Origin of the sequence: Streptomyces sp. NPDC048392, assembly GCF_043200575.1 — a bacterium.
Classification (GTDB): domain Bacteria; phylum Actinomycetota; class Actinomycetes; order Streptomycetales; family Streptomycetaceae; genus Streptomyces.
This window is the reverse complement of sequence record NZ_JBICYB010000013.1, coordinates 34,931-90,406: the sequence shown is the minus strand read 5'-3', so window position 1 is coordinate 90,406 and position 55,476 is coordinate 34,931. Positions and strand designations below refer to the sequence as shown.

Below are 55,476 nucleotides of genomic sequence, written 5' to 3'. Positions count from 1 at the left end.
GGAGACCATCGCGCCGCCGATGCGCGGATAGTGGACCCGGGCCACCCGCGGGTCGGCGGCGAGGCGGTCGGCGAGCTCCGCGGCGTTCGCCGAGGCGGCCCGCACCCGCACGGGGAGGGTGGACAGCCCCCGCAGCAGGAGGTATCCGGCCAGCGGGTGCAGCACTCCGCCGGTGGCGAAGCGGACCTGCCGGAGCCGTCCCGCGAACTCCTCGTCGCAGGCCACCACGCCGGCCAGCACGTCTCCGTGCCCGCCGAGGTACTTGGTGGCGCTGTGCAGCACCAGCCGGGCACCGTGTTCGGCGGGGCGCTGGAGCACGGGTGTGGCGAAGGTGTTGTCCACGAGCAGCGGCACCGTCCCGCAGGCGTGGGACACGGCCCGCAGGTCGACCTCGGCCAGCGTCGGGTTGGCCGGGGACTCCACGAGCACCAGGCCGGTGTCCGGGCGCAGCGCGTCCGCGACGCCCGCCGGGTCGGTCCAGGTGACCTCGGACCCCAGCAGCCCGGCGGTCAGCAGGTGGTCGCTGCAGCCGTACAGGGGCCGTACGGCGACGACGTGCCGCAGCCCCGTCGAGCCGCGGACCAGCAGGACCGCGCTCAGCGCCGCCATGCCGCTGGCGAAGGCGACGGCGGCCTCGGTGCCCTCCAGCCGGGCCAGTGCCGTCTCGAAGCGGGCGACGGTCGGGTTGCCGAGGCGGCCGTAGACCGGCGGGCCCTCCGGCTCGGCGCCGGTGGCGGCGAACGCGTCGATGCGGGCGGCCTCGTCGCGGCTGTCGTACGACGGGTAGGTCGTGGACAGATCGATGGGCGGGGCGTGCAGCCCCTGGCCGGCGAGATCGTCGCGGCCGGCGTGCACGGCTTCGGTGGCCAGTGCCCTGCCCGTGGGTGCGGTGGTGCGTACGTCATCGGGTGGCGACGTGTGCGTGCGCGCTGAGTCCATGGCCGAAGAGTGAACAATGGCCGGGGCTAGTGGGTCACAGGCCGTGCTACGTTCGGGCAATGGCCGATTCTGTCGTACTGGATCCGGTGGACCTCCATCTGCTGCGGCTGCTGCAGAACGACGCCCGAACCACCTACCGCGATCTCGCCGCCCAGGTCGGCGTCGCCCCGTCGACCTGCCTGGACCGGGTGACCCGGCTGCGGCGGGCCGGGGTGATCCTCGGCCATCGGCTGGAGCTGGACCCGGCGAAGCTGGGGCGTGGTCTGCAGGCGCTGCTGTCGGTGCAGGTGCGTCCGCACCGCCGGGAGCTGGTCGGACCGTTCGTGGAGCGGATCCGGGCGCTGCCGGAGTCGCGCACCGTCTTCCACCTGACCGGCCCGGACGACTACCTCGTGCATGTCGCGGTCGCGGACATGTCGGATCTGCAGCGGCTGGTCCTGGACGGGTTCACGTCCCGGCGGGAAGTGGCCCGCGTCGAGACACGGCTGATCTTCCAGCAGTGGGAGTGCGGTCCTCTGCTGCCACCGGCCACGCCGACGGACACGTCCGCATCCACGCCGACGACGTCGCCCGCGACCACGCCCTGAGCGAAATCCGGCCGCCCAAGCGACCGGGCCCGGTCGACCGGGCTGACGCGGCACCGGTATCCGTATGAGGATGTCCGCATGTCAGAGACCAAGAGCCCGCTGCCCCGCGAGGTCGCCGACGCCTACGTCGACGAGCTCATCGCCCTCGACCCGGTCACCGGCACCTATCTCGGTGTCGCGGAGTGTTCCAGCCGCCTGCCCGACTTCTCGCCCGCCGGACAGGAGGCCCTCGCGGAGCTGGCCCGCACCACCCTCGCCCGGCTGGACGAGGCGGAGCGCCGGCCCGGCGGGGACAGCGGCGTGGAGCGGCGCTGCGCGCGGCTGCTGCGCGAGCGCCTCACGGCCGAACTCGCGGTGCACGAGGCCGACGAGGGCCTGCGCTCGGTGGGCAACATGGGCACCGCCGCCCACTCGGTGCGCGAGGTCTTCACCCTGACCCCGACACAGACCGAAGAGGACTGGGCGCGGATCGCCGAGCGGCTGCGCGCGGTACCGGGGGCGCTCGCGGGCTACCGCGCGTCCCTGTCGCTCGGCCTGGAACGCGAGCTGTACGCGGCGCCGCGTCCGACCGCGGCCTTCGTCGAGCAGCTCGGCGAGTGGGCGGACACGGGCGAGGGACGCGGCTGGTTCGAGGACTTCGCCGCCGACGGCCCCGAGGCGCTGCGCGCGGAGCTGGACGAGGCCGCGCGCGGCGCGACCGCCGCCGTGGTGGAGCTGCGGGACTGGATGCGCGACGTGTACGCGCCCGCGATCGAGGGCGCCCCGGACACGGTGGGCCGGGAGCGCTACGCCCGCTGGTCGCGCTACTACAACGGCACGGATCTGGACCTGGACGAGGCGTACGCGTACGGCTGGGCCGAGTACCACCGCCTGCTGGCCGAGATGAAGGCGGAGGCCGAGAAGATCCTGCCGGGCGCCGAGACGCCCTGGGTCGCGCTTGCGCACCTGGACGAGCACGGCAGGCACATCGAGGGCGTCGACGAGGTCCGCGACTGGCTGCAGGGTCTGATGGACCAGGCGATCGAGCAGTTGGACGGCACGCACTTCGAACTCGCCGAGCGGGTACGGAGGGTGGAGTCGCGCATCGCCCCGCCCGGGAGCGCGGCGGCGCCCTACTACACCTCGCCGTCGGAGGACTTCTCGCGTCCCGGCCGCACCTGGCTGCCGACGATGGGCCAGACCCGGTTCCCGGTGTACGACCTGGTGTCGACCTGGTACCACGAGGGCGTCCCGGGCCACCACCTCCAGCTCGCCCAGTGGACGCACGTCGCGCAGGACCTCTCCCGCTACCAGGCGTCCGTGGGCATGGTCAGCGCCAACGCCGAGGGCTGGGCGTTGTACGCGGAACGGCTGATGGACGAGCTGGGTTATCTCACGGACGCCGAGCAGCGCCTCGGCTACCTGGACGCGCAGATGATGCGGGCCGCCCGGGTCATCGTGGACATCGGCATGCACCTGGGGCTGGAGATCCCGGCGGACTCGCCGTTCCACCCGGGTGAACGCTGGACGCCGAAGCTGGCGCAGGAGTTCTTCGGCGCGCACAGCAGCCGGCCGGCGGACTTCGTGGAGAGCGAGCTGACCCGGTACCTGACGATCCCGGGTCAGGCGATCGGCTACAAGCTGGGGGAGCGGGCGTGGCTGCTGGGTCGGGAGAAGGCCCGCGAGCGGCACGGCGACGCCTTCGACCCGAAGGCCTGGCACATGGCGGCCCTCTCCCAGGGTTCGCTGGGCCTGGACGACCTGGTGGACGAGTTGTCACGGCTCTAACGCCCTCACCGCGCCGCTCGCCTCACCGCCTGAAGCCCGCTCCGCGTCGATCACCTTGCCGGTGCCCCAGCTCCAGCTCACGACGCGTTCGAGCCGGGGAGCCCCTGTCGCCTCGTCCGTGGCGGGCCACGCGATGGGGCGGGCCGGGTCGTCGCGTGCCCCACCGCCCGGCGGGAAACACGCGGTGACGGCCGCGTGGTCGTCGCCGGTCGGGTAACCGGTGTCCACGGTCCCGGGGGTTGACCGCGTTCACGGTGACGGCGTGTTCGGGGCGGGTCGTCGACAGGGAGCGCGTGACGGAGGCGAGCGCGCCCTTGTGCCGCGCGCAGGCGATCTCGCCGGGCATGCCGCCGGCGATGTCCTGGCCGGAAGTCCTGAGCACGGCGCGTCCGCCGGGCGAGCGGGGCGGGCATGCGGCGCGCTGCCGGGCGTAGGCCCGGTCAGCGGCGGGACCGGGCGGTTGCCGACCCTCACGGGCACCCATGGTGGATGCCCTGCCGCGGCCCCGCGTCGCGACAGCGCGTCGGCTACCCGGCGAGCCGCCGCAGGTGTACGAGGTTCAGCCAGGTCTCTGGCCCGGGGCGCACCTCCGCCGCCCGCACCGCGTACCGGCCGGGGGCCAGCGCGACCCGCACCCGGTCGGCACGGTCCGAGGCGGTGCCGGGCCAGGCGGCGTCGAAGAGGACCACGGGTCCTGGTACGTGCCAGGACACCTCGGACTCCCACTCGGCCGCGTCGAGGGCGGCGGGGACACCTGCCAGCACCTCGTCCTCGGAGTCCGCGGCACACCAGCGGACGAAGGTGCCGTGGTCGGGGAGGTAGGCGGTGGAGGCGGGCTCGTCGCCGAGCACCAGGGCGACGGAGTCGCCGACCGGGAGAAGTCCGACGTAGCCGTCGACCTCGCAGGCCCGGTCGTAGTCGGAGTCCGTCTCCTCGCCGTCGGCACCGGTCCAGAACGGCAGAACCGTCTCCGGGACCGCGATGAGCGGACCGCCGCCCGACTCCACCCACTCCACCGCGCCCGGCTCCGCGTATCGCACCATGCGGCAGAACCTACACGTCGCTCAGCAGCCGCAGTCGGCCGCGTCCACCGGGACGGTCAGGGGGTCGGCGGCGCGGCGCCCGGTGCCCTGCCGGGTCCCGAAGTCGAAGCCCTCGCGCACCCAGTACTCGAAGCCGCCGAGCATCTCCTTGACCCGGTACCCGAGTTCGGCCAGGGCGAGGGCGGCGCGCGTGGCACCGTTGCAGGCGGGGCCCCAGCAGTACGTCACGACCGGCACGGCGGGGTCGAGGAGCTGCCCGGCCCTCTCGGGGACGAGCGCGGTGGGCAGGTGGACGGCGCCGGGGACGCGTCCCTGGTCCCAGGACTCGGTGGAGCGGCAGTCCACGAGTACGAACCCCGGGTCGTCGTCGGCCGCGAGCGCGGCGGCGACATCGGAGACGTCGGTGTGGAAGGCGAGGCTCGCCCGGAAGTACGCGGCGGCCTCGGCGGGCGGTGCGGGGGCGACCCGCAGGACGGGGTTGCCGCCCGCGGCGGGGCTGGCGTGCGGGACGGCGTGGGTGGTGGCGCTCATGGTCCGGCCTCTCCTCGGTGGACTTCCGAGCAGTGAATCTACGGCTGCCCCGTCCCGGCTTGAAGGCCGATTCCCCGGTCCGCCCCTTGTCCCGCCGGGGAATCACTGCTATCCATCCTGGATGACCGAGCATTCCCCCGACGCCACCGACTGGCTCATCCTGGACGCCCTCCAGCGGGACGGGCGGGCCAGTTTCGCCGAGCTGGCCCGTACGGTCTCGATGTCCGCGAGCGCGGTGACGGAACGTGTGCGGCGGCTGGAGGAGACCGGTGTCATCCGGGGCTACGCGGCGGTCGTCGATCCCGAGCGGCTGGGGCTGCCGGTCCTGGCCTTCGTGCGGCTGCGCTACCCGGTCGCCGACTACAAGCCGTTCCACGACCTGGTCGCGGTCACGCCGGAGATCCTGGAGGCGCACCACGTGACGGGCGACGACTGCTTCGTCATCAAGGTCGCGGCCCGTTCGATGCGGCACCTGGAGGAGGTGTCCGGCCGGATCAGCGCCCTGGGGCCGGTCACCACGAGCGTCGTCTACTCCTCACCGCTCCCCCGCCGCCCCCTGGGCCGCTGAAGTCCGCGCGGCGGGACGAGGCAGCCGCTCAGCCGACACCCCGCTGACGCAGTACCGACCCCGACCGCCCCTTCACGACCTCGAGTTGGGCGTGAATCCGCCGCCGCAGGTCGGCGACGTGGCTGACGATGCCGACGCTGCGGTCCCGCTCGCGCAGGGCGTCGAGGACGTCGAGGACCTCGTCGAGGGTCTGGTCGTCGAGGCTGCCGAACCCCTCGTCGATGAAGAGGGTGTCCAGGCGGACGCCGCCGGCCTCGTCGGTGACGACGTCGGCGAGGCCGAGCGCGAGGGCGAGCGAGGCGAAGAACGTCTCGCCGCCGGACAGGGTGGCCGTGTCGCGCTCGCGGCCGGTCCAGGCGTCGACGACGTGCAGGCCGAGGCCGCTGCGGCCGCGTCCGGTGCGGTCGTCGGAGTGGACGAGGGTGTAGCGGCCGGAGGACATGCGCAGCAGGCGGGCGGTGGCCGCGGCGGCGACCTGCTCCAGGCGGGCGGCCAGCACGTACGACTCCAGGCGCATCCGGCGTTCGTTGTCCGCCGAGGTGCCCGCGGCGAGGGAGGCCAGGCGGGCGACCCTGGTGTGCTCCTCGCGCAGCGGGGCCAGCCGGCGCACGGAGGCGGTGGCGTGCGCGGACAGCCGGTCCAGCTCGGCGCAGCACCGGGCGGCGGCGTCACGGGCCGAGGACGCCTCGCGCAGGCGCCGGCCCGCTTCGGCGGCCGTCCGTTGGGCCGCCGGGACGTCGGCGGGCGGTCGCCGGGACGCGGCGGCGGTGTCGGCCTCGGCGAGGATCGCGCGGACGGCGGCGTCCTCGAAGTGCCAGGCGTCGAGCCGTCGTTGCAGCTCGCGGTGGGCGGCGTCGTCGAGCAGTGCGGCGGCCGCGTCCCCCGGGGTGTCGAAACCGGCCCGGAAGGCGGCGTCGGCCAGCCGGGCGTCGGCGTCCTTGAGCCGCTGGGCGGTGTTCTCGGCGGCGCGGGCGGTGTCGGCGGCCTCCGTGAGCCGTGCGGTCCGGCGCTCCAGCTGCGCCGCCCGCGCCGACACGCTCTCGGCGGAGCCACGAGCCCGCGTCAACTCCTCTTCCAGCGCCGCCTGTTCGCTCTCCAGCCGCTCCCGGCCCGCGACCCTGGAGGCGGACCGGACCGCGGCCTGCTGCTGGGCGGCGACGCGCTGCTCGCGCTCGTGTTCCGCCCGCCGCAGCTCCTCCTGCGCGGCGTGCAGTCCGGAGGCGGCCGTCCGCGCCCGCGCGTACTCCCGCTCGAGTTCCCCGGCCGCTTCGGCCAGTCGGGCGGTGGGGGCGTCGCCGGCCTCCGCCGTGGCGGCGGCGAGTGCCTCCCGTACGACGCCCAGGTGCCGCTCGGCGTCCGCGCGCCGCGCGTCGGCGGCCTGGTGGGCGGCGAGGGCGCGCTCCTCCGCCTCGCGGTCGACGTGCCCGGCACTCCTGCGCGCGGGGGCGGGGTGTTCGGTGGCGCCGCACACCGCGCACGGTGTGCCGTCGGTGAGGTTCGCGGCGAGTTCGGCGGCGATGCCGTTCAGCCGCTGTTCCTTGAGGTCGAGCCAGTGGGCGCGGGTCTCGACGGCGTGTTCCGCCGAGGCGAGCGAGCGCTGCCCGGCCTCTTCGGTGTCGTCGGTGAGCCGGTCCCGTCGCAGGGCGGCGTCGAGCCGCCGCCGAGCCGGTTCGCGCTGTACGGCGAGCTGTTCGGCGCGGGTGGTGGCCTCCTGGGCGGAGTCGACGCGGCTCTGGAGTCCGTTGCGGGTGGTCTCCCAGTCGGCGAGCCAGGTCTCCGCCTCGTGCCGGACGTCCTCGTCGGCGCGTTCCTGGCGGTCGAGGCGGGCCCGCTCCTCGACCAGTTCGGTGAGGCGGTGTTCGGCCCGCCGGGCCGAGCCGAGACCGCCCAGTTCCTCGGCGGCCCGGCGGGCGGCGGCGGCGAGCCCGGTGGCGCCCGCGTCGGCGAGCGCCCGTGGCAGCGGGGCACGCGCGTGTGCCTCCGCGTCGGCCGCCCCCCGGTGTTCGGCGTCGGCGGCTTCCCGCAGCTCTAGCGCGGGTGCCACCGCCTCGGCCTTGCGGGCACGTTCCATGCGCTCCTGCGCGGCACGGTGGGTGTCGGCCCGCTCCGCCAGCCGCGCGGCCCGCTCCCGTGCCTCGGCGAACCGGCGCTGCAGCCGGTCGAGTTCCCGGGCGTCGGCGAGATCGCGTTCGGCGGCGGCCTGGGCGGACTCGGCGGCCGTGAGCCGGCAGTCGGCGACCGTCAGCAGCTCCCGGGCGGTGCTGCGGGCGACGGCGGCGGCGCCGAGGACCGCGCCGGCCAGGCCCGGCTCGCCCGGCGCCAGCTCCGGCAGTTCCATGGCCGGGCCGGCCGCCTGCTGCATCCGGTGCGCGTCGGCCAGCAGCGTGGCGTCCCCTTCGCGGACCCGGGCCTCGGTCGTGCGGCGCCGTTCGGCCAGGCGCTTCTCGGCCTCGGCGAACCTCCGGGTGTCGAAGAGGCGGCCGAGGAGCTTGCCGCGCGCCTCCGCGTCGGCGCGCAGGAAACGGGCGAAGTCGCCCTGCGGCAGCAGCACGACCTGGCAGAACTGTTCGCGGCTCATACCGAGGAGCTGCGTGATCTCCTCGCCGATCTCCTGGTGGGAGCGGCTGAGGTCCTTCCAGGCGCCGGCCTTCGCGTCGTACTCGCGCAGCCAGGTCTGGGCCTTGTCTACGGTCGTGCCCTTGCCGCGGAGCTTCGGCCGTTCCCGGGGCGGCTGCCGGGTGATCTCCAGTCGGCGCTCCGCCACGGTGAGTTCGAGGCGCACCTCGGTGCGGGTGCCGACGGCCGCGTGGTCGCTGCGCAGCGTCATGCCCTGGCCGCTGTGCCGGGCTCCCGGCACCGAGCCGTACAGCGCGTAGCAGACGGCGTCGAGGACGGAGGTCTTGCCGGCGCCGGTGGGACCGTGCAGCAGGAAGAGTCCCGCGGCCGAGAGGTCGTCGAAGTCGACGCTCTGCTCGGCACCGAAGGGCCCGAAGGCGGTGATGTCCAGCCGGTGCAGCCTCACCGGGCCACCTCCCGCAGGTTCTCGTCCGCGCGCACCGCGTCGAACGCGTCCCGCAGGACGGTCTGTTCGTGGTCGTCGGGCGCCGCGCCGCGCACGTGGGTCACGAAGTCCTCCGCGATCTGCTGGTCGCTGCGGTCGGCGAGGCGCCGGGCATAGGACACGCCCCGTTCGCCCGGGGCGCGCTGGGGGTCGAAGACGAGGCTGAGGGTGTGCGGGAAGCGCTCCGTGAGCCGGGCCATGGGGTCGTCCGGGCGGACCGGGTCGGTGAGGGTCGCCTCGACCCACGCGTCCTGGTGCGGGGTCAGCGCGGGGTCGGCGAGCAGTTCCTCCAGCGTGCCGCGCAGGCGAGCCAGCGCCCTGGGCACCGGGCAGTCGACGCGCTCGGCGGTGACCGATCCCGCCGCGTCCAGATCGACGAGCCACATGCTCTTGCGGTGCCGGTGCTCGGAGAAGGAGTACGGCAGCGGGGAGCCGGAGTAGCGGACGCGCCCGGTGAGGGTCTGGCAGCCGTGCAGGTGCCCGAGCGCGACGTAGTCGACGCCGTCGAAGACACCCAGGGGGACGGCGGCGGCCCCGCCGACGGTGATGTCCCGCTCGCTGTCGCTCTGCTCGCCGCCGGTGACGAAGGCGTGCGCGAGGACGACGGAACGGGTGCCTCCCGCGCGCGTGGCGAGGTCGGCGCGCACCCGGTCCATGGCGGCGGCGAGCACGGTCTCGTGCCCCGCCTTCTCCACACCGAACTCGGTCTTCACCAGGGCCGGTTCCAGATACGGCAGCCCGTACAGGGCCACGTCCCCGTGGGCGTCCGCCAGCACGACCGGGGTCGCGCAGCCCGCCGGGTCGGTGCGCAGATGGATGCCGGCGCGGTCGATGAGCCCGGCACCGACCCCGAGACGCCGGGCCGAGTCGTGGTTGCCGGAGATCATGACCGTGGGCACGCCGAGGCCGGCGAGGCGGTGCAGGGCGTCGTCGAACAGCTCGACGGCGGCGAGCGGCGGCACCGCCCGGTCGTACACGTCTCCCGACACGAGCACGGCGTCGACGGCGTGCTCGCGCACGGTCTCGACTAGGTGATCGACGAACCGGGCCTGGGCGCCGAGCATGGCCACCCGGTGGAACGCCCGGCCGAGGTGCCAGTCGGAAGTGTGCAGCAATCTCATTGAATCGCCCTGACCTGCATGTTTCTCTCGATAACAACCCAAAACCAGCACAAGCCGGCACGGGAGACCCGGGCCGGCACCCACCACGCTAACGCCTGCCGGTACCCGGATCACCACTGACCTCGCGCCGCGATCCCACATCAACCGGCACACCAGTGGAAAGGTCCGACTCCGCACCAGAGGTCGGCTCTGTCACCGGGTGGCCGTGCCGGAGGTGATTTGGGCCGAGTACAGGCGGGCGTACGCCCCGTCCAGAGCCATCAGGGTCTTGTGGCTGCCGTGCTCGACGATGCGTCCTGCGTCCATTACGAGGATCTCGTCGGCGTCGCGGATCGTGGACAGGCGGTGGGCGATGACGAAGCTGGTGCGTCCCTCGCGGAGGGCGGCGGTGGCCTGCTGGACGAGGAGTTCCGTGCGGGTGTCCACCGCGCTCGTCGCCTCGTCGAGGATGAGGATGGACGGCTCGGTCAGGAACGCGCGGGCGATGGTGAGCAGTTGCCGCTCTCCGGCGCTGAGTCCGCCGCCTTCCTCGTCGAGCCGCATGTCGTAGCCCTCGGGCAGGGTGCGGACGAACCCGTCGGCGCGGGCGGCCCGGGCGGCTGCCACCACCTGCTCACGGGAGGCGTCGGGTCTTCCGTAGGCGATGTTGTCGGCGATGGTGCCGCCGAAGAGCCAGGTGTCCTGCAGCACCATGCCCATGCTGCCGCGGAGTTCGCCGCGAGGGAGACGGGTGATGTCGGTGCCGTCGACGACGATGCGGCCGCTCGCGGGTTCGTAGAAGCGCATCAGCAGGTTGACGAGGGTGGTCTTCCCGGAACCGGTGGGGCCGACGATCGCCACCGTCCGGCCCGGTTCGACGGTCAACGACAGGTCCTCGATCAGCGGTTCGTCCTCGCGGTAGCGGAACGACACCCCCTGGAAGACGACGCGTCCCTTGATGGGCCCGGTCTGCGGGGCGTCCGCCGTGTCGGGTTCTTCCTCCTCGGCGTCGAGGAGCTCGAAGACACGCTCGGCGGAGGCTGCCGCGGACTGCACCTGCCCGGTGAGTGAGGCGATGGTGCCCGTGGTCTGGCCGAACTGCAGGACGTACTGGAAGAACGCCTGGATGTCCCCGACGGACAGCGCGCCGGAGGCCACGCGCAGTCCGCCGAGGACTGCCACGAACACGTAGGTGATGTTGGACAGGAGGGTCAGGGTGGGCGCGACGAGGCCCGAGATCAGTTGCGCTTTGATGCCGGCGGCGCGCAGGGCGGCGTTGTGCGCGGTGAAGGTGCGCAATGCCTCGGCGCGGTGGTCGAAGGCGGTCACGAGTTCGTGGCCGGTGTACATCTCCTCGACGTGGCCGCTGAGTTCGCCGGTGGCCGCCCACTGCCGGGCGTACTGCGGCCGGGCGTGCCGGGCGACGGCCTTTGCGGCCCAGAGGGTCGTCGGCGCCGTCACCAGGAGGATGGCGGTCAGCGGGAGCGAGATGCGCAGCATCATCGTCACCGTGCCGACGAGGAGCAGCAGCGAGCCGAGGGCCCGGGCGAACACCTGCTGCATGGTCTGGGTGAGGTTGTCGATGTCGTTGGTGGCTCTGGAGAGCACTTCACCGCGCGGGCGGGTGTCGAAGTAGCGCAGCGGCAGCCGGGAGAGCTTGGTGTCGGCCCGTTCCCGCAGGCGGAACGCCATCCGCTGTACCGCGGCGGCGATCAGACGGCCCTGGGTGACCTGGCATCCCCAGGCCGCCGCGGCGAGCGCCCCGGCGATCACCAGGACGTCGCGCAGCGCGCCGGCGTCGACGCCGCCCTCGCCGACGCCGTCCACGATCAGGTCGGTGGCCCGGCCGAGCAGGGCCGGGACGGTGACCGTCATGGCGGTGGTGAGGGCGGCGAGTGCGAGTACGGCGTACATGCGGGTCCGGTCCGCGCGCAGCCCGCCGAGGACTCGGCGCGCAGTGGCGCGCGGACGGACGGGACGGTGTGGCGGGGTTGTCACGTCGCCTCCTGGAGGGTGCGCTGCGATTCGGCGATCTCGGCGTAGACGGGGCTGTGGGTCAGTAGTTCCTCGTGGGTGCCGAAGGCTTCGACACGACCGTCGTCGAGTACCGCGATGCGGTCGGCGGAGCGGATGGTGGAGACCCGTTGGGACACGATGACCTGGGTGGCGTCGCCGATCTCGTCGGCCAGGGCGGCGCGCAGGGCGGCGTCTGTCGCGTTGTCCAGTGCGGAGAAGGCGTCGTCGAAGAGATAGACGCGTGGCCTGGCGACCAGCGTCCGGGCGATGGCCAGACGCTGACGCTGGCCGCCGGAGAAGGTGCCTCCGCCCTGGCCGACGGCCGTGTGCAACCCGTCCGGCAGGGCCGCGACGAAGTCTCCTGCCTGAGCGACCCGCAGTGCGTGCCAGAGCTCGTCCTCGTCCGCCTCGGGATCGCCGTAGCGGAGGTTGGAGGCGATCGTGCCGGAGAACAGGTAGGCACGCTGAGGGACGAGCCCCACCGTGGCGGCCAGGGTGCGCCGGTCCATGCTCCGTACGTCGACGCCGTCGACGGACACCGACCCGCTGTCGGCGTCCAGCAGCCGGGCCGCGAGGTTGATGAGCGTCGACTTGCCGCCACCGGTGGAGCCGGTGACCGCCGTCGTCCGGCCGGGCAGGGCGACCAGGTCGAGGCCGCGCAGGACGGGCCGCTCGGCACCAGGGTGCCGGAAGGTGACGTGGTCCAGTTCCAGGCGGCCCCGCGCGGGCGCGGGCCGGGACGGCACGGGGGGTTCGGTGAGGCCGGGCTCGGTGGCGAGCACCTCGCCGATGCGGCCGGCGCAGACCTTCGCGCGCGGAGCGCTCATGAACACCCCCATGGCCATCATCACGGCCGTGAGGATCAGCGCCAGGTAGTTCAGGAACGCCACCAGCGAGCCCAGTTGAAGGCTGCCGTCGCCCACCCGCCAGGCGCCCACGGCGACCACCGCGATGGAGGCGAGCTGCGAGATCAGCCCGGTCGAGGCGCCGAAGAACGCCTGCAGCCGCCCCACCCGCACGGCGACCGCCGCCAGCTCGGCGTTGGCCGCTTCGAACCGACGCTGTTCATGCGCGTCCCGGACGAAGGCTCGGATGACGCGCATGCCGATGATCTGCTCGCGCATGACCCGGTTCACGGCGTCGATGCGCCGCTGCATCGCCCGCGAGGGCGGAACCAACCGGGTGATGAGGAACCCGATCACCGTCACCATGACGGGGACGGCCACCAGGAGCACCGCGGACAGGGGCACATCCTGCCGCATGGCGAGGGCGATGCCGCCCACGCCCATGAAGGGGGCGGTCACCAGAAGTGTCAGCGCCATGAAGACCAGGGTCTGGACCTGCTGCACGTCGTTGGTGGTCCGGGTGAGCAGAGACGGCGCACCGAAGCGACCGACCTCCCGGGTGGTGAAGCGCTGTACGTGAGTGAACACCGCGCTTCGCAGGTCGGCGCCCAAGTTCATCGCGACCCGGGCACCGAGGTACACGGCGCACGCGGAGCACGCCGCCTGGACCGCGGCGATGGCGAGCATGATCCCGCCGCGCCCGACGATGAAGCCGGTGTCCTGAGCGACGATGCCGCGATCGACGATGTCGGCCGTCAGCGTCGGTAACAGAAGCAGTGCCAGGGACTGGAGGAGTTGGAGCAGGCAGGCGGCTGCGATGAGCCCGCCGTAGGGGCGCAGGCGGCCGCGCAGAAGCGGGAGCAGCGCGGATGGGGTCGCCTCGGCGGCTGGGGGTGAGCCGGGACGGTGTGGTGTCGGCATGCCTCGACCGTACAAGAAAGTACACTCGGTGAATATATACACCCGGTTTCTAATTTCCCCCGGTACAGTGGCGGCATGGACCAGCCCGTGAGCCTGCGTGAACGCAAGAAGGACCAAACGCGGCGGCTGCTGATGAGGACAGCTCTCGAGCTCTTCGAGCGGCGGGGGTTCGACCGGGTCTCGGTCGCCGAGGTCGCCGCGGCCTCCTCGGTTTCCAAGAAGACGGTGTTCAACTACTTCGCCTGCAAGGAGGACCTCGTCCTGGGGGCGGGCAAGCACCACATCGACGAGCCGGCGCGCGCGGTCCGCGAACGGCGGGCGGGGCAGACCCCGCACGATGCGGTGCGGGAGTACCTGCTGACCGCCCTTGCCGAACGCCAGCCCATGACCGGCCTGAGCGCGTCCCCGTACGTCCGACGCCTGCAGAGACTCATCGCCGACACGCCGGCACTCACCGCGCGCAACCTGCACTACCAGCAGGAGAGCCGCGGCCTGCTGGCCGAAGCGCTGGCCGAGGAGGGCGCCTCCGAGGTGTCCGCGGCACTGATCGCGGCGCAGATACTGGCGGTCCAGGAGGTTCTGGCCGCTCAGAACGCTCGCCGTGTCCTCGCCGGAGAGTCCCCCGACTCGGTGTACGCCGACGCGGTGACGGCCACGGAGCATGCCTTCCACCTGCTGGAGCGGGGCCTCGGCGACCTGCTGCGCCGCTCCGCCGCGACCACCACGTACGCCGATAGCGACTGACGGCGGGCGTTCGCAACCGCCGGGGCGCCCTATGCGCGCGCGGCACGCCGTCCCGGTCTCGACGGCCTCCGGCCAGGCGGACGCCACGCCGCTTCGGCGTACCCCAGTGGGTGACGAGGCGGCGCGAGTGCCCTCTGCCGTGCGCCTTGCCGAGGAGGTGCCGACGTCCCGAGGCCAAGGGGCACGGGCGGGTGTCCGGCCTCGGGACGTGCGGCCGCGGCGCCGGGTCGCACGGGGATACGGGTCCCGGTCCGCGAGGCAGCGCGTCACCGGTCTCTTTCGCGGCGCTGCCCGTCTCAGCATACCCTCACGCGACGTCAAGGATGGACGATATGGCGATGAACGCGACCCGGGCTGTCGCACTGGTGGCGTGCGAGACCTTACCCCGCCTGGAGAACTCGACCTTTACGTAAGGGTGTTGATTCACTGGTCAACCTCCCCGACCCGGTGAGCGGCGCCGCACCGCGATGCCGCTCGGGCCGACTGGCGTGTCGGTGCCGTCCACCCGGCATCCGCCGGCCGACTGTCACGGCCGAGTCGTTCGCCGGCGCGGATGGAGCGGCCACGGTCGTGCCTGCATGGAGGGAGGGGGACCCGGAGTGCCGCGCCGAGGGCTCCTGTGCGGTGGCCTGGGGCACACCGCAAACCCTGCCTGCGCGGCAGGGCTGGAATCCGATGCTCTCGCGCTGACGCCGCCTATGCGCCTCTTGACTCCTGCGTTAGGTTAGGGATGACGGCCAGGAGTTGTTCGTCGGTCCCGCCTCGGGCCACAGAGGCGGGGCGGCGGGCTCGCACCAGGAGGCCGCCACCGGCCGCGGCCCGCGAGACCGCTGCGCTTTCCTGTCATGCAGGTTTCGCGGCCCGGCATGACTGGGCCTTACGCGCCGCCCGCCTGCTCCGTCCGAGTGCGTGAGGGGCCGCGTTCAGTCTTCGCCCGCCCCCAGCCGCACGACCAGGACGGTCACCGCGCGAGGCCGGGCGCGAGCGACGCCGACGGGCCGCCCGCCGTGCGACCGGCTCGCCCAGCCATCACCTCCGGCGGCGCGGTTCTCACCGAGGCCGGCGGGTGCGATGGTGACCACAACCGGCGCCTGCGAATCGATCCGCCGGTCCCGTCGGCGGTCCCGCCGCGCCGGCCCGTGCGCGCCCCTCCTGCGGCGCGGCCGATGATTGCCCGAACCCACCGCAGGACATGCCGACTGCCCGGCGAGCCCCAACGCTCCCGACAAGACCCGGCTCAACCTCGACAAGCCCCCGACCCGTGCCCGTATCCTTCCCTGACGTGAAGGTTCCCGTGCAGGAGCCGACCCGCCCTTGCAGGTACACCCCTCTCATGGGTGCGATGTGCGCGTACGACTTGCCTTTCAACTCTTACCTTCCGTTAGAGTAGTGCCGCTTGCCGACGCTGTCGGCCTGCTTTCGAATGCCGTTCCCGGGCCGTGGCGGAAGTTGCGCCGGCCGCTGCTCGGGGACGGCGCCGGAGTCGCTCCGCGCGGGTGCGGCGGCCGATCTTCACGCCGTAGCCGGTCAGGAGTGTGAGTTCGGAACCGCAGCCCGCCGGCCCGGGTGCGCGTGCGCCACCGGCCCCCGCGGACGGCGAGCCCGTCCGCCACGAAACTCCGCGCGGCCATCACGGGTGCCCCTTCCTCCTCGCCCGTATGGACGGCGGTGGACTGCTGCGCGACGGGCGTGACCGTGGCGCACCGAGGGCCGCGTGTACGCGCAGGGGTGCTCGACCGCGAGGCGGAGCTCGTTCTGGTGATGTCCCCCACTGCCTGCTTTGCCTCGGCCGTATACCCTACTCTAACGTGAAAGTAGATCCGACACGGACACATGTGAACCGGAGACGACCTTGACGGACCTGCAGACGCGAGACGAAGAGAAAGAGCGGCGGTACCTGGCCGAGACGGTGCGTCTGCTGGAGCGGGAGCTGGAGCGGCTCGGTGCCTCCATCGAGCGGACCGCCAAGGAGATCCGGGAGCACAAGGAGTTCATGTGGGAGAACTGGCGCGACATGGACTTCGCCGAGAAGGCAGCCATGCGCACCGAGGTCAACACCTCGGTGGGTGTGGGGGACGGTGTCGTGACGGTGCGCCGGCATGTGGAGCGGCTGCTGGAATCGCCCTACTTCGGGCGCGTCGACTTCCGCAGAACTGATGACAAGGAGGCGAGGAGTCACTACATCGGCGTCCACGACTTCTCGGACCCTGAGACCCAGGAGATCGTGATCCACGACTGGCGGGCGCCCGTCTCCAGTCTCTACTACGACTTCGAGTCGGGTGCCGCGTACTTCGAAGCCCCCACCGGCACCGTCCACGGGACGATCACGGGCAAGCGCCAGTACAAGGTCGTGGGCGACCACCTTGAGTACATGTTCGACAGCACCTTGACCATCGGCGACGAGGTGCTGCAGCGAGAGCTGAGCCAGTCCGCCGACGACCGGATGAAGAACATCGTCGCGACGATCCAGCGCGAGCAGAACGAGGTGATCCGCAACGAGACGGCGAAGGTGCTGATCCTCCAGGGCGTCGCGGGCTCCGGGAAGACGTCCATCGCCCTGCACCGGGTGGCGTTCCTGCTCTACCGCTTCAAGGACTCCCTGTCGTCCGACAACGTCATGATCCTTTCCCCCAACAAGGTCTTCGGCGACTACATCGCAGGCGTCCTTCCCGAACTGGGAGAGGAACAGATCGCGGAGATCGACTTCGAGCGGATCGCCGACCGGTTCCTCGCCAGGGTCACGGAGTTCGAGACCTTCAGCGAACAGGTGGTCAAGCTGCTCGACCGGCCGGACGACGCGGCGGCCGAGCGGATGCGTTTCAAGGCGACACCCGAGTTCGTCACGTTGCTGGACGAGTGGCTCGCCGTGCGCGGGGACGAGGACTTCACCCCGCGGCAGATCGAGCAGAGGAACAAACGACTGCCGGAGGACTGGGTCGCGGACGCCTTCGCGGCCTCGCGGGGCCTGCCCGTCTTCACCCGCCTTGACCTGCTCGCCGAGAGCGCCGCGAGCCGGCTGCGGCAGGACGTGCTGGACAAGGGCGGCAAGTGGTCGGCGGCGGACAGCAACGGCATCCGCAGGCAGGTGCGCGCCATGTTCCCCTATAAGGACGCGTTCGCCCTGTACAAGGCCTTTTACCAGGAGCCGGAGCGCAAGGGTCTCTACAAGCCGCTGGGCCGCAAGAAGATCGAGTACGCGGACGTCTTCCCGCTGGTCTACACCATGATCAAGACATCCCGGCAGGAGGGGTACGGCCGCATCCGGCACCTCCTGGTGGACGAGATGCAGGACTACGCGCCCGTGCAGTACGCGGTGCTGCGCGCGCTGTTCTCCTGCAAGATGACGATCCTCGGCGACGCCAACCAGTCCGTGAACCCGCTCAGTTCCTCGTCCCTGCCGGTGATCCGCGACATCTTCCCCGAGGCGGACTGCCTGGAGCTGTGCAAGAGCTACCGGTCCACGTACGAGATCACGGACTTCGCACAGCGCGTCTCACACAACGACAAGCTCGTCCCGGTCGAGCGGCACGGGCTGCCGCCGCGGATCGTCACCGCCGTGGACCGCGAGACGCAGGAGACGGACATCCTGGCGCTGGTGGAGCGGCACCGCAAGAGCGAGTACCGCTCCCTCGGCATCGTGTGCAAGACCGTCGCACAGGCCCAGGAGCTGTACCGGGTCCTGTCGGCGGCGGGCGTCGAGTTGACCTTCCTCGACTACGAGAGCACGGAGTTCAGCGCCGGCACGGTCATCACCTCGGCGCACATCGCGAAGGGACTGGAGTTCGACACCGTGATCGTCCCGGACGTGGACGGCACGAACTACGCCAACGCCATGGACAAGGGCATGCTCTACATCGCCTGCACGAGGGCCATGCACGAACTCCACCTGACCCACGTCGGACGCCTCTCGCCCTTCCTGGAGTTCGCCACGGAAATCGAAAGCCCCTTCGGCGGCGGCGCCAACGGGGATGAGGTTCCGGATCAGGCGGCTCCCGTTGCGCGAGTGAGCTGACCCGGCATCCGGCAATCCGCCCCGGCGGTGACCAGCACTCCTCTTTCGAGGAGTCGCCGTCCAGCGCTGCGGGACCGGAGACGGACCGCCGGTCCGGCGTGGGCGCGCTCGGGGTGCGGGACGGTATCGGTGCCGCTGGGGCGACAGGCGCGGTAGCGTGTGGGAAGCGTCGCGTGCCGGTGGCAGACCGTGTCAGGCATGGAGGCGCCGGATCGAAGGAGACCGACGATGTACGCGTCGCACCCTCCGCTCTCGCGTGACTGAGCGCGAGACGACCAGGCTCGTCGCCTGGAGCCAGGAACTCAGCCGGGTGCACCACCGACTACGGCAAGCGCTGACCGTGACCCGCGACTCCTTCGCGGACGGCACCCCCGGTGAGGCAGCCACCCGTGAACTGCTGCTGTACTGCTACGGCTTCTGTACCGCTCTCGGCAGTGGCCAGGCGACGGACGTCGGGGCAGGCGAGACGCCCCAGGATCACCGAGCTGGGCCGGACGGTGACCCCTGCCTTGCAGCTGGAGGACCGGCCGGGGCCACCGCGGTCGGCCGGAGGTGTCCCATGCCGCGACCGACCCTCGCGACCCTACCCGAACGTGAGGATGTGCGGCACCACTCCCAGGTGAAGCGACGCTTCACAGCAATACGACTCTCGCGTTAGGTTAGAGTCGCACGCACGGTCCCGGATGCCTTCCGCGCCCCGCTGCGAAGTGCGGCCGCGACAACGCCGCCCTCCGGGGCGGCCCTGCGCCGCCGTCCGCGCGGACGCGCTCCGTTCGCCGGGCGGGCTTTGGATCCCGGACGGGTGGGCTCCTGGCGACGCTGTCGACGTGTCGAACCGGTGTGCCCCGAGCGAGCAAGGAGTCCGCATGCTGCCCCGCCAGTCCTCTTCCGGCACGGAGACCAGGACCGACCCCGAGGAGGAACGCTTTGTGACGGCTGCCGCCCGGGTCGCCAGGACCCTGCCCGCCGAGCGGCCCGTGCTCGGCGTCCTGCGCGGCTTCAGCCGCGTCGACCGCGACCGCGCCCGCACGCTGCGCGGCAGGCTCGCCGAACGGGGGGTACTCACCGCCGACCTGAGCCTGGTGCCCGACGCGGGCGACCGCGACCCCGGGCGCGCCGCGGCCCCGCACCCCCGCGTGGACGTCCTGCTGTACGCCGGCGGGCCCCAGCCCGAGCACGCCATGAAGGCAGCGGCCCTCTGGCGCCTGCCGCTGCTCATCGAGCAGCAGGCCGAAGGGCGGGACGAGGCAACGAACAGCTCCGGCGAACACCGCCGGGCAGTGCTGGGCATCGATCTGCCCGGCGGCGCCTTCGACATCGCGGCGCGCGAAGCGGTGCTCGTTTCGCTGCAGCCACAGCCCGGCAGGGTGCGCCTCATCCTGGACAACGAGAAGATCAACGCACCAGGGGATCAGCCCTTCCGCGTCGCCCTGACGGGCGGGGGCCTGCTCGAGGCCAGCGGTGACGCTTTCGGGTCCAGGCGAGTGCGGCGCGTGCGCTTCGAGCGGGCCTGGGGCGCCTACCGGCTGGACATCGACGGCACTCCCGCCCACGACGTCCACGCCCCACTGCGCATGCAGACGCTGCCGGGCCGCCTGCACCTGCTGCACCCGTGAGGGAGCACCCCCGGTGGACGGTCGGGTGGACACCCCGCTTCCGGGGCAGCATTGGCTTCGAACCTCCGTACCGCGGGGGCTCCGGACCCGCGAGTCCGCGCTTCACCACCCCTCAAAGGCGCCGCCTGTCCGTCAGCACACCCTCACCTGGCGTCAACGATGGGAGCGCCTGCCATCACGTACACCCTTGGCCTTGACCGATCACTCCTGGGCTCTTGCCAACCAACTCTTCCCTTGCGTTAGAGTAGTGTTGCCGGCCGACGCAGTTCGGTCTGCTTCCAAGCCGTCCCCAGGCGGTGTCCGCTCCGTTGTCTCGGTCGCCGCCTGGGGACGGAGCCGGAGCCGCCCGTCCGGGCTGCCCCGACCGGTGCAGTCCTGCCGCAGGGCACAGCCGCGCTGACGTATCCCACACCTTGGGGAGAGCCATGACCGCAGAGGTCACCCGTATCGAGATCGCCGACCAACTGGAGGGACTGTTCGCGAACGGCGCCGTGAGCAAGCACGACATGCTCATCGCCGCCGCCGGCGCCCGTCCGGAGGTCCTCGAAGTCCTGTCGGTGTTGCCGGACCGCCGCTACACCGAACTCCGCCAGGTCTGGGAGGACCTGCCGCGCGTTCCTGTCGGCTCCTGAAAGGCAAGGAGGGAACAACCATGGCCCTGTTCATGCTCCAGCTCGCCAGCGGCGAGGACGCGGTCATCGAGGCGGACGCCGCAGGACGTACGGCTGCGGGAGAGATCGTGCTCGAATGCACCGAACAGTTCGGGCCCGCGGTCCGGCTGAAGACGTACCCGGTCGAGGCGGTGGCCGCAGTTTTCCGGCAGGCTCCCCTCGACGGCGGCGGCTACGGGTGGCTTCCCCAGCCGACGACCGGCACCTGGTGGTGCTACTGACACCCCGCACGTCGATGGGAGGACCTGATGGGCATTTTCCTGCTCGAAATGACTGACGGCAGCGAGCTGATCCTCACTGCCTCACGGGCCAGCCGCACGGAGGCCGGCGACGTGGCTTTCGAGGACGTCGACGCCTGCGGAAACTGGTCGCAGTGCCGCGCTGTCCGCGGTACTCACGTCAAGACGGCCTACGCGCGGCGTATCGGTGAGGACGGCGTGGCACGCTGGGTGCCCCAGCTGTCCGCGGGCCGCTGGTGGGCGTACTGAACAGTCTCCGCGGTCCGTCCCTCCCCGACTTCCTTCCCAGAGCCGCGTCACTGCCCTCGTGCCCCCACACACGAGCAGCCCGCAGGGGCGGCCGCCCCGGCCTCGCCCGCCGCTGCCGGCGCCCACGGCCGGACCACACGTCCCGGGGTTCCTTTTGGCTCCCCCTACCCCTAAGCGGAACAGGCCCTGTGAACGAGCGACGACGAAGCAGCCTGGACGGCAAGCCCGACAGGCAGCTCCCGCCACCAGTGCGGGCCCTGCCCGAAGGAAGGCTTCTGCAGTACTGGAAAGAACGCGAACGCCAGCACCTGCGCGACGTCTATGCCGGACTGCGCATCAAGAAGTTCCCCGAGGACCTGCGCGTGCTCGAACATCTTCTGTGGAGCTCCCGCAGTCAGGTGGTCATCGAGCTGGGGACGCATCTGGGCGGTTCCGCGCTGTGGTTCCGCGACCGCCTACGCACTCTCGCCGCGTACGGCCGCGTGCCCGAGGCCATCCGGGTCGTCACCGTCGACATCACCCAGGACCGGGCCCGGTCTCTCCTACAGGACGCAGACCCCCATTTCGACAAGGACATCACCCTCGTCGAGGGAGACATCACCGACCCCGGCATCACCGAAGCCGTCACCCGGCACATTCCTGCCGATGCCCGGTGTCTGGTCGTCGAGGACACCGCCCATACGTACACCACCACCTATGCAGCCCTGCGGCACTTCTCCTCACTCGTCGCCACCAACGGCTACTTCCTCGTCGAGGACGGAATCGTCGACATCGCGCAGCTCTCTCCTCCCGGCATGCCCGGAGGTGTGGTACCGGCCGTCCGCGACTGGCTCGCCACGGAGCAGGGGCGCCGTTTCCACGTACGCCGCGACCTCGAGCTGTACGGCATCACCTGCCACCCAAGCGGCTGGCTCCAGCGCGTCCACCCCTGACCCACGCCGCCGCAACAGGGGCCGGACCCGTGACACAGCCCGAGTACGGGGCGACTCCGAGTACGGGGCCGCCGTCTCACGCTTCGACGTGGCGGGAGCCTGCCGAGGTGGCTCACCGACCGACCGGCTGCCCGCCCGCCGGACGAGAGCCGCCCCGACCTGGCGGGCACGCCGGTCACGATGAGGGCAGGGACAGCGAGCGGCTCAGGCGGTAGCGCCCGCCGCCGATGAACCGTACGCCGGGTGTGCCGGACGTGATCGCGTGGGTGTCGTCGTGGTCCCCGGCCCCGCCGGCCCTCTGGTGCGCCTCGGCGCTGGTCCACACGGTGCGGAGGAGCACCCGCGTGCCCGTCGGCGCTCAGCAGGAAGTGCGCCGAGACCACTCCGGGCGGTCCGCCGTTCCGGGCCGAGCTGATCACGGCGGTGCCGGCGCGTGCGACGTCGGGGAAGGGGGCTGGTCAACACGGTCTCCCCGAAGGGCGGACGGACGGGTGCCGACGATGACGAGGCGACAGGGGCGGGAGCGGACAACTGCCGCACCGAGCCCCAGGGCAGGTGCCGGGCACGTGGCCGGAGGCTTATGTCACACCACGCATCCGGTTTCGGTGTACCGCTCCGGCGGCACGGTTTTCAGCGTCTCCACTGCCTCCGCAAGCGGAACCATCACCATGCCGGTGCCGTGCAGCGCGGTCATCATCCCGAACTCGCCCCGGTGCACGGCCTCCACGGCGTGCCATCCGAACCGGGTGGCCAGCACCCGGTCGTACGCGGTCGGCGTGCCGCCGCGCTGGACGTGACCGAGGATGACGGGGCGTGCTTCCTTGCCGAGCCGCTCCTCCAGCTCGATCGAGAGCTGGCGCGCGATCCCGGCGAAGCGCTCGTGGCCGTAGACGTCCTTGCCGCCCTCGTCGAAGTCCATGGTGCCGGACTTCGGCTTGGCACCCTCCGCGGCCACCACGATCGCGAACCGCTTGCCCGCCGAGAAACGCGCGCCGACCTTGGCGGCCAACTCGCCGATGTCAAAGGGCCTTTCGGGTACGACGATGGCGTGGGCACCGGCGGCCATGCCCGAGTGCAGGGCGATCCAGCCCGTGTGCCGGCCCATGACCTCGACGACCAGCACCCGCTGGTGGGACTCGGCGGTGGTCTTCAGCCGGTCCAGGGCCTCGGTGGCCACGGTGACGGCCGTGTCGAAACCGAAGGTGACGTCCGTGGCAGCGATGTCGTTGTCGATCGTCTTGGGCACGCCCACGATCGGCAGGCCGTTGTCGGACAGCAGCCGGGCCGCCTTCAGCGTGCCCTCGCCGCCGATCGGGATGATCGCGTCGAGCCCGAGCTCCTCGACGTGACGCCGGGCGCGCTCGACGCCGTCCCGCAGCTGCTCGGGACGGACCCGGGAAGAGCCGAGGATGGTGCCGCCGCGCGCGAGGATGCCGCCGACGGCGTCGAGGTCGAGCTTGAGGTAGTCGCACTCCAACAGGCCCTTCCAGCCGTCCCGGAAGCCGATGACCTCGTTGCCGTGGTCGACGACGGCACGGTGCACGACGGACCGGATGACGGCGTTCAGGCCGGGGCAGTCGCCGCCGGACGTGAGGACACCCATGCGCATGGCGTTCGGACTCCTGGAAGCAGGGCCGGGCGGCTGACGGCAGGTCGGCCCTCGCCCGTTGGCGGTCGGGGGCGGCGCCACCCCTCGGGGGAAAGGAGGCGGCGCCGCTTGACGACGACGGCGGCCTGTCGGAACCACCCTCGTAGCAACGACTGCCAATCTACCCTAACGTGACGGTAGATTTGAAGCGGCAAGAGGACCGGGCAGGCGACGCGAGGCGGTGGGTCGTGACAGGGCTGATGCAGATCGGCGAGGTGTCCGAGCGTACGGGTCTGTCCCTGCGGACGATCCGCCACTATGAGAATGTCGGTGTCGTCACTCCCAGCGAGCGCAGCGAAGGCGGCTTCCGCCTCTACACCGAGGCCGAGGTGCGCCGGCTGGCGCTGGCCCGGCGCATGCGGCCCCTGGGCCTGTGCCTGGAGGACGTGCGAGGCGTGCTGGACCTGCTGGAGCAGCTTCCCTCCAGCGGATCACCGCTGCCGGAAAGCGACAGCGAGGCGCACGAGGAACTGGTGACACGGTTGCGCGAGTACTGGGTCGAAGCCGACACACGGTGCGACGATCTGCGTCGGGAACTGGGGCAGGCGGAGGAATTCGCCCGCTCCCTGCACGACCACCTGGCCCGGGTCGTGAGCGCTGCCACGGCAGCCGGCGGGAATACGGAGACCGCGCGATGAGCGCGGGCGGCGACTGGGCGGCGTCCGAGGCGGCCAGGCGGCGGACGTTCGCGGTGATCAGGGGCGGGGCGCCCGCTCGCTCTGCCCTGCGCGAAGCGGAACGGGAGCCGCCGGGCGGATGCGGGAAACGTGGGCGCCGTGGCCGCCGCCCCGGAGGGAACCGCGTGCGACTCAACCTCCTGGGCGGCATCCGTCGACGGGCGGACGGTGCCGGGGTCGGCCGACGCCCTCGGCCGACCCCGGGTTGCCCTCTGCGTGGCCACCCGGTCACACGAGCGGCCCCGGAGGTGTGGAGCGGGAAGGCGGCACGAGGGCCGGAGAGACGCGGTCAATCTCTCACGGGAAGCCTGCGGCGCAGCGTGGCGGCGAAGTCCTCGGCCATTTCCAGACGCACTCGCAGCGTCTCGCACCGGGCGTCGACGACCTGGCGAAAGGAGTCCAGGCGCTCCCGCAGACGCTCGGCGTCTTCCCCCGTCTCGCCGGCCGCGCCGAACCTGTCGATGAGGTCGAGCAGCTCCCGAGTCTCCTCCAGGGAGAAGTCCAGGGGCTTCATCCGGCGGATCACCATGAGGCGTTCGACGTCGGCCTCCGTGTAGAGGCGGAACCCGCCCTTGCTGCGGGCGGAGGGGACCGCGATACCCACTTCCTCGTAGTGGCGGATCGTGCGGAGTGACAGGCCGGTCCGTTCGGCCACCTCGCCGATCTGCATCTGCCGGTCAGTCATCGCCGCACCCTCATTCCCAGCTCTTCCGCCGCATTTCGAACATGTCAAGTGCTCCAGCGTACGCGGGGCGCATCCCATGATCCCAGGGGTTGTTTACCTGCATTTCATAAGCCACAACTCGCACCTTGCCCTCACGTTAGGGTAGAGTCGTTGACGAGGGCGCCCGCGCTGTAAACGTTGGCACGGGCGGTCCCGCCGGAACGCGGGCCCCGACCGGGCACCTCCGGCACCCCAGGACTTTTGGGCAATGACGCCCGACCGGCCGCCGTCGCGGCGGCCACCCCAACCGGCAGGGCCCCCGTCGAGGCCGGGCCGCCGGGGATTCCGCCCCCTGGTGCGGAGTCGAGTACGAAAGCGCGCGTGCGTCCGGCGTGGATGCGTGCGCCCGAACAGAAACGGTTGCATGTCTTCACCGCTGTCCCAAGCCCCCAAGCTGCGCATGTCCAAGCCCGACTGGCTCGCCTCCCCCAAGGTCTTCCGCACCGAGGTGCTGGCCGGCCTCGTCGTGGCCCTGGCCCTGATCCCTGAGGCCATCTCCTTCTCGATCATCGCGGGTGTCGACCCGGCCGTCGGGCTGTTCGCCTCGTTCACCATGGCCGTGGTGATCTCGATCGTGGGCGGCCGCAAGGCCATGATCTCCGCTGCCACCGGTGCGATGGCGCTGGTCATCGCACCACTGAACCACGAGTACGGGCTCGGCTACATGATCGCCGCCGTCATCCTCGGCGGACTCATCCAGATCGTCCTCGGCGCGCTGGGCGTGGCCAAGCTGATGCGCTTCGTCCCCCGGTCGGTGATGGTCGGTTTCGTCAACGCCCTGGCCGTCCTGATCTTCATGGCGCAGGTCCCGGAGATGCGGGACGTGCCGTGGGCCGTCTACCCGCTGATCATCGGCGGCCTGGCCCTCATGGTGTTCTTCCCGAAGATCACCACGGTCGTCCCGGCTCCCCTGGTGTCCATCGTCATCCTCACCGTGATCACGGTCGCGGCCGGTATCGCGGTGCCGAACGTCGGTGACAAGGGCGACCTGCCCTCGTCCCTGCCGGTGCCCGGCCTGCCGGACGTGCCCTTCACGATGGACAGCCTCATCACCATCGCGCCGTACGCCTTCGCCTTCGCGCTGGTCGGCCTGATGGAGTCGCTGATGACCGCCAAGCTCGTGGACGACATCACCGACACGCACTCCAACAAGACCCGCGAGTCCCTCGCCCAGGGCATCGCCAACGTCATCACCGGATTCTTCGGCGGCATGGGCGGCTGCGCCATGATCGGCCAGACGATGATCAACGTGAAGACGTCCGGCGCCCGCACCCGGCTGTCGACCTTCCTCTCCGGTGTCTTCCTCCTCGTGCTCGTGGTGGTCTTCGGCCCGGTCGTCTCCACCATTCCGATGGCCGCGCTGGTCGCCGTGATGATCCTGGTCGCGTTCGGCACCTTCGACTGGCACTCCGTCCAGCCCAAGACGCTCAAGCGCATGCCGGTCGGCGAGACCGTGGTCATGGCCGTCACCGTCGCCTGCGTGGTGACCACCCACAACCTCGCCATCGGCGTGGTCGTCGGCTGCATCACCGCCATGGTCATCTTCGCCAAGCGCGTCGCCCACCTCGCCGAGGTCTCCGGCGTGGTCGACCCCGACGGCAACCAGGTCGTCTACGCGGTCACCGGCGAACTGTTCTTCGCCTCCTCCAATGACCTCGTCTACCAGTTCGACTACAAGGGCGACCCCGACGACGTCGTCATAGACCTGTCCGACGCCCACATCTGGGACGCCTCCTCGGTGGCCGCCCTGGACGCGATCGAGACCAAATACGGCGAGCGTGGCAAGAAGGTCACCATCATCGGCCTCAACAAGGCCAGCGCCGAAATGCACGACAAGCTCGCCGGCCAGCTCGCCGGCAGCCACTGAGACCGGCCGCCCCTGCCCGCCGACCACGGACCGCGGGCAGGGGCGGCCTTCGGCGCGCGGACCGGGCCGGGGCCAAGCCCTGACCGCTTCCCGGCCCGGTCCGCGTTCCAGCCGCCCCGCCACAGAGCAGGGCGGCGCCGGACTGCCCGCCGCAGCCCCCCTCTCGTGCACGTGGCGAGAGCTGTGACCACCCAGGAGGACGGATCATGACTGACGCAGCCGGACGGCTGGCAGAGATGGCGAAGCAGGCGCTGGGCAGGCCGCTGCCGCTACGGCTGCGGGCCTGGGACGGCAGCGAGGCCGGTCCCGCCACCGGGCCCGCCCTCGTCATCCGCAACCGCCGCGCACTGCACCGACTGGCATGGAAACCCGGCGAACTGGGCCTCGCCCGGGCCTGGGTGGCCGGGGACATCGACCTCGAAGGCGACCTGTACGAGGGCCTGGCCAAGCTCTCCGGCCTCATCTGGGACCGCGGGGAACCCGAAACCCGGCGCCAGCCCCTCCGGCGTGCGCTCACCGCAGTGCGCGACCCGCGCAACCTGCGCCTCGCCGCCGACTTCCTCGCCCTGGCCGGCCCCGCCCTGCCGCCGACGCCGCCACGCGAGGAAGCCGTCTCGCACAGCGGTCCACTGCACAGCCTGCGCCGCGACCGCGACGCCATCAGCCACCACTACGATGTCGGCAACGACTTCTACTCCGTGGTCCTGGGCCCCTCCATGGTCTACTCATGCGCCTACTGGGAGGACCCGGAGGGCACACTCGAAGACGCCCAGCGCGCCAAGCTCGACCTGATCTGCCGCAAGCTCGGCCTGCGCCCCGGCCGGCGCCTCCTCGACGTGGGATGCGGCTGGGGATCGATGGTCCTCCACGCCGTCGAGCACTACGGAGTCGAAGCGGTCGGCGTCACCATCTCCGAAGAACAAGCCGAACTCGCCCGCAAGCGCCTCGCCGAGGCCGGGCACACCGACCGGGCCGAGATCCGCGTGCAGGACTACCGCGAGATCGACGACGGCTCCTACGACGCCATCTCCTCCATCGGCATGGCCGAGCACGTCGGATCCACGCAGTACCGCGCCTACGCCCAGACCCTCCACTCCCTCCTCAAGCCCGGCGGCAGGCTCCTCAACCACCAGATCGCCCGCCGCCCGCTCAAGGACGAGGACGCCTACCGGATCGACGAGTTCATCGACCGCTACGTCTTCCCCGACGGCGAACTCGCACCCGTCGGCACCACCACGGCCCTGCTCGAGGACGCCGGATTCGAAGTACGCGACGTGGAAGCCCTGCGCGAGCACTACGCGCTCACCCTGCGCGCCTGGGTGTCCAACCTGGAGAAGCACTGGTCCCAGGCCACGCGGCTCACCACCGCCGGCCGCGCCAGGGTCTGGCGCCTCTACATGGCCGCGTCGGCCCTCGCCTTCGAGCAGAACAACATCGGCGTCAACCAGATCCTCGCCGTACGCACCGTCGCGGGCGGCAACGCGAAGATGCCACGCACCCGGGGCCACTGGCTGTACAGCACCGCCACCGACTGACCGGGCCGGGCAGCGGGGCCGGCCCGACTCCTTCGCCGGCCGCGCCCACCCGTACCGGGCGGAGGGCCTTCAGCGCGTGGACCGCCACGCGAGCCCTTCAACAGGCCCAGGTGGACGCGGCCTTTCACGCCCGGATGTTCGGCTTGTCACCTCACGCCCGGATGTCCGGCTTGTCACGCGTCTCCGTATGCCTCTCCGCCCAGTTCGAACCCGGCCGACCCCGCGGTGGCGTCCGCGAGCCAGGAGCGGAAGGTGTCCACATCGGCCTCCGGCAGGCCGACCTCGATGGTGACGCCCTCGGCGTACCGCACGTCGCGCACCGCGCGGCCCGCGGTGCGCAGGTCGTTCTGGAGCCTGCCGGCCCGCTGGTGGTCGACGGTCACCGTGGCGAGGCGGAACCGGCGGCGGGTGAGTGTGCCGATGTCGTCCAGGGCCTCGCCTACGGCGCCGCCGTAGGCGCGGACGAGGCCGCCCGCGCCGAGCTTGACGCCGCCGTAGTAGCGGGTGACGACGGCGACGACGTACCGCATGTCACGGCGCAGCAGCATCTGGAGCATCGGTGCACCGGCGGTGCCGCCCGGCTCGCCGTCGTCACTCGCCTTCTGGACGGCGGCGTCGGCGCCGATGACGTAGGCCCAGCAGTTGTGGCTGGCGTCCGCGTGCTTCTCGCGTACGCCCGCGACGAATGCCCGGGCGTCCTGCTCGGTGGCGGCCGGGGCGAGGGCGCACAGGAAGCGCGAGCGGTTGATCTCGGTCGCGTGCACACCCTCGCGGGCGACCGTGCGGTACTCGTCCTGCATCCGGCCAGCCTATGCGCTCACCGCGACCCGCCCCTCGGCACGGTCACGGCGGTGAGCAGGGCCGCGCCGGGGGCGAGGGCCCGCCAGGTGGCGCCGCGCCACGCCAGCACGGCGATCGCCGAGGTCGGGTACCTCACCCGCATCCGGTCGAGCGCGTCGTCCAGGTCGTCACCGGCCAGTGCGAGGACCAGCTCCTCCAGGCCGGGGTTGTGGGATCCCGGCCGCGCTATCACGCCGGGGCCCCGAGGTCCCTGGTGAGGTGGAGGCCGAGGAACCGGTCGGCGTACGCGCAGATCTCGAACCGGGCACCGTCCGGAAGGTCCGGGTCGGTCTCCACCCGGCGCAGCACTCGCAGCACCCCGGGGGCGTCCAGGTCGTCCTCCCAGGCGGCCCGCAGGCGGTCGCGCACGTCGCCCGGGACCGGACGTGAGGGCTGCCGCGCCCAGTCGGCGACCGCGCGGCGCCAGCGGGCGAGGGTGTCCCGGGCCTCCTCCAGCGCGGTGGCGTCGAGCTCCACGCGCGCGTGGTGGTGCCGTTCCAGCAGGGCGAGGCGCACGGCGTCGGGATCGGCGAGGTCGGGTTCGGCCGGGTGTACGGAGGCGACGGCGATCGTCGTCCCGTCCGGGGCGGCCGTGCCCTGGCGCACGACGCGGACGCTCTGTCCGGTGCCCGGGCCCGAGCCGAAGGCGGCGCCGTCCTCGAAGGGCCGGATGCCGAGGGCCTCCGCGTCCTCCCGCAGCCGGTCCGGCTCCTCAGCGCCGGTCAGCACCGCCCAGGCGGGCGTGCCGTCGAGTTCCAGGGCCCGCACCAGGAGGTCCGCGACGAGCAGCACGCGCAGTGCGGTGATGCCGCTCCCCGGCGCGTGCGCCTCGACACGGGTCGGTGCCCGTCGGGCGGGGGCGGCGAGGGCGGGTTCTCCGGTCCGGGTGTCGTTGATGCGCAGCACGAGGCGAGCGTAGGCGGGGGGACGCGCTGACGCACAGGGGCGCGCTCGCCCGCAGCGTCACCGCCGCACGGGAATCCCGGCATGCAGCCGCCCGTTGTCCTTTCCGGGAGGCCCGGCCCGCGGGCCCTCCGGGAGCGCTGGGAGGCCGCCGGTGTACGGCGACGAGGCAACCGTCCGCAAGATCCTCACCGAGCTGGGCGACACCTGGGCCGTGGTGGGCCTGTCGGCCAACCGGCAGCGCGCGGCGTACGGCGTCGCCGACGTGCTCCAGCGCTTCGGCAAGCGCGTGGTGCCGGTGCATCCCAAGGCGGAGACGGTGCACGGCGAGCAGGGGTACGCCTCGCTCGCGGACATCCCGTTCGACGTGGACGTCGTCGACGTCTTCGTCAACAGCGACCTGGCCGGACCGGTCGCCGACGAGGCGGTCGCCAAGGGTGCCGGGGCCGTCTGGTTCCAGCTCGGCGTGGTCGACGAGGCGGCGTACGGGCGGACCCGGGCCGCGGGCCTGGAGATGGTCATGGACCGCTGCCCGGCGATCGAGATCCCGCGACTGGGCTGATCGTGCCGGGGCTCACCGGCCGGCGGCCGGGCCGGACCCGACGACCACCATGCGGCCCGGTCGGGCGGTGGGCCGGGGACGTAGCCGGTCGTCCTCGTCCCAGGTCTCGCCCGTCCGCCCCGGGGAGCAGGCCCACCACCGTCCGGCACGCCGGCCGCGTGTCCGGCCGGGATGTCCGCCCCGCCGGCCAGTACCACCACGCCGTCCGGCGCAGGGCGTGACCGGAGCGTTCCGGCGAAGCCGGTGCCCAGGACCGTCCCTCCGCCGCCCGCCGGTGGGCTCGCCCCGTCCCGGCGCGGGGAGTGCGCGACCCGGCCGCCGCGTCGCACGGCGCCCGGGTCCCCCGATCTGCCGGCGGCAGGAGCAGTCATCGGGGGCAGCGTGACTTCGCCGTCCGGCACCCGCCACGTGCCTTCGCGGGCACAGGGCCGCCGCGGCCGTTCCCGTGGGCCGCGCACCGCCCACATAATGTCGGCGTGACAGCGCCCTCCCCACACCCCAACTCCGGTTCGCCCCGACGTTGTCCGGCCGTCGTGGTGGGCGCCGGCCCGGCCGGTCTCACCGTCGGCAACATCCTGCGGGCCGCGGGCGTCGACTGCCTGGTCCTGGAGACCGAGACCCGTGCGTTCATCGAGCGGCGGCCGCGGGCCGGGGTCATCGAGGAGTGGGCCGTACGCGGGCTGGAGCGGCGCGGACTTGCACGGACGCTGCTGGAGCGGGCGCAGACGCACACCGAGTGCGAGTTCCGCTTCGCCGGAGAGCGGTACCGCTTCGGGTACACGGAGCTGACCGGGCGTCACCATTTCGTCTATCCACAGCAGTTCCTGGTGACGGACCTGGTCCGTGAGTACGCGGACGTACGGGGCGGGGAGATCCGGTTCGGGGTGCGGGACGTGCGCCTGCACGAGCCGGAGTCCGACCGCCCTTCGGTGTCGTACCTGGACCCCGGTTCCGGTGAGCGCCGGGTCGTGGAGGCCGACTTCGTCGCGGGCTGCGACGGTGCGCGCGGCGTCACGCGGGCGGCGCTGGTTCCCGAGCGGTCCCGTCTCGCGCGGCACGACTACGGTGTGGGCTGGCTGGCACTGCTCGCCGAGGCACCGCCGTCCTCGGACTGCGTCGTCTTCGGCATGCACCCGCGCGGGTTCGCCGGGCACATGCCGCGCAGCCCGGACGTCACCCGCTACTACCTCCAGTGTCCGCCGGGCGACGACCCGGAGAACTGGCCGCACGAGCGGGTCTGGACCGAGCTGCGGGAGCGGCTGGGCGCGGCCGGCGCACCGCCGCTCAAGGAGGGCCGGCTGATCGAACGGCGTGTCCTGGACATGCACAGCTATGTCGTCGAGCCCATGGCCCGCGGGCGGCTCTTCCTGGCCGGGGACGCGGCGCACCTGACCGCGCCCATCGCCGCCAAGGGCCTGAACCTCGCCCTGCACGACGCCTTCCTGCTCGGTGACGGACTGGTCGCGTCCCTCACGAAGGGGGACGGCTCCGGGCTGTCCGGCTACTCGGCCACGTGCCTCGCGCGGGTCTGGGACTACCAGGAGTTCTCCCAGTGGCTCGGGGAGATGTACCACGGCACGGCGTCGGGCGATCCGTACCGCGCGGGTGCCGCGCTGGCGCGGTTGCGCCGGCTGTCCGACTCCCCGGTCGCGGCGGCGGAGTTCGCGGAGCGGTACCTGGGCGCGAGGACCACCGGCTGAGGACTCCGGCTCAGTCGTGCAGCGGCCGGTCGCCGAGCCGGTGGTCGGCCACGTTCAGCGCCTCGTCGACCAGGCGGCGCAGATGTCCGTCGCGCAGCGCGTAGACGACCCGGCGTCCCTCCTTGCGGGTGCTCACCAGTCCCGCGAGCCGCAGCCTGGCCAGGTGCTGACTGACCGCGGGCCGGGCCGCCCGGCACACCTCGGTGAGGGTGGTGACATCGGCCTCGCCACCGGTCAGGGCGTGCAGCAGGGTCAGCCGGGTGCGGTCGCCGAGCAGGGCGAGGACCTCGGCGGCGAGTGCGAACTGCTCCTCGCCCGGGGTACGCGGGTGCGCGTCGTCCGCGGGTGACAGGTGCGTGCGTGCGCTCATACGCACATAATGGCCTTCGTGGGCGGCACACGTCCACCCACCCGCACCGGACCACCGGAAGGGGCACCCCGTGAGCGACCCGCACCGGCGTCACGACCACACCGAGCACCCTCGTCACCCGCACCCGCACCCGCACGGCGGCCGCCACTCCCCCGACGGCCGACGGCACGGGCAGCGCCTCGCACACCGCGTCGCCCACCGCCTCACCCCGCACTCCCACGAGAGCGCCGACAAGCTGGACCCGGCCCTGGAGTCCTCGGCCCGCGGGCTGCGCGCGCTGTGGGTGTCGCTGGCGGTGCTGGGCGCCACGGCGCTCGCCCAGGCGGCCGTGGTGGTGGTCTCCGGGTCGGTGGCGCTGCTCGGCGACACGGTGCACAACACCGCGGACGCGCTGACCGCCGTACCCCTGGGCATCGCCTTCCTCCTGGGGCGCCGGGCCGCGACCCGGCGCTTCACGTACGGCTACGGACGGGCGGAGGACCTGGCAGGCGTCGTGATCGTTCTGACGATCGCCGCATCGGCGGTCCTCGCGGCGTGGACGGCGGTGGAGCGGCTGCTCGACCCGCGCCCGGTCACGCACCTTCCGGCGGTCGCGGTGGCCGCCCTGGTCGGCTTCGCGGGCAACGAGTGGGTGGCCCGCCACCGGATCCGCGTGGGCCGGGAGATCGGCTCCGCCGCGCTGGTCGCCGACGGTCTGCACGCCCGCGCCGACGGCTGCACCTCACTGGCCGTGCTGCTGGGCGCCGGGGGCGCGGCGCTCGGATGGCAGCTCGCCGACCCGGTGGTGGGGTTGGTGATCACGGCCGCGATCGTCGTGGTCCTGCGGGACGCGGCGCGCGAGGTGTTCCGGCGGCTGCTGGACGCCGTCGACCCGGCGCTGGTGGACCGGGCCGAGCACGTACTCGGCGAGGTTCCCGGCGTGCGCGGGGTGGGCGAGCTGCGGCTGCGCTGGATCGGGCACCGGCTGCGCGCCGAGGTCGCCGTGGTGGTGGACGGCGAGGCGACCGTCCGCCAGGCCCACCGCATCGCCGTGGAGGCCGAGCACGCCCTGCTGCACGCGGTGCCGCGGCTGACCGCCGCCCTGGTCCACGCCGACCCGGCACCGGCGCCGGGCGAGGCGGATCCGCACCTGGCGATCGCCCACCACACCACCGCGTGACGGGTCAGGCGACGCCCAGCCCTTCCAGGACCTCGACGCCGGGCAGCTCCGCGAAGACCTTGCCCGGCACGAGCAGCTTGCCGCGCCGGCGTCCGCTGCCGACGAGGACGTACGGAAGGTCGACGACGGCCGAGTCCACCAGCACGGGCCAGTCGCCGGGCAGGCCGACCGGCGTGATACCGCCGTACTCCATGCCGGTCTCGCCGGTCGCCGTGTCCATCGGGGCGAAGGATGCCTTGCGCGCACCGAGACGACGGCGCACGACGCCATTGACGTCGACCCGGGTGGTGGAGAGCACCACACAGGCGGCCAGGGTCGTGCCGCCGCCGCGTCTGCCGGTGACCACCACGCAGTTCGCGGACTGTTCGAGCAGTTCACGGCCGTAGTGCTCGACGAAGGTGGCGGTGTCCGCCCATTCCGGTTCGGTGTCGACGTAGAGGATCTGGCCGGCGGGGACACCGCCGCTCCAGTCGCGTACGGCGTCGGCGACCGGGCGGATCAGTTCGTCGAGGCAGTCCGGGGCGGGCGTGGCGCTGTCGAAGTTCCCGATGGGTGCGTCCATGGCCGCACGCTAACAACTGCCGCCGCCTCGGAGAACGGCCGTCTCAGCGGACGGGCGGCACCGAGACGGCCGTGATCATTTCCATGGGTCCGTCACCCTCGTTGCCGTACGTGTGCGGGGTGTCGGACTCGAAGGAGGCGCTCGCGCCCGTCGGGACCCGGTGGGCCACCCCGTCCACGGTGAGCGTGAGTTCCCCGGCGGTGACGTGCACCAGCTCGACCGTGCCGGTGGGGTGCGGGTCGGAGGGGCTGTTCTCACCCGGCATCAGCCGCCACTCCCACATCTCCAGCGGGCCCGGCGCCTCCGCCCCGGCGAGGAGCCGGCTGAAGCTGCCGGCGTCGGTGCGCCAGAGGCGTACGGCCTGTTCGGCGGGGACGACACGGACCGTCGGCCCCTGCTCCCAGTCGAGCAGGGTGGTGATGCTGACACCGAGCGCGTCACCGATCTTCACGACGGTGCCGAGGCTGGGGTTGGTGCGCGCCTGCTCGATCTGGATGAGCATGCCGCGGCTGACACCGGCGCGCGCGGCCAGCGCCTCCAGCGTGAAACCGCGCTCGGTGCGCCAGCGCTTGACGTTGCGCGCCAGGGACTGGGTCAGCAGGTCGAGGTCCGCCACGTTCCGTCCAGTGACTTGTGCATTATTTTGAATGACAGGGTGCAGTGAACTGAACTATGGTCTGCTGCACCCGGAGGTCCACCGAACTGTACTGCGAGGCGACCGGATCATGACAGCGCTGTTCGCCCTGGCCACCAGCCTTTTGTGGGGCATGGCCGACTTCGGCGGCGGGGCCCTGGCCCGGCGCACGCCGGCGCTGACCGTGGTCGTCCTCTCCCAGTCGGTCGCGGTCGTCGTCCTCGGCACCGTCGTGGCCGCGACCGGCGCGTGGAGCGAGGCGTCGCCGCACCTGTGGTTCGCGGTCGCGGCGGGCCTGGTCGGGCCGGTGGCGATGCTCGCCTTCCACCGGGCGCTCGCCCTGGGCCCGATGGGCGTCGTCTCGCCGCTCGGCTCGCTCGGCGTGGCCGTGCCGGTGACCGTGGGTCTCGTCCTGGGCGAGCGTCCCGGGCCCGCGCGGTTCACCGGCATCCTGGTCACCGTCGCCGGGGTCGTACTGGCCGGCGGGCCACAGCTGCGGGGCGCGCCGGTCCAGCGGCGGGCCGTCGTCCTCACACTCGTCGCCGCGTTCGGCTTCGGCGCGGTGATGACCCTGATCGCCGAGGCGTCGACGACGCTCACCGGTCTCTTCCCGGCCCTGTTCGTCCAGCGGGTCACCAACGTCGCCGCGGGCGGTCCGGCGCTGTGGGCGTCCGTCCGGCGCGGCGTGCCCGCGCTGCCGCCCCAGGGCCTGCCCCGGAGCATGCTGCCGGCGCTGGCCTTCGTCGGGCTCGCCGACGTCGCGGCCAACGGCACGTACTCGATCGCCGCCCGGCACGGCCCGGTCACGGTGGCCGCCGTACTGGCCTCCCTCTACCCGGTGGTGACCGCACTGGCGGCGCGCGGATTCCTGAGCGAACGGCTGCGTGCCGTGCAGGCGGCGGGCGCGGGCCTCGCCCTGGTGGGGACGCTGCTGCTGGCCACGGGCTGAGACGGCCACCCGCCCGGCTGCGCGGGCTTCCCGCTCAGCCCTCGGCGGCCGGCTCCGCGAGCCTGCCCGGCGCTGTCGCCGGGTCGTCCAGCTCGGCAAGGCGGGCCACCGCCTCGTCGTCCAGCTTCGACAGCTCCCGCAACTGCCCCGGCGTGACCCCGTCGGGAATCGGCACCGGAGCCGGTGTCCGCAGCGGCGGCTGCCAGCCCGCGGCGGGTGTCCAGCGCCGTACGACGCGGGCGGGGGCGCCCGCCACCACGGCGTGGTCGGGGACCGTGCCCCGGACCACGGCGCCGGCGGCCACGACCGCGTTCCGCCCGATCCGCGCACCCGGCAGGATCACCGCGCCGGTGCCGATCCAGCAGCCGGAGCCGATCTCCACCGGGTCCATCCGGGGCCACTGCTTGCCGATGGGCTGGTGCGGGTCGTCGTAGGAGTGGTTGGTGGAGGTGACGTAGACGTACGGGCCGAAGTAGCAGTCGCTGCCGATGGTGACGGTGGTGTCGGCGATGACATGGCTGCCGCGGCCGAGGACGACTCCGTCTCCGAGGCGCAGGATCGGCTCCGGGCCGAGGTCGAGGTCGGGCATGAGCCCGGCGGTCAGGGTGACCTGCTCGCCGATGACGCAGTGGGCGCCGACGTGGATCCAGGGCTCGCCGAAGACGGTACCCAGCGGGAAGGCGAGGCGGGTGCCCGTGCCCAGTGCACCGAAGCGGAACCGCCCGGGATGCGCGGCGGTGACGGAACCGGTGCGCTGCACCCAGGCCCAGCCCGCGTGGACGGCCCGCTGCGCGAGGCGGCTCCGCCAGGACGAGAACGTGTTCTTGCGCTTGGGCACCCGCTCACGGTAGTCCGCGCGCCGTGCCGCCATGACCGCACCGTGCTGTGATCTTCACCCCACCGGGTGGCGTACGGTGCCGTACGACACCCGAGCAGGAGGCGAAGATGACGCAGCAGGCGCTGATCACGGGCATCGGCGGCAAGGAGCCGAAGGTCGACGCGGAGGCCTTCGTGGCGCCGACGTCCGCGGTCGTCGGGGACGTGACGCTGCACGCCGGGGCGAGCGTCTGGTACGGCGCGGTACTGCGCGGCGACGTCGAGCGGATCTCCGTCGGCGCGAACAGCAACGTCCAGGACAACTGCACGCTCCACGCCGATCCCGGCTTCCCCGTCACGGTCGGCGAGCGGGTCTCCATCGGGCACAACGCCGTGGTGCACGGCGCGACCGTCGAGGACGACTGCCTGGTCGGCATGGGCGCCACCGTCCTCAACGGCGCGGTGATCGGCGCCGGTTCACTGGTGGCGGCCCAGGCGCTGGTCCCGCAGGGGATGCGGGTGCCGCCGGGCTCGCTGGTCGCGGGGGTGCCGGCGAAGGTGAAGCGGGAGCTGACGGACGAGGAGCGTCAGGGGGTCACGCTGAACGGCACGATGTACGCGGCGCTGGCCGGGCAGCACCGGGAAGCGGTGGGGGACGTTCTGTAGGAGGCCGTGCGCGGGGTTGTCCCTGGCTGGTCCCGCCCGCGCGGCGCAGCCGCACATCGACACGGCCCCGCGCCCCTTCCGCCAGCCCTTCACTCCCCGGCGGTCGCAGGCCGGGCTTCCGGCGGGGCCTCCACCTGGGCCCTGCCCGCCCGGCGCTTGACGATCAGCATCGAGGCGATGCCGATCAGGACCGCCACCACCAGGCCCAGCCACGAGAAGCGCTTGAGCCAGGACTCGGCGACGACGCCGACGTAGTAGATGACGGCGGTGGTGCCGCCCGCCCAGACGATGCCGCCGAGGACGTTGGCGATCAGGAACTTCCAGTACGGCATCCGCAGCACCCCGGCCAGCGGTCCCGCGAAGATGCGCAGCAGGGCGACGAAGCGGCCGAAGAACACGGCCCACACGCCCCACTTCTGGAAGGACCGCTCGGCGGTGGCGACGTGCCCCTCGCTGAAGTGCTTGGGGAATTTCCTCGCCAGCCAGGCCAGCAGGGGCCGGCCGCCCTTGCGGCCGATGGCGTAGCCGACGGAGTCGCCGATCACCGCGCCCGCGCTGGCACAGGCACCGAGGATCACCGGGTCGATCCCGCCGTGCTGCGACGACAGCAGGGCCGCCGACACCAGGATGATCTCACCGGGCAGCGGGATGCCCAGGCTCTCCAGACCGATGACCAGCGCGACGACGGCGTAGACGGCCGCCGCCGGCACCGTGTCGAGCCATTCCTGGACGTGCAAGGCCCCACCCTCCGGTTCGCATACCTGTTCCCGGTGCGCCTCGATCGAGGCGCACCGGGAAGCGTACCGGGTCGGCGGGGGTCAGCTGTGGGGGCGAAGGGTCCACATGACGGTCATCTCACCGGTCACGGCGCCGTCCTCGCGCCGGATGGCGACGCCGACCGGGAACTCGGGGCGGCTGCCCGCCTCCAGTTCGGCGACGACCTCGGCGGCGGGGCGGCCGAGCGTCGCGGTCGCGGTGACCGGTCCGAGGGCGATCTTCTTGAAGGCGATCTCCGCGGTGACCGGCAGCGGCACCGCGCGGGAGAGCTGGTCGCCGAAGGCGGCCAGCACGATCGCGCCGCTGGCCGACTCGCCCAGCGTGAACATGGCCCCGGCGTGCGGTCCGCCGACGTGGTTGCGGTACTCGCTCTGGTCCGGGAGGGCCAGGACGGCCCTGTCCGGAGTGGTCTCCAGGTACTGGAGGTTCAGGGTCCGCACCATCGGCACCGTGGCGGCGAGCAACTCGCCGATCGACATCTGATCTGCGCTCATGAAGGCAGGTTACCCGCGAGTAGCATCCGGGGCCAGAAAGGCGACCATCTTCGTCTTCAAGCCCGCGGACGGCGACCTCGTCTTCCGGTCGTTCTTCGGCACCGCGGGCGCCGACGACGAGACGCCCGGAACCACCGTCCGCGAAATCCTCGCCACCGTCGGGGAATCCTCCCCCTCGGACTCCTGGGACTTCGGTACGTCCCTGACAAGGACCGGTGACCGAATCGTGTCCTGGGCGGCATTAGGGTGACTGCTCATGTGGCCAGGACAGCAGCCGCCCGGGGGCGAGCAGAACCCGCAGGACAATCCGTACCAGCAGCCGGGGTACCAGCAGCCGAATCCGTACCAGCAGCCCGGCTACCAGCAGCAGCCCGGCGCGTACGAGCAGCCGTGGGGCGCGCCGCAGCCGGCCGGGGCTCCGCAGCCCTCGCCGGGCCGGGGCGGCGGTGGCAACCGGACGAAGGTGGTCGCGATCGTCGCCGCCCTCGCCGTGGTGGTGGCCGCCGGCGTGACCGGGTTCCTGGTGCTCGGCGGTGACAAGGACGGCCAGGCGGACGACGGCAAGGACAAGAAGCCGTCCGTGAGCGCGCCCGCGGAGAAGTCCGAGTCCCCCTCCGCCGGCCCGAGCGCGTCCGGTGCCGACGACAACCCGCGCGGCGGCGAGGGCGCGAAGGCCACCGTCGAGGGCTGGAAGGTCGTCGCCAACCCGCGCTTCGGCACGATGTTCGACGTGCCCGCGGACTGGGAGATCGACAGCACCGACACCAGCGTCGGCTTCGAGTGGGAAGAGGACGGCAAGACCGACCGCACCACCGTCACCGCACCGGCGTACCTGAAGTCCGAGTGGTGCACGACCGACGAGAACAAGGACGGCCGCAAGGAGACCACCGCCCTGGCCACCACGGGCACCCGCGGTGAGAGCGGCGCCAAGAACACCGACATGGCGGCCGAGACGCGGGTGCCGTGGTGGATTTACGGCGGTTTCACCGAGCCGGACAAGAAGGCCGTGAAGTACGGCAAGCCGAAGGCGTACACCACCGCGTCCGGCATCAAGGGCAGCGTCATCACGGCGCACTCGGAGGGCGCGCCCAAGAAGGGGAAGTGCGACACCGAGGGCAAGGCGACCACCTTCGCCTTCAAGAACAGCGCGGGCGATTTCGTCACCTGGAACCTGTACGGCGCCAAGGGGGTCGACGAGGAGGTCCCGGAGGCGACGATCCAGAAGATACTGAGCACCGTGCGCCTCACCGAGGAACCGCCGACCGAGTCATAGGCACACCGGCGGCCAGGCACACCGGCGGGGCGACGCGGCCCGCGTGCCGCCTCAGCCGACGCCGAACGCCCCGGCAGGCGGCTCGGGCGACGGTACGGCGTCCTCGTCGCGCACCGGCCGGGCGTCGCCGATGAAGTCCCGCAGGGCGGGCCCGTGCTCGACCCGGGCCGGGAAGGCGTCGGCGGCGGTGCGCCGGGCCAGTGCCGCGGTGTCCAGCGGCCGGTGTGCGGCGACGACCACCGCGTTGCCGAAGCGGCGCCCGCGCAGCGTCCCCGGTTCGGCGATCAGCGCCAGCTCCGCGAAGAACGCGGCGAACCCGGCCAGTTGGCCGCGCAGGAAGCTGAACGGCACCCCGTCCGCCAGGTTGGCCACGTACACACCGTCGGCGCGCAGCACCCGGACCGCCTCGCGCACGTAGCCGACGGAGGTCAGGTGCGCGGGCACCCGTGAGCCGCCGAAGACGTCGGCGACCAGCACGTCGGCCGAGTCCGCGGGGGCGGCCTCCAGCCAGGCGCGGGCATCGGCGCCGTGAGCGGTGATGCCCCCGCCCGGTGGCAGCGGCAGGTGCTCGGCGACCAGGCCGAGCAGGCCCCGGTCGGCCTCCACCACGTCCTGTCGTGAGCCGGGCCGGGTGGCGGCCAGGTACCGGGGCAGGGTGAACGCGCCGCCGCCGAGGTGCAGGACGTCCAGCGCACGCCCCGGTTCGGCCACCGTGTCCAGGGCGTGGCCGAGCCGGCGCGTGTACTCGAACTCCAGGTGCGCCGGCTCGTCCAGGTCGACGTACGACTGCGGCGCCCCGTCGACGGTGAGCAGCCAGGCCCGTTCCCGGTCGACGTCGGGCATGAGCTTGGCGGTGCCGTGGTCGGTCACGCGGCTGACGGGTATGGCTTCGTTCACCCGCCCATTGTGCCAAGCGCCGGCCTCACCCGACGGCGGTCACGGTCCCCGCGCCCACGGTGCGGCCGCCCTCGCGGACGGCGAAGCCGAGCCCCGTCTCCAGCGGTACGTCCCGCCCCAGTTCGACCGTCATGGTGACGGTGTCCCCGGGCCGGGCGACGGCCGCCTCGCCGAGGTCCACGTCGCCGACCACGTCCGCGGTCCGGATGTAGAACCGCGGCCGGTATCCGGTGGTGAGCGGCGTCGAGCGCCCGCCCTCGCGTGCCGACAGCACGTACACCCGCGCCGGGAAGCGCCGCGCGGGCACGACACTGCCGGGTGCGGCGACCACGTGCCCCCGGCGCACCGTGTCGCGGGCGACGCCGCGCAGCAGCAGCGCCACGTTGTCCCCGGCCTGTGCCTCCTCCATGGGCCTGCCGAAGGTCTCCAGGCCGGTGACGACCGTCCCGGCGGGCGCCCCGAGCACCTCGACGCGTCCCACCCGGGCACCGTGGTGAGCGGATACCGGACCACGGGCGGGAAACCGGAAGAGCAATACGTCACATACCGGAGCGGGTAATCGACGGCGAAGTAGTGGTACCCGCGCTCGGGCAGCCGCCGGCAGCGCGGCGCGACCGCCGTGCGGTCCGACTCGCCGGGGCCGGTGCGCCCGCCTGCACGGTGCGGGACAGGATGCGGCGAACAGGCGAGATCGGGCCCGGGAAAGGGGCCGCGTTCCTCATGTACGCGCGCATGTCCGCGGCCCGTTCCGGGTTCGGCGGCGGCCGCGTATGCGGCGGTGAGCCGCTCCAGCACCGTGTCGGCGAGGGCGCTGCGCGGCACGTCCGGAATCCCCCGCGCCGTGGCGCTCATGAGACGCACCATACGGCGATCACACACATGTGTCGGTTAGTGTCGCCGGATGCTCGATGCCACCACCCGCGCTGGGGGCACCGCCACGGTCTCTCCCCGGACCGCCGCCACGGAACTCGCCGTCGCCACCGCCGTCGGACGGGTCGCACCCTCCGGTTTCGCCGCCCGCGTGACGAGAGTGCTGCTCTCGCCGTGGTCCAGGCTCTCCCTGCTCGTCGCCCTGCTGGCCTCGGCCGCCACGGCGGTGGTGCTGTTCCAGCCGCAGCGGTTGCTGACGAACGGCTGGCCGCCGCAGCTCGGGGGTGCCGCGGCGGCCCTCGCCTACGCGGTGGCGTACGGGCTGTGCACGGTCGCCTTTGTACCGCGTCCGCTGCTCAACCTGGCCGCGGGCGCGCTGTTCGGTTCGCAGTGGGGTCTCGCCTCCGCGCTGGCGGGGACGGTGCTCGGCGCCGGGATCGCCTTCTGTCTCGGCCGGGTGCTGGGCCAGGAGGCGTTGCGCCCGCTGCTGCGGGGCAAGTGGCTGAAGGCCGCCGACGGGCAGCTGAGCCGGCACGGTTTCCGGTCGATGCTGGCGGCGCGGCTGTTCCCCGGGGTCCCGTTCGCCGCCGCCAACTACTGCGCCGCGGTCTCCCGCATGGGGCTGCTGCCCTTCCTGCTGGCGACAGGGCTCGGGTCGGTCCCCAACACCGCCGCCTACGCCGTCGCCGGGGCGCGCGCCTCGACACCCACCTCCCCCGCCTTCCTGATCGCGCTGGCCTGCATCGCCCTGCCGGGGCTGGCGGGCGCGGTGGTGGCCTGGCGCAGGCGGCACCGGCTGCGCGGTCACTGACGGAGCGTTACACCGCCTCCAGGATCATGGCGTTGGCGAGGCCGCCCGCCCCGCACCTGGTCTGCGGGCCGTAGCGGCGCCGCTTTCACGCAGGGCGTGCACGAGGGTGGTGGCCAGACGGGTGAGCGTTCGATCGAGCAGGCTCGCGGCAACGAACTGGTTCCCCGGGGCGCGCGTCCGGCCTCCGGAGACACCGTCCGCCACGAGGACCTGACCGCGCATGCGCGGGCCCCCGGCTGGACGGTGACGGGGCCCGCGGCGGCACAGGGGCCCACCCGCCCCCTGTGGCCCGCCCTTCATTCGGGGGCGCTACGCTGCCCCTCGGCAGGCCGCTTCCCGATCACCGTACCCGGCGGTCCGGCGTGCCCATCGACCGCTTCTCGATCGCCACTTGGACCCCGTAACCCCATGTCTTGGTTTGAATCCCTCGTCCTCGGACTCGTCCAGGGGCTGACCGAGTTCCTCCCCGTGTCGTCCAGCGCGCACCTGCGTCTGACCGCGGCCTTCTCCGGCTGGCACGACCCGGGCGCGGCCTTCACGGCGATCACGCAGATCGGTACCGAAGCCGCGGTGCTCATCTACTTCCGCAAGGACATCGGCCGGATCGTCTCGGCGTGGACTCGCTCGCTCACCGACAAGTCCGTGCGCCGCGACCCGGACGCGCGCATGGGCTGGCTGGTGATCGTCGGCTCAATCCCGATCGGCGTGCTCGGCCTGACGCTGAAGGACCAGATCGAGGGCCCCTTCCGTGATCTGCGGATCACCGCGACGATGCTGATCGTCGTCGGCGTGATCATCGGCATCGCCGACCGGATGGCCGCCCGGGACGAGAAGGGCGGCCGGCACCGCGCGCCCCAGCAGCGCAAGGAACTGGAGAACCTGGGCGTCCGGGACGGTCTGATCTACGGCCTGTGCCAGGCGGCGGCCCTCATCCCCGGCGTCTCCCGCTCCGGCGCGACCATCAGCGGCGGTCTCTTCATGGGCTACCGGCGCGAGGCCGCCGCACGGTACTCGTTCCTGCTGGCGATCCCGGCGGTGCTCGCGTCCGGCGTGTTCGAGCTGAAGGACGCGATGGAGAGCGGCCACGTCTCCTGGGGGCCGACGCTCCTCGCGACGGTCATCGCCTTCGCGACCGGGTACGTGGTCATCGCCTGGTTCATGAAGTTCATCTCCACCAAGAGCTTCATGCCGTTCGTCTGGTACCGCATCGCGCTCGGCATCGTCATCATCGCCCTGGTCGCGACGGGTGCCCTCAGCCCGCACGCCGCGGAGTCCTCCGGCTGACGGCGTCCGCGTGTGTAGCCATCCGGTAGCGCAGTGTCAGTGCTTGCCCCTAGGCTTGTCCGCATGTCCCCCGATTACGCGCACCCTGGTTCCGTGCGGTCCGCCGCGGAACTGAACGATCAGATCCGCGCGCTGTGGCGGCGCGCGGGCGGGACCCTGTCCGCACAGGAGCGGGTGGAGTACGAGTTGCTGGTGGTCGAGTGGGCGACCGCGATCCGCGGCGAGGTCATCGAGGCGGCCTGAGCGGCGGGAGCCGGCCGTGCCGCCGCCCGCCCCGCCCCGGGACGGCCCCGTTCCCGGCCCCGCCCGGGGTCAGCGCCCGCCCGCCACCCGGAGTACCGTCCCCGTCGCGTACGACGCGTCGGGCGACAGCAGCCAGGAGATCGCCGCGGCGATCTCCTCCGCCCGGCCCGCACGTCCCATCGGCACCGCCGCCCCCATCCGCGCCGCCCGGCCCGCGTCACCCGCCGCCGCGTGCATCTCGGTGTCGATCACTCCGGGCGCGACGGCGTTGACCCGGACTCCGTCCGGGCCCAGCTCCTTGGCCAGGCCCAGCGTCAGCGCGTCGACGCCCGCCTTGCTCGCCGCGTAGTGCACGTACTCCCCCGGACTGCCGAGGGTCGCGGCGCCCGACGAGACGTTCACGATCACACCGCTCCCCCGTCGCGTCATCAGCCGCGCGGCCCGCCGGGAGCACAGCAGCACGCCCAGCAGATTGACGTCGAGGACCCGGCGCAGGTCCGCGGTGTCGCTGTCGGCGAGCCGCCCCAGCGGTCCGGTCACCGCCGCGTTGTTCACCAGCCCGGTCACCGGACCCAGCCGCTCCTCCGCCACGTCGAAGAGCCCCTCGACGTCGGCCTCGACGGACGTGTCCGCGCGCACCGCGATGCCGCGGCCACCCGCCTCGCGGACCCCCGCCGCGACCGCCTCGGCCGCCGCCGAGTCGCGGACGTACCCCACGGCGACGTCGTGGCCGTCCGCCGCGAGCCGCAGGCAGGTCGCCGCGCCGATGCCCCGGCCGCCGCCGGTGACCACTGTGATGGGACGCGTCATGAGTACCTCCAGGCAGGTGATCGATCATCGATCACCTTAGGACAGGTGGCGCACGCCGCACAGATCTGCCGCAGCCGGCACCCGAACACCCGGCGCCTTCCCCGCCACGGACGCCCGGTGTGATCAACTGAATTCGCCCTCGTCACGAGCGCACACTGCAGACATCAGGGGGTAGGAAGCCGCCCATGAAGACGCTCGACCGCCGGCTCACCTCCCCGTGGGGGCGCTCGGCCGCCGCCGCGCTCGCCGGCGCGCTGCCCGTGCTCGCCTTCCCGGGACCGGCCCTGTGGTGGTGGGCCTGGTTCGCGCTGGTCCCCTGGATCCTGCTGGCCCGTACCGCGCCGGGCGGGAGACGGGCGGCGTACGACGGGTGGTGCGGCGGGTTCGGGTTCGTGCTGGCCATGCACCACTGGCTGCTGCCGAACCTGCACGTGTTCACGTTCGTCATCGCCGCGCTGCTCGGTGCCCTGTGGGTTCCGTGGGGCTGGCTGGTGCGCCGGCTGCTGGGCGGGGAGCCGTCCGCCGGCCGGGTGGCGGCGGCGCTCGTGGTGCTGCCGTCGGGGTGGCTGCTGGCGGAGCTGGTGCGGTCCTGGCAGGGGCTGGGCGGCCCCTGGGGGATGCTCGGCGCCAGCCAGTGGCAGGTGGCCCCGGCGCTGCGGCTCGCGTCGGTGGGCGGGGTGTGGCTGCTCAGCTTCCTGGTGGCGGCCGTCAACGTCGCCGTCGCCGTCCTCGTCGCCGTGCGCCGGGCGAGGGTGCCGGCCCTGGCCGGGCTCGTCGCCACCGCCGCGGCCACCTCGGCGGCCTGGGTCTGGTCGCCGCGCCCCGACGCCGACGGCGAGCGGGTCGCGATCGCCGTGGTGCAGCCCGGTGTCGTCGCCGGGGCGGACAGCGCCGGCCGGCGGTTCGACCGCGAGGAGCGGCTGACCCGCCGCCTCGCCGACCGGGGCCCCGAACTGATCGTCTGGGGCGAGAGCAGCGTCGGCTTCGACCTGGACGACCGGCCGGACCTCGCCCGTCGGCTCGCCGCGCTGTCGCGGGAGACCGGCGCGGACATCCTGGTCAACGTGGACGCGCGGCGCTCCGACAAACCCGGCATCTACAAGAGTTCGGTACGCGTCGGCCCCCAGGGCCCGACCGGCGACCGGTACGACAAGATGCGGCTCGTGCCCTTCGGGGAGTACGTACCGGCCCGCTCGCTGCTCGGCTGGGCCACCTCCGTGGGCAAGGCGGCGGGCGAGGACCGCAGGAGGGGCACCGAGCAGGTGGTGATGGATGTCGGCGACGGGCTGCGGATCGGGCCGATGGTCTGCTTCGAGAGCGCGTTTCCCGACATGAGCCGCCGGCTGGCCGCCGACGGCGCCGAGGTGCTCCTCGCCCAGTCGTCGACGTCGACCTTCCAGCACACCTGGGCACCCGAGCAGCACGCCTCGCTCGCCGCGCTGCGCGCCGCCGAGACCGGCCGGCCGATGGTGCACGCGACGCTGACCGGTGTCTCCACCGTCTACGACGCGAACGGCGCCCGGATCGGCTCGTGGCTCGGCACCGGCACCAGCACCTCTCGGGTGTACGAGGTCCCCCTCGCCCACGGCACCACACCGTACGTCCGCTACGGCGACTGGGTGGTGCACGGAGCGCTGCTGGTCCTCGCGGCCTGGGCCGCCGGCGAGGGCGTCCGGGAGGTGCGGCTCAGGCGGAGCGGTCGTGCACGGCCCGGACCACCCTCTCGCACAGCTCATGGGTCTCCAGCGCGTCCCGGGCACTGAGCACCTCACCGGCGCGCACCGCGTCGAGGAAGGCGAGCACCGCCTGCTCGATGCCGCGCTGGCGGGCCACGGGAACCCAGTCGCCGCGCCGCCGCACGGTCGGCTGACCCTTGTGGTCGATCACCTCGGCGAGGTTGACCACCTGGCGCTTGGTGTCCTGGCCGGAGACCTCCAGGATCTCCTCCGCCGAGCCGCTGAGCCTGTTCATCACGCCGAGCGCGGTGAAGCCGTCCCCGGCGAGCTGGAGCACGACGTGGTGGAGCAGGCCGTCCGCGACACGGGCGCGCACGGTCACGTCGTCGACCGGTCCCGGTACCAGGAACCGCAGGGTGTCGACGACGTGGATGAAGTCGTCGAGGATCATCGTGCGCGGGTCCTCGGGCAGCCCGGTGCGGTTCTTCTGCATGAGGATCAGCTCGCGCGGGTGCTCCGCGCACTGCGCGTACCCGGGCGCGTGACGCCGGTTGAAGCCGACGGCGAGGCCGGTGCGCCGCTCCTCCGCGAGGGCCACCAGGCGCTCGGAGTCGGCCAGTTCGTAGGCGAGCGGCTTGTCGACGTAGGTGGGAACGCCGGCTTCCAGCAGCCGGGTCACGATCTGCGGGTGGACGGCCGTGGGCGCGTGCACGAAGGCGGCGTCGAGGCCCTGGGCGAGGAGCGGGCCGAGGTCGCTGTGGCGCCGCGCCGACGGGATGCGCAGCTTGTCGGCGACGCGGGCGAGGGTGGCGGGAGTGCGGGTCTGCAGGTGCAGTTCGATCCCGGGGAGGGTGGCGAGCACCGGCAGGTAGGCCTTCTGCGCGATGTCGCCGAGTCCGATACAGCCGACCTTCACGGGATGTACTCCTCTTGGGGGTGTCGATCGAATCCTGCCGGGGCCGCGGGATCTGGCACACGCACATCTGACCCCGCCCGGGCCGGCAGCAAGGCAACGCTACTCGGAGTCGGCCTGACGCGGACGACACCCCTGACGCCCGCCTGCCCCGGTCCGCCGGGAAGCGTGCGGCGGCCGCGGCCGCCAGTCGGCGATGCCGTCGAAGCCGCGCAGCGACAGGGCCGGTCCGGCCCTGGGCGGGACGAGGATCGCGCCGTCGCGCGCCGCGGATCGGGCGCGGTTGGCCGTCGGGGCGAGGCGGGCCACCCGGACGGCCCGGCGGGCGACCGCGGTGGTGCGGAGCAGCCGGGCCAGGCGGTGAGGTCCTGACCGTGGTGGGCGAGCACGACCGCGTCCTCGACGGCCCGGTCGCCGCCCTGGCCGAGGGCCGGCGGCATGGCGTGGAGTGAATGCCGTCGGCCGCGACGACCAGGTCCGCCTCCCAGTCGCCGTCCGGTGTGCGCACCCGGACCGGGCGGTCGCGATCGCCGGGGTCGGCGGGCACCGGGTCGGCAGGCACCGCGTCGGCGGCCGTGCGGACGGCGTCCGGCGGCAAGAGCGCGGACTGGCGGTCGATGAGAGCCGACCGGTGCGGCAGCACCGGCGGACCCCCGAGGCGGGCAGCGGCGGCTTCGGCACCGGACCGCCGGCGCCCGCCCGGAGTGCGCGGTCCTCCGTCGCCCTGCCGGGCGGCGAGGTCGCGGGTCTCGTCGCCGACGCCGCACCGGCCCTGCCCGCGGAGCGCGGCGGCCCGCCCGGCCGCGGAAAACCCCTGGTGGGCGGAGCCGGTCCGGGCGAGGATACGGGCATGACGACCGAACGCCGCGAACCCGCCGTCGACGCCGACGAACGCACCATGCTGGAGGGCTGGGTGGACTACCACCGGCAGACCCTCGCGTGGAAGTGCGAAGGACTCACCGACGAGCAGCTGAGGACGGCCGCCGTGGCGCCGTCCACCTTGTCCCTGATGGGGCTGGTGCGACACATGGCGGAGGTGGAACGGAGCTGGTACCGCCGGGTGCTGGCGGACGAGGACGCGGCCCCGATGTACTACTCCGACGAGGACCCGGACGGCGACTTCCGGGTGACCGGATCGGACACCTGGCAGGAGGTTCACGCCGCCTGGCAGGCCGAGATCGGGGCGGCCCGGCGCAACGCGGCCGGCGTCCCTCTGGGCGAACCGACCCGGGGGAAGCACCTGCGCACCGGCGAGCGCTTCACCCTGCGCTGGATCCACACCCACATGATCGAGGAGTACGCGCGTCACAACGGGCACGCGGACCTGCTCCGCGAGCGTCTGGACGGAGCCACGGGCGACTGACGTCACCTCCGGTCGCCCACGGGCCTCCGTACGGGGCCGGAGATCACCCGTGCGGGGCAACCTCCGCTCGTCCGGCGTCGGCGAGGCGGCCCGAACCAGCAGAGTGGCGCGGGTGCATCGAACGACGACCACCGCAACGCTTTTGGTGACCGTGGCTGTCTCGGCCCTGACCGGCTGTACGACGGTCCGGGGCCCGGCCCCGGCCGAGCCGTCGGCGGCCGGCGCCCACTCGTCCGCGCCGCGTCCGGACGGCCCGGCCGAGCCGAGGGTCGTACAGGCCCCGGCCCGGGAGGCGCTGGAGATGATCGGCCCCTCCCCGGCCCCGGATCGCACCACCGCAGAACCACGCCGTACGAAGGCCCCGGCGGCCCCGCCTCCGCCGCACGATCCGCCGGCCGCGCGCGCCCCCGAACACCGGCCCGCCCGTCCCGCCGCCCCGGAGCGCACCCGTGCCCCGGCGACGTCCCGGCCCGGGGTGCCCGGCCTGCCCCGCGCGTCCGGCCATGGCACCGGCGAGAACCCGGACGTGTGCTCCCTCGGCAAGCGGTACGGCGGTTGGCGGCCGGGCAGCCCCGAGGCCCGGATCTGCGAGCAGGCGTACGGCCGCTGAGTCCGGCCCACGCCGCCGGGACCGGGCCGGGGTCACGGCCGCTGCCGCGGCGGCCGGCCCCGTCCCTCGGGCCGGTCGGGCCCGTCCGTGCCCCGGCCGGTGGCGTCCATGCCTCGCTCCAGCCGGTCGATCGAGGCCCGTACGTCCTCTCCGTAGCGGCCGGGGGCGAGGGACTCGGCCGCGGCACGGGCGCGCCGCAGGTGCAGGCGGGCGGCCTCGCGGTGGCCGAGCCGGTCGTAGTCCGCGGCGAGGTTCAGGTGGAGCGAGGGGCAGAGGGCACGGGCGGCGGGCGTGCTCTCGTGCCGGTCGGCGAGCCGGTCCTCCGTCAGCTCCTCGGCGGCCGACAGCGCCCGCAGGTCCCAGGCCAGCTCGTCCTGCGGGTCGTCCTGGGTGTCGGCCAGATAGTGGGCCAGCGTGCAGCGGTGCAAGGGGTCGCCGTGCTCGCCGATCTCCGCCCACAGGCCGAGGAAGCGGTCCCGGGCCTCCTCGCGGTCGCCCGCGTGATGGAGCATGGCGACCTGGCCGATCCTCGTCAGCACCGCATCCGGCGCCGCCTGCTCCTGTCCCTTCGCCACCGCGTCCTCCGTGCCCTCGTCGGCTGTCCCGACGACGCTAACCGCACGGGCCCGCATTCCCGGTCAGGCGGCACCGGAACGCGCGCGGGCCGGCCGGTGGCACACCACCCGGTGCATCGGAGTCAGCCCAGATCGGGGATGGTCCAGTCGATCGGCTCGTGGCCCTGTTCCGCGACGGCCTCGTTGATCCGCGTGAACGGGCGGGAGCCGAAGAACTTCTTCGCCGACAGCGGTGAGGGGTGCGCCCCCTTGACCACCACGTGCCGCGTCTCGTCGATCAGCGGCAGCTTCTTCTGCGCGTAGTTGCCCCACAGCACGAAGACCGCCGGGTCGGTCCGGTCGGCCACCGCGCGGATCACCGCGTCGGTGAACTGCTCCCAGCCGCGGCCCTTGTGCGAGTTCGCCTCACCGGCCCGGACCGTGAGCACCGCGTTGAGCAGCAGGACGCCCTGCTTCGCCCACGGCATCAGACAGCCGTTGTCCGGGATCGGGGTGTCCAGCTCCGCGTGCATCTCCTTGTAGATGTTCCGCAGGGACGGCGGGATCCTCACCCCCGGCCGGACCGAGAAGCACAGCCCGTGCCCCTGGCCCTCGCCGTGGTACGGGTCCTGCCCGAGGACCAGTACCTTCACCCGGTCGTACGGCGTGGCCTCCAGCGCGGCGAAGACGTCCTCGCGCGGCGGGTAGACGGGGCCTTTCGCCCGCTCCTCCTCGACGAACTCCATCAGCTCCTTGAAGTAGGGCTGCTGCAGTTCGCCGCCCAGCACCTCGTGCCAGGACTCGGGCAGCATGGCGATGTCGGTCACGTCAACTTCCTTACGCTGTGCGGTCGCTTCCAGTCCTCAAGAACCTACCGGCGACCACTGACAACGCGGCTCCGGGGCCGGTGCCCCTCGGCGTCTACCAGCTCGTCTTGCGGTGCAGCTGCCACATCATCATGATCGTCGACGGGTCCAGGGCCTGCTCCGCACCCGAGATCTCCGTGCTGGCGGCCAGATACTGCTTGCCCTGCCACAGCGGCAGCAGCCGCACGTCGTTCACCATGATCTGCTGCGCCCGCTCGAAGTCCCTCTCCACGTTGGCGCGGTCGCTCTCCCGGCGCGAGCGCGGCAGCAGTTCGCCGGTGATCTCCGGGGTGAGGTAGGGCGTGCCGAGCGCGTTCTGCTCGCCGACGAAGGGGGCGATGAAGTTCTCGGCGTCCGGGAAGTCCGGGGACCAGCCGCGCCCGAACACCGGGTACTCGCCCTTCAGGTACCCGGCGACGTACGTCTTCCAGGGGCGGCTCTCAAGGGTGGTCTCGAACAGGCCGGAGGCGTCGAGCTGGCGCTTGATCTCCTTGAACTCCCGCGCCGTCTCGGAGCCGTAGCGGTCGGTGGTGAACCAGAGGGTGAGCGGGACGGGATCGGTGATGCCGGCGTCCTCGAGCATCTCGCGGGCCTCGGGAACGCTGGGGTCGCCGTAGTCGTCGAAGAAGCCCGTGGTGTGACCGGTGAGGCCCTTGGGGACCATCGAGTACAGCGGATCGACGGTGTCCTGGTAGATCCTGTGCGCGATCGCAGCCCGGTCGATCACCTGGGCGACGGCCTGGCGCACCTCCTTGCGGCCCGCCCACGGGTCCTCGGGGTTGAAGACGAGGTAGCTGATCTCCGTACCGCTGCCCTCGACCAGCTGAAGGCCCTCGTCCTTGCCGGCCTTGCCCTGGAGCGTGACGACGTCGTCGGCGGCGAGGCCGCGGTAGGTCACCTGGATCTCGCCGTCGCGCAGCGCCTTCACCATCCCCGGGGAGTCCTTGAAGTAACGGATGGTCACCGCCTCGTTGTGGCGTTCGGCGAAGCCCTCGTAGCGGTCGTTGCGTACGAGTTCGGCCCGTTCACCGTCCTCGTACGACCGGAGCGTGTACGGGCCGGAGCCCACGACGCCGTCGCCCTCGCGCAGGGCGTCGGCGGGGTAGTCGCCGGGGTCGACGATCGACATCGCGGGTGTGGCGAGCACGAACGGGAAGGTGGCGTCGGGCTTGTTGAGGTGGAAGACCACTTCGCGCTCGCTCGGCGCCTGGACCCGTTCGAGGCTGCCGAGCAGCCCGGCCGGGCCGCCGTTGACGTCGATCTTCTTGATCCGGTCGATCGAGTACTTGACGGCCTGGGCGTCGAGGCTGTTCCCGTTGGAGAAGGTCAGGCCCTCGCGCAGCTCACAGCGGTACAGCTGGTTCGTGGAGTCGGTGAACGAGCACCGCTCGGCGGCGTCGGGCTGGGGCGCGGTGGCGCCGCTGGGGTAGCTGAGCAGCGTCTGGTAGATGTTCCGGAACAGCTCCCAGGAGCCGTCCCACGAGGCGGCGGGATCCAGGGTGCTGGGAGCGCTGGTCGTCCCCACGACGATCGGTCCCTCGTCCTCGGGGTCGTCGGGCGACAGGATGCCGCATCCGGTGACCAGCGACGATATGGACACGATGACCGCCATCCGCCACAGGCCTCGGTTCCGGTTGAACACGCGCACGCTCCTCGATCCGCCGTACCAAGGGTCGGCAGACCATACCGCAGCGCCACGCGCCCTGAACCCCCTTCTGAGCAGGGGTTTTGATCATTTGGCGATGACTACGTTGTCATCGTCCGAGGCGTCTCGGAAGGCGGACACGGGCCCCGTTCTCGTCAACGGAGCCCGTGTCCGGGATCGATCTCATGGGTCGGCTGTGGGCGAGATCAGGCCACGCCGGCGTTCAGGAAGATGCCACCGTCGACGACGAGCGTCTGACCGGTGACCCAGTCGGACTGCGCCGAGGTGAGGAAGGCGGCGGCGCCGCCGATGTCGGAGGGCACGCCGAGCCGGCCCAGCGGGTATCCCGAGGCCGCCTCCTCCTCGCGGCCCTCGTACAGGGCGGCGGCGAACTTGGTCTTCACGACCGCCGGGGCGATCGCGTTGACCCGCACCCCGGGCGCGAACTCGTGCGCCAGCTGCGCGGTGAGGTTGATCAGCGCGGCCTTGCTGACGCCGTACGCGGCGATGAACGGCGAGGGGGAAAGACCAGCGACGGAGGCGATGTTGACGATCGCGCCGCCGTTGTCCTTCTGCCAGGCGTGCCAGGTGCGCTGCGCGAAGCCGAGCGCCGAGATCACGTTGGTCTCGAAGACCTTGCGCGCGACGTTCAGGTCGAGGTCGGCGATCGGCCCGAAGACGGGGTTCGTACCGGCGTTGTTGACCAGGAAGTCGACGCGGCCGAAGGCCTCCATCACGCGCTCGACGGCGACGGCCTGGTGGGCCTCGTCGTGTGCCTTGCCGGCGACGCCGATGACCCGGTCGGCGCCGAGCCTGTCGACGGCCTCCTTCAGCGCGTCCTCGTTGCGGCCGGTGATGCAGACCCGGTCGCCGCGCGCGACGAGCGCCTCGGCGACGCCGTAGCCGATGCCGCGGCTGGCGCCCGTGACGAGCGCCACCCTGCCGGAGAGTCCGGGCAGTTCAGTCATGTCAGTGTTCCCCACCGTTCCTGGTCTCCGTGTTCCCTAGTCGAGCGGTCCGCCGGCCACGTACAGCACCTGGCCGGAGACGAAGCCGGCGGCCTCGCCGGTGAAGAAGGCGATGGCGTTGGCGATGTCGTCGGGCTCACCGACGCGCGCGACCGGGATCTGGGTGGCGGCGGCGGCCTTGAAGTCGTCGAAACCCATGCCGACGCGGTCGGCGGTGGCCTTCGTCATCTCGGTGGCGATGAAACCCGGGGCGACGGCGTTGGCGGTGACGCCGAACTTGCCCAGCTCCTTGGCGAGGGTCTTCGTGAAGCCCTGCAGACCGGCCTTGGCGGCGGAGTAGTTGACCTGCCCGCGGTTGCCGAGCGCGGACGAGGATGACAGGTTGACGATACGGCCGAACTTGGCGTCCACCATGTGCTTCTGGCAGGCCTTCGACATCAGGAAGGCACCGCGCAGATGCACGTTCATGACGGTGTCCCAGTCGGAGACGCTCATCTTGAACAGCAGGTTGTCGCGCAGCACGCCCGCGTTGTTGACGAGGATCGTCGGCGCGCCCAGCTCCTCGGCGATCCGCGCGACGGCTGCCTCGACCTGCGCCTCGTCGGAGACGTCGCAGCCGACCGCGATCGCCTTGCCGCCGGCCGCCGTGATCTTCTCCACGGTGTCCTTGCAGGCGGCCTCGTCGAGGTCGATGACGGCGACGGCGCGGCCCTCGGCGGCCAGTCGTACGGCGGTGGCGGCGCCGATGCCGCGCGCGGCTCCGGTGACTACGGCGACCCGCTGCTCAGTGGTGGACATTCGCTGCTTCTCCTCGTCCTGGGGATGCGGCCGTGCGGAGCGTGCGCCCCTCGGGTGAGCGACCGCTTAGTACCTTCCGCAGACGTGACGCTAGAAGCCCTGGCATCCGGTGTCAACGGGACACCGGCCGGTGTGATCCATTACCTGGGCTTCCCGGTGCGCCACCCGGCCCCGGTCCCCCGATCGGCCCAGCGCTGCGGGCCGCTGGGCCGCCGGGCGCCTAGCGTCGGAGCGCGAGCCACTCGTGGCCGGAAAGGAGGCGTCCATGCGCCGTCGCACCGGTGCAGCAGGCATAGCCGTCGCGATCGCCGCGATCGTGCCGCTGGCCGATCCCGCACACGCCCAGGACCTGAACCTGGAGCCGGACTGCCGGAGCTTCACCTACCAGGAAGCGGTCCCCGTCGGGCTGGACGAGGATCCGGGCAGCCCGGTCCCGCGCTGCCCGGACGGGGTGTACGAAGACCCGTCCGGCGACGCCCCACTGGACCAGGGCAGGCTCGAAGACGGCCGACTCGACGGGGGCGGACTCGGCCAGGGCCGACTCGACGGGGGTCTGCCCGACGGAAGCGGCCCGGGTCAGGTCTGGCCGGGCGAGGACGGCCCCGAAGGAGGCGGACTCGGCCAGACCCGGCCCGACGAGGGCCGGGTCGACGAAGACCGGCCCGGCGAAGACCGGCCGGAGCAGAACCAGCCCGGGCAGCAGCACGCTGCCGCCCAGGCGCACGTCGGCCAGGGCGGGATTCGCGAGGTCCGGGAGGCGGACGGCGGGGCGGCCGGCGCGGCACGGCCGCGTCGGGACCAGCTCCCGACGATCTCCGCCACCTCCCTGCCTCGTCCGGCCACCACGATGCCCATCCCGGCACCCGCCACACCGGCACCCGTGACCTCCCCCGCCGTCACGCCGACACTCGGCACGCAGGGCGGTCTGGGCGGCGCCTCGGGTACCGGGCCGAGCGACTGGGACATCGGTGTCGGCCTGAGCTTCGTGACCGGCGCCGCGCTCGCGGCGGGCTACGTGATCAGGCGGCGCCGACGCGCCTGAGGGCACACCCGGCGCGGCATGCGCGGGGACACGCCCGGCGCGGCATGCGCGGGGACACGCCCGGCGCGGCATGCGCGGGGACACGCCCGGCGCGGCATGCGCGGGGACACGCCCGGCGCGGCATGCGCG

Annotated in this window: 54 protein-coding genes and 4 pseudogenes (1 of these 58 running past the window's edge); 27 read left to right on the top strand and 31 right to left on the bottom strand. The window is 72.6% G+C overall.

Annotated elements, in window-relative coordinates; translation table 11 throughout:
- Nucleotides 1-939 carry the 5' portion of a trans-sulfuration enzyme family protein gene (locus ACGFYH_RS19270; RefSeq protein ID WP_393804330.1) on the bottom strand. It extends 285 nt beyond the left edge of the window, so only the first 939 of its 1,224 coding nucleotides appear in the window; the start codon lies at nt 937-939; its stop codon lies beyond the left edge, outside the window.
- A gap of 59 nt (nt 940-998) precedes the next feature.
- Here ACGFYH_RS19270 and ACGFYH_RS19265 point away from each other — a divergent pair, with 59 nt between their 5' ends.
- The gene (locus ACGFYH_RS19265; RefSeq protein ID WP_393804329.1) at nt 999-1,526 is read left to right on the top strand and encodes an Lrp/AsnC family transcriptional regulator; all 528 of its coding nucleotides are present in this window, start codon (nt 999-1,001) and stop codon (nt 1,524-1,526) included.
- A 78-nt stretch (nt 1,527-1,604) separates the two neighbouring features.
- Nucleotides 1,605-3,293, top strand: coding sequence for a DUF885 domain-containing protein (locus ACGFYH_RS19260; RefSeq protein ID WP_393804328.1), 1,689 nt, complete (start codon nt 1,605-1,607; stop codon nt 3,291-3,293).
- Nucleotides 3,294-3,315: 22 nt separating this feature from the next.
- Here ACGFYH_RS19260 and ACGFYH_RS19255 read toward each other — a convergent pair.
- From ACGFYH_RS19255 to ACGFYH_RS19245, 3 genes and pseudogenes are all read right to left on the bottom strand, one after another.
- Nucleotides 3,316-3,732 (bottom strand): annotated as a pseudogene (locus ACGFYH_RS19255) (3-ketoacyl-ACP reductase); the annotation flags it as partial.
- A gap of 88 nt (nt 3,733-3,820) precedes the next feature.
- Nucleotides 3,821-4,336, bottom strand: a complete 516-nt coding sequence (locus tag ACGFYH_RS19250; RefSeq protein ID WP_393804327.1) for an immunity 21 family protein — start codon at nt 4,334-4,336, stop codon at nt 3,821-3,823.
- A gap of 21 nt (nt 4,337-4,357) precedes the next feature.
- Complete coding sequence (locus ACGFYH_RS19245; RefSeq protein WP_393804326.1) at nt 4,358-4,867, bottom strand: rhodanese-like domain-containing protein; 510 nt, start codon at nt 4,865-4,867, stop codon at nt 4,358-4,360.
- Nucleotides 4,868-4,988: 121 nt separating this feature from the next.
- Here ACGFYH_RS19245 and ACGFYH_RS19240 point away from each other — a divergent pair, with 121 nt between their 5' ends.
- Nucleotides 4,989-5,435, top strand: a complete 447-nt coding sequence (locus ACGFYH_RS19240; protein WP_393804325.1) for an Lrp/AsnC family transcriptional regulator — start codon at nt 4,989-4,991, stop codon at nt 5,433-5,435.
- 28 nt (nt 5,436-5,463) lie between these two features.
- On the opposite strand, the gene ACGFYH_RS19235 is transcribed toward ACGFYH_RS19240, so the two are convergent.
- The 4 genes from ACGFYH_RS19235 to ACGFYH_RS19220 form a co-directional block, all read right to left on the bottom strand.
- Entirely contained in the window at nt 5,464-8,457 is a 2,994-nt protein-coding gene (locus ACGFYH_RS19235) for an AAA family ATPase (protein WP_393804324.1), read from the bottom strand.
- A complete protein-coding gene (locus ACGFYH_RS19230) occupies nt 8,454-9,617 on the bottom strand; it encodes an exonuclease SbcCD subunit D (protein ID WP_393804323.1) in 1,164 nt (387 codons plus the stop codon). The genes ACGFYH_RS19235 and ACGFYH_RS19230 overlap by 4 nt, the downstream gene beginning before the upstream one ends.
- Nucleotides 9,618-9,809: 192 nt before the next feature.
- Nucleotides 9,810-11,594 carry an ABC transporter ATP-binding protein gene (locus ACGFYH_RS19225; protein WP_393804322.1) on the bottom strand — a complete coding sequence of 595 codons (1,785 nt, stop codon included), beginning with the start codon at nt 11,592-11,594 and terminating at the stop codon, nt 9,810-9,812.
- On the bottom strand, nt 11,591-13,378 hold the full coding sequence (locus tag ACGFYH_RS19220) for an ABC transporter ATP-binding protein (RefSeq protein ID WP_393804321.1): 1,788 nt from the start codon (nt 13,376-13,378) through the stop codon (nt 11,591-11,593). The genes ACGFYH_RS19225 and ACGFYH_RS19220 overlap by 4 nt, the downstream gene beginning before the upstream one ends.
- Nucleotides 13,379-13,453: 75 nt before the next feature.
- Here ACGFYH_RS19220 and ACGFYH_RS19215 point away from each other — a divergent pair, with 75 nt between their 5' ends.
- The 7 genes from ACGFYH_RS19215 (at nt 13,454) to ACGFYH_RS19185 (ending at nt 21,841) form a co-directional block, all read left to right on the top strand.
- The gene (locus tag ACGFYH_RS19215; protein WP_393804320.1) at nt 13,454-14,122 is read left to right on the top strand and encodes a TetR/AcrR family transcriptional regulator; all 669 of its coding nucleotides are present in this window, start codon (nt 13,454-13,456) and stop codon (nt 14,120-14,122) included.
- 1,852 nt (nt 14,123-15,974) lie between these two features.
- On the top strand, nt 15,975-18,134 hold the full coding sequence (locus tag ACGFYH_RS19210; RefSeq protein WP_393804319.1) for a HelD family protein: 2,160 nt from the start codon (nt 15,975-15,977) through the stop codon (nt 18,132-18,134).
- Nucleotides 18,135-19,000: 866 nt separating this feature from the next.
- Nucleotides 19,001-19,750 (top strand): hypothetical protein, encoded by a 750-nt coding sequence (locus tag ACGFYH_RS19205; protein ID WP_393804318.1) that lies wholly within the window; start codon nt 19,001-19,003, stop codon nt 19,748-19,750.
- Between the two features lie 425 nt (nt 19,751-20,175).
- Entirely contained in the window at nt 20,176-20,382 is a 207-nt protein-coding gene (locus ACGFYH_RS19200) for a hypothetical protein (RefSeq protein ID WP_393804317.1), read from the top strand.
- Between the two features lie 20 nt (nt 20,383-20,402).
- Nucleotides 20,403-20,642, top strand: coding sequence for a hypothetical protein (locus tag ACGFYH_RS19195; protein WP_393804316.1), 240 nt, complete (start codon nt 20,403-20,405; stop codon nt 20,640-20,642).
- Nucleotides 20,643-20,690: 48 nt separating this feature from the next.
- Nucleotides 20,691-20,909: a hypothetical protein gene (locus ACGFYH_RS19190; protein ID WP_393804315.1), complete on the top strand. Its 219-nt coding sequence runs from the start codon at nt 20,691-20,693 to the stop codon at nt 20,907-20,909.
- A gap of 188 nt (nt 20,910-21,097) precedes the next feature.
- Entirely contained in the window at nt 21,098-21,841 is a 744-nt protein-coding gene (locus ACGFYH_RS19185; protein WP_393804314.1) for a CmcI family methyltransferase, read from the top strand.
- 175 nt (nt 21,842-22,016) lie between these two features.
- Here ACGFYH_RS19185 and ACGFYH_RS19180 read toward each other — a convergent pair whose 3' ends face one another.
- Complete coding sequence (locus ACGFYH_RS19180) at nt 22,017-22,181, bottom strand: hypothetical protein (protein WP_393804313.1); 165 nt, start codon at nt 22,179-22,181, stop codon at nt 22,017-22,019.
- 243 nt (nt 22,182-22,424) lie between these two features.
- Nucleotides 22,425-23,450, bottom strand: a complete 1,026-nt coding sequence (locus tag ACGFYH_RS19175) for a 6-phosphofructokinase (RefSeq protein ID WP_393804312.1) — start codon at nt 23,448-23,450, stop codon at nt 22,425-22,427.
- 227 nt (nt 23,451-23,677) lie between these two features.
- Between ACGFYH_RS19175 and ACGFYH_RS19170 the strand changes: the two genes are divergently transcribed.
- Entirely contained in the window at nt 23,678-24,127 is a 450-nt protein-coding gene (locus tag ACGFYH_RS19170) for a MerR family transcriptional regulator (RefSeq protein WP_393804311.1), read from the top strand.
- A gap of 328 nt (nt 24,128-24,455) precedes the next feature.
- Here ACGFYH_RS19170 and ACGFYH_RS19165 read toward each other — a convergent pair whose 3' ends face one another.
- Nucleotides 24,456-24,851, bottom strand: a complete 396-nt coding sequence (locus ACGFYH_RS19165; protein WP_393804310.1) for a MerR family transcriptional regulator — start codon at nt 24,849-24,851, stop codon at nt 24,456-24,458.
- A gap of 403 nt (nt 24,852-25,254) precedes the next feature.
- Here ACGFYH_RS19165 and ACGFYH_RS19160 point away from each other — a divergent pair, with 403 nt between their 5' ends.
- Together ACGFYH_RS19160 and ACGFYH_RS19155 are read left to right on the top strand one after the other, a co-directional pair.
- Nucleotides 25,255-26,757 (top strand): SulP family inorganic anion transporter, encoded by a 1,503-nt coding sequence (locus tag ACGFYH_RS19160; RefSeq protein ID WP_393804309.1) that lies wholly within the window; start codon nt 25,255-25,257, stop codon nt 26,755-26,757.
- Nucleotides 26,758-26,963: 206 nt separating this feature from the next.
- Complete coding sequence (locus ACGFYH_RS19155; RefSeq protein WP_393804308.1) at nt 26,964-28,292, top strand: class I SAM-dependent methyltransferase; 1,329 nt, start codon at nt 26,964-26,966, stop codon at nt 28,290-28,292.
- A gap of 173 nt (nt 28,293-28,465) precedes the next feature.
- On the opposite strand, the gene ACGFYH_RS19150 is transcribed toward ACGFYH_RS19155, so the two are convergent.
- The 3 genes from ACGFYH_RS19150 to ACGFYH_RS19140 are packed head-to-tail and all read right to left on the bottom strand — an operon-like array spanning nt 28,466 to nt 30,038.
- A complete protein-coding gene (locus tag ACGFYH_RS19150) occupies nt 28,466-29,092 on the bottom strand; it encodes a YigZ family protein (protein ID WP_393804307.1) in 627 nt (208 codons plus the stop codon).
- A 17-nt stretch (nt 29,093-29,109) separates the two neighbouring features.
- Entirely contained in the window at nt 29,110-29,325 is a 216-nt protein-coding gene (locus ACGFYH_RS19145; RefSeq protein WP_393804306.1) for a hypothetical protein, read from the bottom strand.
- Nucleotides 29,322-30,038, bottom strand: a complete 717-nt coding sequence (locus ACGFYH_RS19140) for a hypothetical protein (protein ID WP_393804305.1) — start codon at nt 30,036-30,038, stop codon at nt 29,322-29,324. The genes ACGFYH_RS19145 and ACGFYH_RS19140 overlap by 4 nt, the downstream gene beginning before the upstream one ends.
- A gap of 151 nt (nt 30,039-30,189) precedes the next feature.
- On the opposite strand from ACGFYH_RS19140, the gene ACGFYH_RS19135 reads away from it, so the two are divergent.
- A complete protein-coding gene (locus tag ACGFYH_RS19135) occupies nt 30,190-30,597 on the top strand; it encodes a CoA-binding protein (protein ID WP_393804304.1) in 408 nt (135 codons plus the stop codon).
- Nucleotides 30,598-31,073: 476 nt separating this feature from the next.
- Entirely contained in the window at nt 31,074-32,297 is a 1,224-nt protein-coding gene (locus ACGFYH_RS19130; protein ID WP_393804303.1) for a 4-hydroxybenzoate 3-monooxygenase, read from the top strand.
- Between the two features lie 10 nt (nt 32,298-32,307).
- On the opposite strand, the gene ACGFYH_RS19125 is transcribed toward ACGFYH_RS19130, so the two are convergent.
- Nucleotides 32,308-32,667 (bottom strand): ArsR/SmtB family transcription factor, encoded by a 360-nt coding sequence (locus ACGFYH_RS19125; RefSeq protein ID WP_393804302.1) that lies wholly within the window; start codon nt 32,665-32,667, stop codon nt 32,308-32,310.
- 70 nt (nt 32,668-32,737) lie between these two features.
- On the opposite strand from ACGFYH_RS19125, the gene ACGFYH_RS19120 reads away from it, so the two are divergent.
- Nucleotides 32,738-33,826 carry a cation diffusion facilitator family transporter gene (locus tag ACGFYH_RS19120; RefSeq protein ID WP_393804301.1) on the top strand — a complete coding sequence of 363 codons (1,089 nt, stop codon included), beginning with the start codon at nt 32,738-32,740 and terminating at the stop codon, nt 33,824-33,826.
- A 4-nt stretch (nt 33,827-33,830) separates the two neighbouring features.
- Here the strand turns inward: ACGFYH_RS19120 and ACGFYH_RS19115 are convergent, their stop codons facing one another.
- Entirely contained in the window at nt 33,831-34,388 is a 558-nt protein-coding gene (locus tag ACGFYH_RS19115; protein WP_393804300.1) for a YbaK/EbsC family protein, read from the bottom strand.
- Nucleotides 34,389-34,431: 43 nt separating this feature from the next.
- On the bottom strand, nt 34,432-35,004 hold the full coding sequence (locus ACGFYH_RS19110) for a helix-turn-helix domain-containing protein (RefSeq protein WP_393804299.1): 573 nt from the start codon (nt 35,002-35,004) through the stop codon (nt 34,432-34,434).
- Nucleotides 35,005-35,113: 109 nt separating this feature from the next.
- Here ACGFYH_RS19110 and ACGFYH_RS19105 point away from each other — a divergent pair, with 109 nt between their 5' ends.
- Nucleotides 35,114-35,971, top strand: a complete 858-nt coding sequence (locus ACGFYH_RS19105; protein ID WP_393804298.1) for an EamA family transporter — start codon at nt 35,114-35,116, stop codon at nt 35,969-35,971.
- Nucleotides 35,972-36,005: 34 nt separating this feature from the next.
- Here ACGFYH_RS19105 and ACGFYH_RS19100 read toward each other — a convergent pair whose 3' ends face one another.
- Complete coding sequence (locus tag ACGFYH_RS19100) at nt 36,006-36,809, bottom strand: acyltransferase (RefSeq protein ID WP_393804425.1); 804 nt, start codon at nt 36,807-36,809, stop codon at nt 36,006-36,008.
- 107 nt (nt 36,810-36,916) lie between these two features.
- Here ACGFYH_RS19100 and ACGFYH_RS19095 point away from each other — a divergent pair, with 107 nt between their 5' ends.
- On the top strand, nt 36,917-37,453 hold the full coding sequence (locus ACGFYH_RS19095) for a gamma carbonic anhydrase family protein (protein WP_393804297.1): 537 nt from the start codon (nt 36,917-36,919) through the stop codon (nt 37,451-37,453).
- A gap of 89 nt (nt 37,454-37,542) precedes the next feature.
- Here the strand turns inward: ACGFYH_RS19095 and ACGFYH_RS19090 are convergent, their stop codons facing one another.
- Entirely contained in the window at nt 37,543-38,190 is a 648-nt protein-coding gene (locus tag ACGFYH_RS19090) for a DedA family protein (RefSeq protein ID WP_393804296.1), read from the bottom strand.
- A gap of 81 nt (nt 38,191-38,271) precedes the next feature.
- Entirely contained in the window at nt 38,272-38,709 is a 438-nt protein-coding gene (locus tag ACGFYH_RS19085; protein ID WP_393804424.1) for a DUF4442 domain-containing protein, read from the bottom strand.
- Between the two features lie 13 nt (nt 38,710-38,722).
- Here ACGFYH_RS19085 and ACGFYH_RS19080 point away from each other — a divergent pair, with 13 nt between their 5' ends.
- Both ACGFYH_RS19080 and ACGFYH_RS19075 read left to right on the top strand, forming a co-directional pair.
- Nucleotides 38,723-38,974, top strand: a complete 252-nt coding sequence (locus ACGFYH_RS19080; RefSeq protein WP_393804295.1) for a hypothetical protein — start codon at nt 38,723-38,725, stop codon at nt 38,972-38,974.
- Nucleotides 38,975-38,980: 6 nt separating this feature from the next.
- On the top strand, nt 38,981-39,997 hold the full coding sequence (locus ACGFYH_RS19075) for a hypothetical protein (protein ID WP_393804294.1): 1,017 nt from the start codon (nt 38,981-38,983) through the stop codon (nt 39,995-39,997).
- A gap of 51 nt (nt 39,998-40,048) precedes the next feature.
- Here ACGFYH_RS19075 and ACGFYH_RS19070 read toward each other — a convergent pair whose 3' ends face one another.
- The 3 genes and pseudogenes from ACGFYH_RS19070 to ACGFYH_RS19060 form a co-directional block, all read right to left on the bottom strand.
- Nucleotides 40,049-40,894, bottom strand: coding sequence for a spermidine synthase (locus tag ACGFYH_RS19070; protein ID WP_393804293.1), 846 nt, complete (start codon nt 40,892-40,894; stop codon nt 40,049-40,051).
- A 25-nt stretch (nt 40,895-40,919) separates the two neighbouring features.
- A pseudogene (locus tag ACGFYH_RS19065) lies at nt 40,920-41,384 on the bottom strand (elongation factor Tu); the annotation flags it as partial.
- A pseudogene (locus tag ACGFYH_RS19060) lies at nt 41,369-41,746 on the bottom strand (DNA alkylation repair protein); the annotation flags it as partial. The pseudogenes ACGFYH_RS19060 and ACGFYH_RS19065, both read right to left, overlap by 16 nt.
- Nucleotides 41,747-41,795: 49 nt before the next feature.
- Here ACGFYH_RS19060 and ACGFYH_RS19055 point away from each other — a divergent pair.
- From ACGFYH_RS19055 to ACGFYH_RS19045, 3 genes are all read left to right on the top strand, one after another.
- Nucleotides 41,796-42,575, top strand: coding sequence for a TVP38/TMEM64 family protein (locus ACGFYH_RS19055; RefSeq protein WP_393804292.1), 780 nt, complete (start codon nt 41,796-41,798; stop codon nt 42,573-42,575).
- A gap of 408 nt (nt 42,576-42,983) precedes the next feature.
- Nucleotides 42,984-43,859, top strand: coding sequence for an undecaprenyl-diphosphate phosphatase (locus ACGFYH_RS19050; RefSeq protein ID WP_393804291.1), 876 nt, complete (start codon nt 42,984-42,986; stop codon nt 43,857-43,859).
- 63 nt (nt 43,860-43,922) lie between these two features.
- Nucleotides 43,923-44,102: a hypothetical protein gene (locus tag ACGFYH_RS19045; RefSeq protein WP_393804290.1), complete on the top strand. Its 180-nt coding sequence runs from the start codon at nt 43,923-43,925 to the stop codon at nt 44,100-44,102.
- A 69-nt stretch (nt 44,103-44,171) separates the two neighbouring features.
- On the opposite strand, the gene ACGFYH_RS19040 is transcribed toward ACGFYH_RS19045, so the two are convergent.
- Nucleotides 44,172-44,912: an SDR family NAD(P)-dependent oxidoreductase gene (locus tag ACGFYH_RS19040; RefSeq protein ID WP_393804289.1), complete on the bottom strand. Its 741-nt coding sequence runs from the start codon at nt 44,910-44,912 to the stop codon at nt 44,172-44,174.
- Between the two features lie 185 nt (nt 44,913-45,097).
- On the opposite strand from ACGFYH_RS19040, the gene lnt reads away from it, so the two are divergent.
- Nucleotides 45,098-46,675 carry an apolipoprotein N-acyltransferase gene (gene lnt, locus ACGFYH_RS19035; RefSeq protein ID WP_393804288.1) on the top strand — a complete coding sequence of 526 codons (1,578 nt, stop codon included), beginning with the start codon at nt 45,098-45,100 and terminating at the stop codon, nt 46,673-46,675.
- On the opposite strand, the gene ACGFYH_RS19030 is transcribed toward lnt, so the two are convergent.
- Entirely contained in the window at nt 46,599-47,504 is a 906-nt protein-coding gene (locus tag ACGFYH_RS19030) for a Gfo/Idh/MocA family protein (protein ID WP_393804287.1), read from the bottom strand. The two genes, lnt and ACGFYH_RS19030, sit on opposite strands and share 77 nt — an antisense overlap.
- Before the next feature lie 99 nt (nt 47,505-47,603).
- Nucleotides 47,604-48,426 (bottom strand): annotated as a pseudogene (locus ACGFYH_RS19025) (hypothetical protein).
- On the opposite strand from ACGFYH_RS19025, the gene ACGFYH_RS19020 reads away from it, so the two are divergent.
- Together ACGFYH_RS19020 and ACGFYH_RS19015 are read left to right on the top strand one after the other, a co-directional pair.
- On the top strand, nt 48,352-48,864 hold the full coding sequence (locus ACGFYH_RS19020; protein WP_393804286.1) for a DinB family protein: 513 nt from the start codon (nt 48,352-48,354) through the stop codon (nt 48,862-48,864). The pseudogene ACGFYH_RS19025 and the gene ACGFYH_RS19020 overlap by 75 nt on opposite strands.
- A 103-nt stretch (nt 48,865-48,967) precedes the next feature.
- Entirely contained in the window at nt 48,968-49,474 is a 507-nt protein-coding gene (locus ACGFYH_RS19015) for a hypothetical protein (RefSeq protein WP_393804423.1), read from the top strand.
- 32 nt (nt 49,475-49,506) lie between these two features.
- Here the strand turns inward: ACGFYH_RS19015 and ACGFYH_RS19010 are convergent, their stop codons facing one another.
- The 5 genes from ACGFYH_RS19010 to fabG all read right to left on the bottom strand — a co-directional run bounded on the left by ACGFYH_RS19010 (nt 49,507) and on the right by fabG (nt 54,305).
- Nucleotides 49,507-50,049, bottom strand: coding sequence for a hypothetical protein (locus ACGFYH_RS19010; RefSeq protein ID WP_393804285.1), 543 nt, complete (start codon nt 50,047-50,049; stop codon nt 49,507-49,509).
- Between the two features lie 122 nt (nt 50,050-50,171).
- Nucleotides 50,172-50,855, bottom strand: a complete 684-nt coding sequence (gene ung / locus ACGFYH_RS19005) for a uracil-DNA glycosylase (protein ID WP_393804284.1) — start codon at nt 50,853-50,855, stop codon at nt 50,172-50,174.
- A gap of 94 nt (nt 50,856-50,949) precedes the next feature.
- On the bottom strand, nt 50,950-52,536 hold the full coding sequence (locus ACGFYH_RS19000) for an ABC transporter substrate-binding protein (RefSeq protein ID WP_393804283.1): 1,587 nt from the start codon (nt 52,534-52,536) through the stop codon (nt 50,950-50,952).
- 209 nt (nt 52,537-52,745) lie between these two features.
- Complete coding sequence (locus ACGFYH_RS18995) at nt 52,746-53,507, bottom strand: SDR family oxidoreductase (RefSeq protein ID WP_393804282.1); 762 nt, start codon at nt 53,505-53,507, stop codon at nt 52,746-52,748.
- A gap of 36 nt (nt 53,508-53,543) precedes the next feature.
- A complete protein-coding gene (gene fabG / locus ACGFYH_RS18990) occupies nt 53,544-54,305 on the bottom strand; it encodes a 3-oxoacyl-ACP reductase FabG (protein WP_059297697.1) in 762 nt (253 codons plus the stop codon).
- 265 nt (nt 54,306-54,570) lie between these two features.
- On the opposite strand from fabG, the gene ACGFYH_RS18985 reads away from it, so the two are divergent.
- A complete protein-coding gene (locus tag ACGFYH_RS18985) occupies nt 54,571-55,347 on the top strand; it encodes a hypothetical protein (RefSeq protein ID WP_393804281.1) in 777 nt (258 codons plus the stop codon).
- Nucleotides 55,348-55,476 lie beyond the last annotated feature (129 nt).

Coding starts and splice junctions, on each gene's coding strand:
- ACGFYH_RS19265 (WP_393804329.1), top strand. CDS start 999: ATGGCCGATTCTGTCGTACTGGATCCGGTGGACCTCCATCTGCTGCGG.
- ACGFYH_RS19260 (WP_393804328.1), top strand. CDS start 1,605: ATGTCAGAGACCAAGAGCCCGCTGCCCCGCGAGGTCGCCGACGCCTAC.
- ACGFYH_RS19250 (WP_393804327.1), bottom strand. CDS start 4,336: ATGGTGCGATACGCGGAGCCGGGCGCGGTGGAGTGGGTGGAGTCGGGC.
- ACGFYH_RS19245 (WP_393804326.1), bottom strand. CDS start 4,867: ATGAGCGCCACCACCCACGCCGTCCCGCACGCCAGCCCCGCCGCGGGC.
- ACGFYH_RS19240 (WP_393804325.1), top strand. CDS start 4,989: ATGACCGAGCATTCCCCCGACGCCACCGACTGGCTCATCCTGGACGCC.
- ACGFYH_RS19230 (WP_393804323.1), bottom strand. CDS start 9,617: ATGAGATTGCTGCACACTTCCGACTGGCACCTCGGCCGGGCGTTCCAC.
- ACGFYH_RS19220 (WP_393804321.1), bottom strand. CDS start 13,378: ATGCCGACACCACACCGTCCCGGCTCACCCCCAGCCGCCGAGGCGACC.
- ACGFYH_RS19215 (WP_393804320.1), top strand. CDS start 13,454: ATGGACCAGCCCGTGAGCCTGCGTGAACGCAAGAAGGACCAAACGCGG.
- ACGFYH_RS19205 (WP_393804318.1), top strand. CDS start 19,001: ATGCTGCCCCGCCAGTCCTCTTCCGGCACGGAGACCAGGACCGACCCC.
- ACGFYH_RS19200 (WP_393804317.1), top strand. CDS start 20,176: ATGACCGCAGAGGTCACCCGTATCGAGATCGCCGACCAACTGGAGGGA.
- ACGFYH_RS19195 (WP_393804316.1), top strand. CDS start 20,403: ATGGCCCTGTTCATGCTCCAGCTCGCCAGCGGCGAGGACGCGGTCATC.
- ACGFYH_RS19190 (WP_393804315.1), top strand. CDS start 20,691: ATGACTGACGGCAGCGAGCTGATCCTCACTGCCTCACGGGCCAGCCGC.
- ACGFYH_RS19175 (WP_393804312.1), bottom strand. CDS start 23,450: ATGCGCATGGGTGTCCTCACGTCCGGCGGCGACTGCCCCGGCCTGAAC.
- ACGFYH_RS19165 (WP_393804310.1), bottom strand. CDS start 24,851: ATGACTGACCGGCAGATGCAGATCGGCGAGGTGGCCGAACGGACCGGC.
- ACGFYH_RS19160 (WP_393804309.1), top strand. CDS start 25,255: ATGTCTTCACCGCTGTCCCAAGCCCCCAAGCTGCGCATGTCCAAGCCC.
- ACGFYH_RS19155 (WP_393804308.1), top strand. CDS start 26,964: ATGACTGACGCAGCCGGACGGCTGGCAGAGATGGCGAAGCAGGCGCTG.
- ACGFYH_RS19150 (WP_393804307.1), bottom strand. CDS start 29,092: ATGCAGGACGAGTACCGCACGGTCGCCCGCGAGGGTGTGCACGCGACC.
- ACGFYH_RS19125 (WP_393804302.1), bottom strand. CDS start 32,667: ATGAGCGCACGCACGCACCTGTCACCCGCGGACGACGCGCACCCGCGT.
- ACGFYH_RS19115 (WP_393804300.1), bottom strand. CDS start 34,388: ATGGACGCACCCATCGGGAACTTCGACAGCGCCACGCCCGCCCCGGAC.
- ACGFYH_RS19105 (WP_393804298.1), top strand. CDS start 35,114: ATGACAGCGCTGTTCGCCCTGGCCACCAGCCTTTTGTGGGGCATGGCC.
- ACGFYH_RS19095 (WP_393804297.1), top strand. CDS start 36,917: ATGACGCAGCAGGCGCTGATCACGGGCATCGGCGGCAAGGAGCCGAAG.
- ACGFYH_RS19085 (WP_393804424.1), bottom strand. CDS start 38,709: ATGTCGATCGGCGAGTTGCTCGCCGCCACGGTGCCGATGGTGCGGACC.
- ACGFYH_RS19080 (WP_393804295.1), top strand. CDS start 38,723: ATGAAGGCAGGTTACCCGCGAGTAGCATCCGGGGCCAGAAAGGCGACC.
- ACGFYH_RS19075 (WP_393804294.1), top strand. CDS start 38,981: ATGTGGCCAGGACAGCAGCCGCCCGGGGGCGAGCAGAACCCGCAGGAC.
- ACGFYH_RS19055 (WP_393804292.1), top strand. CDS start 41,796: ATGCTCGATGCCACCACCCGCGCTGGGGGCACCGCCACGGTCTCTCCC.
- ACGFYH_RS19050 (WP_393804291.1), top strand. CDS start 42,984: ATGTCTTGGTTTGAATCCCTCGTCCTCGGACTCGTCCAGGGGCTGACC.
- ACGFYH_RS19045 (WP_393804290.1), top strand. CDS start 43,923: ATGTCCCCCGATTACGCGCACCCTGGTTCCGTGCGGTCCGCCGCGGAA.
- ACGFYH_RS19040 (WP_393804289.1), bottom strand. CDS start 44,912: ATGACGCGTCCCATCACAGTGGTCACCGGCGGCGGCCGGGGCATCGGC.
- lnt (WP_393804288.1), top strand. CDS start 45,098: ATGAAGACGCTCGACCGCCGGCTCACCTCCCCGTGGGGGCGCTCGGCC.
- ACGFYH_RS19020 (WP_393804286.1), top strand. CDS start 48,352: ATGACGACCGAACGCCGCGAACCCGCCGTCGACGCCGACGAACGCACC.
- ACGFYH_RS18995 (WP_393804282.1), bottom strand. CDS start 53,507: ATGACTGAACTGCCCGGACTCTCCGGCAGGGTGGCGCTCGTCACGGGC.
- fabG (WP_059297697.1), bottom strand. CDS start 54,305: ATGTCCACCACTGAGCAGCGGGTCGCCGTAGTCACCGGAGCCGCGCGC.
- ACGFYH_RS18985 (WP_393804281.1), top strand. CDS start 54,571: ATGCGCCGTCGCACCGGTGCAGCAGGCATAGCCGTCGCGATCGCCGCG.